Genomic DNA, 56822 nt, shown 5'->3' with positions numbered 1-56822 from the left:
AGGCCGTCGGCCTCAGCCTCGACGGCGTTGGCGTCGCGGCGCGCCTGCCCAAGGCGGCCGGCGAGCCGCGAGACGGAGTGCCGGTCGGTGTCCTGGCGGGCGCGGAGGCTGTCGAAGGCGCCCTGAACCGCGGCATGTCCGAGCATCAGTCCCTGCGCGACGCGGATCCCGCTGTTGGCACCGAACTCGAAGGTCTCGCGGGACATGGTGCTCTCCGGGGCGGTGGGCGTCTCTGCGAATCATTCCGCGCCTGGGCTGGACTCCTCGTCAACCCGGCGGCCGGGTCATCCACATTTTTGCGTGAACGACCGGTAGACCTCATCGATCGCTATTGTGCCTTGCCCGCTCAGCACTTTCTCAGCACACCTGCGCACATCATCAGCACACCACCTAAAAACGGCCTCAACCAACCTTCCCCGGATGCGTTACATGGGCATGGCTCGCAGTCGTGAGTGTTTTGACTAGCTCGTCTCGTCCCCCCGTTACTCAACATTCTGCAACGCGAAAATTAGAAATACGCGACGTTAGGGTTGCCCGTTGCAGGAGCGGCCCGGAGGCTGCGGCCATGCTGGAAATCAAGCTCGAATTCGACGCCGCCGCGTTCGATGGCGCGACTGATTCATTCGTGGACGGCGACTTGCAGCGCGCCCTCATCGAGGCCGTGAACTGGACGGCGGAGCGGGTGCAGCTGGCGATCCGGGCCTCGATGCTCACGGCTTTCGACTCTCCCGTGCCGTACACGCTGGGGGGCGTGGCGCTCTACCGGGCGACGCCGCGTGCCGACGGCGGGGAGCCGGCGGCGCTGGTTTTTCTGCTCGACGACGTGGCCGGCTACTTGGAGCTGGAGCAGAGCGGAGGCGTACGTACGGCCGGCGCGCCCGGCACGACACGCCTTGGGCCCCTCATCCCGGGACCAGCGGCGGCCGTCGACCGCTTCGGCAACCTGCCCCGGAATTTCGTCGCAAACGCCTTGTCGGAGCCCGACGTCGCTTGGGAGAACCTGAAGCCCGGCGAGCCGCCGGCCCTGGTGCGCAAGCCCCCCGGCAGACCCCTTGAGGTCTTGGCCCTCATCGCCTCGGAGACGCACTACGAGGCCCGGTGGGACTTCTACGGGGAGGCGCTGCGGGCTGTGGCCGACGCCTTCCCAAGCGCCCCGTTCGTGCTGGATACGTGACGCGTACGCGACGCCCGTGCGTCACGTATAGAAGAGCGGCTGGTTCGCCAGGAGGTCGGTGTTCTCAGGCGGTTGGCCCGGCGGCCGGGCGGCGTTGTAGGGCGCCTTGTTCGGGTCCGAGCCGCGCGGGCCCCACCCGGTCATCGGGATCCAGGTCGTCCCAAGGTCGTAGCTGGCGTAGCCAGACTTGAACCACTGGATGGGCGTCAGCAGCACGTCGGCGTTGACGAGGTGGATCATGCCGTAACCGCCGACGGCCGAGTAGCCCGGCGGGAAGGTCCCGGTCCGAACGAACGCCCCTGCCAGGTCGAGCACGTTGAAGACCGTCTGCGAGGCCACGCCGCTGGCGTCGTACTGCGCGGTCAGGAGGTTGTTCACGGTCACACGGATCGGATAGGCCCCGACCTGCACGACCTTCGGCGCGGCGTAGTTCCAGGCGCCGGTGTCGGCCCGAACGAACTCGCTGGTCGGGTTGCCGCTGGCGTCGAGGTACTGCAGCAGGTCGTAGCCGGTGTCGTCGTCGAACCGGCCCGTCTGGATGAACGTCACCGCCGACTTCGACAGCATGACGAACCTGATGACGCTGGACAGGTGCACGGTGAGCCTGTGCTTGGACACGGGCTGCCCGTTCAGCATGGTGGTGCCCGTCGACTCCCCAATCTCGATCTCATGCGCGTCGATCGTCGCGCCGCAGTAGACCGTGCCGCGCCGCGTGACGGCTTGGACGTAGTCGACGTTCACGCCGGAGTTGGCGTTGTAGACGGTCTCGAACCGGAGATTGATGCCGAAGGCCCGGACGCGCGTCGCCGTGGTGAGCGGCCGGCGCTAGGGCAGCAGGTGGACGAGCTCGGGACCCGCGGCGGCGCGCATGCGCCAGAACGCGGCGATGCCCTTCTCGTCGTACACCTGGCGCGGAATCGTGGCCCGCGCCGCGCGCCCTCCGGACGCCGGGACGGTCGTGAACCAGCTCGCCGAGTTGCCCTGCTTGTAGCCGAGGAAGGTCCCCCGATAGGAACCGGTCAGAACGTAAAAGTCGTCCCTGTTTGTGAGGCCGGTGAGGCTGGTCCCCCCGTAGGCCACCACCGTCCCCATGGCGTAGGACTGCCCGGTCGCCAGGTCGGTGTGCCGGATCGCGTAGCTTATGACTGGGTGGACGAAGCCGCCTCCCGACTGGACGTATGTCGCGGCGGCCCGGCCGTACAGGTTCCAGAGGATGCCGCCCGTCGGCACGGCCCAGTCCTGCACCGGATCACCGACCGGCCCGGCCTTGTCCGTGGCGAACAGCGAGATCCGCGAGGGCGAGCCCGACGCGGCCGCCCCCGTCACGAGGAGGATTCGACCGTCGGACCCGACCCGGCCGGCAACGCCGGTGAATGTTGGGCGCGTCCCGGTGGTCCGATAGTAGATCCGGTTCGCGCGATCGAGGTCGTATACCGTCGATGCGTTGTAGATGCCGAGGTCCGAGGTCTGCCACGCCGGGCCCGTCTGGACGATCGGCGTCGTGCACATGAGGTGGCGCGCGAACATCAGGCGAATCTCCGCCCCGCGATGAAGGCGAGCACGCCGCGGTCCGGCACGCGCATGATCGTGAAGACGTGGATCTGCACGTCGGCCGAGGCGGCGGCGAACGGGTTGTCCGAGCCGATCGACCCGCCCCGCACCTCCACGCTCCACTTCCAGTCCGCCGGCCACGTGACCGACGCGCCTTTGAACCGGACCAACGTCAGGGTGATCAGCTCCGCCTGCTTCTGCTCCGGGGCGTACTCGTCGAGGCCCACGACCGTCTCAGGGTCGGCGAGCTGGACGACAACGCTGCCCGCGCAGTCCGCCCACCAGAGCGCCGCCAGGGCCGGGTCGAGGTTCAGGATTCCCCCGTCGACCAAGACCGGCGCGAACTCCAAGCAGCTCGACCTGCCGCGTCGTCGCCACGCCGTCGTCGCGCCGCAGGCCCTGGTTCGCCGCCATCCGCTGCTCGACGTGGGCCTGGATGGCGTCGAGCTCGTATTCGAGCGGCGCCTCGTACGTGTCCTCGTCGGCCGCGACGATGCGCACGCGCAGGACCATGGCGCGGTCCATCAGGCGATGCCCGGGCTGGGGGCCCTTGTGCGTCAGCGGCTGTTCGAGGACCCACGAGACGTCGATCGCCGGCAGGGCCTGCGGGTTGGTCGGGTAGCGGCGGGACGCGCGAACGGCCTTGACGCCCGGGATCCCCGTGAGGATTCGGACGGCCGCCTTCGATGCGCTGGTGCGGACGTGCTCTATGCCGAGGACGGTCAAGCCCGGCCCTGCAACGGACAACCCCCGGGTTTCGGGCTATTACGTGCTCGGCTCAGGGGACGACGAGATGGCGAGTGAGGGCGGGACCGAGACCAGCGACGCGGACGACCGCGAGGCAGAATTCGAAACATTCCGCAAGACCATCGAACAATTTAAGGATCTGATCGTTGCCGCCTTCGACGAGCTCCACGAGCTCGTTTCGAAGAAGATCGCTACACCTCACCAATACTTCTCAAACCACCACGATTATCCGCAGCAAAGCACGACATCGAGCGGCTTTCCGATATTCAACGAGACAGGCTTTTACGCGAAAGAGGCACGCAAGGACTACGTGGGTTCCATTCGGCCGATGGGCTTGCTCGGTATGCTCATGATCGGCCGGGACAAGGAATTGTCCCCCGAGTTGGGCAAGTTGGTTGCGTTCCTCGACGCCGACGAGCTTGGGGAGCACTTCAGGACCTCGGAGACATCCGAGTGGGAAATTGAAAAGCTCATCGATCAGGCCGTCGAATCCTACTTCCAACGGTTCGGGACGGGCCCCCTGGATCCGCTCAAGCGCCGCAAAGTGCTCGCCCCCATCGTGCGCAGCGCCTTCGTCAACTCCTTCGAGCTCCGGATCGTCATCCCGATCGCCTTGACGCACTTCAACGTCGACCGCTTTCGATTGAGCGACACGGCCTACGTCACGCGCATCCCGAAAGGGGTTCAGCTGTCGCGCGCGCGAATGGATTTACGGGGCTCCGGCGCCGGAAAGAACGTGGTCGGAGCCGCAACGCACGCCTTCGTGTCGAAGAACTGGAACCTCGAATTCGAGACGAACGACGAGGCTCGTCGTTCGATGAACAACCCCTCCAAGAACGTGCTCGATGAGGCCGACATTTTCTTCGGCGCCCTTCGCGCGGCCACCGGGGCCCGGACCGGTTACGCGCAAGTGCTCATGATTCCAAAAGGTGTCGCATTTGAGATGTACTGTGACCTCCCGCAGTTCTTCGGAGCGACATACCGGCGGTACCCGTCCGATTTTGATGACTACGCCTGGGCATACACGGGGCAGTCTCGCGTTACTGCAGAGCAGATCAAAGACGTCCAGCGGCTGTACAGTCTCACACTTTCCAGACCAGAAGAGAGGGTCCGGATCGCGCTCAAGAGGCTGAATGCCTGCATGAGCCGTGACGATGCGGTCGACGCGATCCTCGATGCGATGATCGGTCTGGAGGTCCTGCTCGGCGACAGCGAGAACCAGGCCCTATCCTATAAGCTGCGGATGCGTGCCGGCGCCCTTGCGACGCTCAAGGGCAACAGGACGGCAGCCGAGGTCTCCGCCGAGATGGGAAGGATCTACGGCATCAGGTCAGAGATCGTGCACGGCCTGTCCTCCCAGGGGAAGAAGGCCAAGAAAAAGGTCGCGGTCCCCGAGGAGGAGCGGTACGCGGCAGATCGTGACGCCGCCGCCGCGATGCTGCGCTACATCCTCAACATCCTGCTGGAGCACCACCGGTACCTCGAACCTCAGCGGATCGATCGAGAGTTGCTGCTCGGGGAGGCACGCCCGGCTGAGCGAGACACTGACGAGTTGGACCTCTTCCCCACGCCCTGAGGTTGAGTCGGCACCCGTCCGTCCGCTCTATGACCGGGCCGGGTGGATTTCCGCCTGACCGCTTACGGTCCACAAAGCATGGAAGCCGACCTTGTCTTCGTGCGGGCTTTTAATCAGTTCGGCAGGAGTCCTACCTCTTGATAGCTCCTGACCAACGAGTCGAACAGATTTATGTCCGAACGGCTTCGAGCTATGATCTGAGCTCCAGCTACAGCAGCATAGATGGCACGGGCTCTTGTCTCCCCGTCCTTCGGCTCAACCAGTTTTGCTGCAACGAGCTGCTCGCGTAGCCAAGCCGTATTGACGTCTGCAAAGGACTGGACCTCCTTCAGAACCAGCTCAGGCAACGCGTCATATTCTGTCGCCATGAAGCTGCTGAGGCACATGCGATTGTCGCGCTCCAGAGAGAGGCGGAAAATACTGGGGTATTGCCGCAGCGCTTCCATCGGGCTTTGCGCATCCGTTGAAAGAGCTTGAAGATCGCGGGCAATGTCTTCCCAATAGCGACGCGCGACGGCCTCACCGAGGATGGCCTTATTGGCGAAGTAGTAGTTGATGCTGGCGGCCTTGATGCCAACCACCTCCGCGAGGTCTCGGAAATTGATGCCGCCGTATCCATAGGCCATCGCTGCTTCCCTCGCGGCCACGAGAATCGCCTCACGCACATCCCTCTTCAGCGTCGCTGCCATTCTCAACCTCCACCTGTCATATGGCAGACAGGGGTTGACAACGCAAGATGTCAGTCCTAGCTTGCAACCTGTCATCTGACAGACAGGCAAAGTCCTTAGGAAAGCGAGACGACGATGTCCGACAAGCTCAAGCTCTTCACCTCTCCCTCGGCCTTCCCGAACCCGCAGCGCCTGCGGATCTTCATGCACGAGAAGGGCATCGCCGGTCACTTCGACGAGACGGTCTACGACATGTCACCGGTCGGCGAGCAGCGGGGTTGGAAGCACCTGAAGATGAACGCTTGGGGCGAGACACCGACCCTCGCGCTCGCCGACGGCTCCTACCTGAGCGAGACCTCCGCCATCGCCCGCTACCTCGACGACACGTTCGAAGGCCGCAAGATCATGGGCGAGACGGCGCTTGAGCGTGGCCTCGATCAGATGTGGGACGGCCGGGTGTGGGTGCACATCCTCTATCCCATCGTCACCGCCTTCCATGTCCTGCACCAGGGTCTGGGCCCGAAGCTCGAACTGACCAGCAATCCGGCCTGGGGCGAGCATTCCCGCAAGGTGGCACTGGCGCATGCCGGCCTCGTCGACCGGCATCTCGCCGACGGCCGCGCGTGGCTGCTGGGCGGCGACCAGCCGACGTTCTCGGACATCACGTTGGCGACGGCCATCGCGTTCTCCAAGTTCCCGGTGAACGCCACTCCGCTCGATGAGCGCTTCGAGCATCTCGATGCCTTCTGGCAGCGCTGGCAGTCTCGGCCGACCTTCATCGCTGCCTATGCGGACAGGAGCAGCGGTGTGCCGGAGATCGACAACCGGACGTGAGCGCCCAGCGGTCGGTCCCTGGCCGTGTTCGTCCGCGTGGCGGAGACTGGGAGCCTGTCGCGAGCGGGACGCGAACTGATGCTCTCGCAGCCCTCCGTCTCGCGCGTCGTCGGAGCGCTTGAGGCGCGGTTGGGCACGACGCTGCTGTTGCGCACCACCCGCAGCATCTCCCTGACGGTGTTGGGAGAGGCTGCGCGCGAACGCAAAGGATCTTCCCCCTACGGGCCTGCCGCACCTCGGCCTCACCTACCACGCCGGCGAGGACTTCCACCACCCGCTCGACGGCCTGAGGGCGATCGCCGGTCTCCTCGATAACGTTCTTGAGCCGGGCGATCGCATCGGGCACGGCCTCGCCGCGGGATGGGACATCGGACAATTCGAGCGAATGCGTCGGCTCGGTCCCGTTCCGCAAGGCGTTCTTCTCGACAACCTCACCTGGCTGCGTCGAAAGGGTCAGCTGGAAGGCTTCTGGTCGGGGCGCGCGTCTTTCGAGGCCGACCGTGCGATCGCCGACCTATCCAACCGCATCTACGGATCCCATCCGCCGCCGCACGAACTCGACCGGGCGATCGACCTGCGCTTCGCGATGCCCGAAAGGGCTTGGCGGAACGGCACGATCGCCCATGAGCTGGTCTATCAGGACACGTTCGAGGAGCGTGCAATCAAGGCCCGCCTCGGCATCGCCGGCGTGGAGGAAGTCGGTTGCATGTCTCGTCTGGCAGAGGAGATCGGCCGGGCGCAGGTATCCGTCATCGAATCCATCCGATCCTCGGGCGTCAGCGTCGAGGCGAATCCCTCAAGCAATCTCGCGACAGGGACGATAGACAGGCTCCAGGACCATCCATACTTCCGTTTCGAAGATGCCCTCGATGGAAATGCGTTGGTCTCCTTCAATACGGACGATCCCGGGCTGTTCGGTACCCGTACCGAAATCGAGTACGCGTCGATGTTCGAGGCCATGCTCGACCGTGACATCGATCGCTCCCGTGCCCTGGAGATGGTGGATTGCGCGAGGCAGAGGGGGATCGACCAAAGCTTCGCTTGAGCGCATGTCGACGTGTCGCCGCGGTTGGTCGAGGGGCACCCGGCCGAACGGCGTTGGTGGCGAACTTCCCGCGCACGCTTCGGAGCCGAGACACACCGATGGGGAGTGCCGCGCAACATGGATCCGGATGCCCGGTTACGGGTGCACGTTCGATCTCCCGACAAAGTCCGCCATCGTTTAGGGCCGCTGAAACGGCCACCGGACCGGTCTCAGGCACCTTCCTTCCCAACTCGATCGAGGTCACCTGATGGGCTAAAACGAATCGCTATGCTTCTCTTTTCCCTACCTACCCTGAGGGAGGGAATGCCTAGCGTACCTGACCGACTTCGAGGAACATCCATCATGAGCGGCCCTGCGAGCCTGGATCGTGGACCGGAGAAGCCGGCATTCGGCAAACCCTGCAACGGATGTGGGTACTGCTGCGCCTTGCAGGCCTGCGCGGTCGCCCTCGAATACATCTCTCCTGACATCGAAGGGCCCTGTCCCGCATTGGAATTCGCCGACGGCAAGTTCCAATGCGGGATGGTGCGACAGCCGAGCCGGTACATGCCTCTTCCGAACGAATGGGCGGACGAAGCGATCGGGTCCTTGTTCGCGCAGATGTTAGGGGTCGGCAAAGGATGCGACGCAGACGATCCCACGCCAGCTCCGACGTCCCCGACCTAGACCTATGAGCGTCGCGTCGCGCTTCGGCACGCTCAACGGGGGTGGCAGAAGAGCGCGCAGACGCAGCGTTCGTCTGAGGTTTATACGTAGGGAATGACGAAGGGCAGCTTATTTGATTCAATCAATGGACTTGAGGTAGTTTATTCCCGAAATGCGGGGAGCTTTTTCTTTGGGCAAAATATGCTAAGATGCTATACTAATTGAACAACTAGGATTGGACCGAGGTAGGTTTTTCCACTTCCCTACAGTGGCCCTACGATGGATGGTCCAAGCCTAGGGCTTCGGCCCGCACCTCCAATGGCGCGGCTTGATCGAATGGCATGATGCGTTCGCCTCCTGCGGGTCCGTCACCCCGGTGTTCAGGCCGGGGCCCGGCCGGCAGGGAAACCGACCTACCAGCGTCGTCGAGCCGTCCTAAGGCGATGCAATGCCCGGACCGATGGCGCTGGACCTGCTCGACACACTAAGGATCGTTGATGACGATGTGACGGCCGTCGTGGACGCCTACCTCGCCGATCCGTCTTGTGGCCCCGTTGGTTTCGGCGAAAGGTATCGGATCGATCCGGCATTGCCCGTTGCCGAGCACCCTTTCGCCGACACCCTGATGCGCCGGTCCTGGGCTGGGGATGAACTCCGGTGGGCTGCTGTACGAGCGGCGGTCATGTTGGCCGTACCCGAACGAGAGTGACCGCCACTCCCGTCCTAGCGCGTCCGTCGCAAACCGTGACGTGCGCGTTTCCGGCCCCTTATGGTCCGAAACGTTGCCGGCCTCACCCCGACGCGTCTCGCCGGACACGTTTCCCGGCCTCGCAACGGCATCGGATGGCATTCATGCCACCGTCACGGCCCGGGCCTAGTGCAGTGACGCGGACGGAGGATTCACTCAGTCGGTGAGACGTGCGAGTCTGGGCAATGGCTCAGACGGTATGCGTACTTCTCGATGCAGCCGACACGACCCGGCTCACTGTGATCGCCGAGGATCGATCGCGCCCGCTCAAGCATATCCAGCGCGCCCGCATCGTCCTGCTCTCGGCCCAGCGCTTGAGTGTCCAAGACGTCGCTCGGCGAGCGAGCGTCAGCCGCCCGGCCGTGTGGCGCTGGCAGCGGCGCTATGCCGAGGCGGGCGTCGAAGGTCTGCTGCGCGACAAGACACGTCCGCCCGGGACACCACCCCATTCGACCGAGACGGTGGCCGAGGTGCTGGCGCTGACCTGCTCAGAGCCGCCGGACGAGGTCACCCACTGGACCGGCCGTGCCGTGGCCCGCGCTGTGGGGATCTCGTTACGTGCCGTGCAGCGGATCTGGGACGCTCACCGCCTCCAGCCGCATCGGCTGCGCACGTTCAAACGCTCGCGCGATCCCGCCTTCGCCGCCAAGGTCGAGGATGTGGTCGGCTTGTACATGGACCCACCCGCCCACGCGGTCGTGCTGTCCATTGACGAGAAAAGCCAGATCCAGGCGCTGGAGCGGACCCGCCCCGACCGTCCGCTCGCCCCCGGCCATCCCACCGCCCAGACCCACGACTATACCCGTCACGGCACCACGACGCTGTTTGCCGCCCTCGACGTCCTGGCGGGCACCGTGCTCGGCCGCTGCATGCAGCGCCACCGGAACGGTGAGTTCATCCGCTTCCTCAACGCCATCGAGGCCGCCGTCCCGCCCGGCAAGGCGATCCACGCGATCCTCGACAACGTCGCCACCCACAAACATCCGAAGGTGCGCGCCTGGCTCGCCCGCCACCCGCGCTGGACCTTTCACTTCACCCCGACCTCGGCCTCCTGGCTCAACGCCGTCGAGGGCTTCTTCTCAGCACTCACGCGGCGTCGGCTGCGACGCGGGTCCTTCACCGGCGTCGTCGATCTGCAGGCAGCCATCAAACGCTACATCGCCGAGCACAACCGACGCGCCAGACCTTTCGTCTGGACCAAACCCGCCGCCAGCATCCTCGCAGCCGTCAGCCGATCCCCTGATCCATCCGTCTGAGTCAGTGCACTAGGAGGCCCGCATCGCCGTCCCGCAGGCGCGAGTAAGCCTAGACCATGCCGAAGCACCTCTGCATCGACCCCCACGACCCCTATGCCCAGCATGAGGTCCTGGTCGAGTTCGAGCGGGATGGTTCAGGTCTCCGCCTCGTCGCCGTAATCGATGGCTACGACGATGACATCCTTGGGGATCTGGTCGAGGCGCAACGCGAAGACCTGCGGCGAGAGATCGCCGATGCCGATTGCCCCCTGGCCGATCCCATCCCGATGCCACCGACCCACGGCACCACCTCGTCGCTGGCGCCACACTGATGTTCCGGGATCACCACGACGACGAGGGGATGAACCGCATCCTTACGCGGATGGACGACCGCCGGAGCCGGATGCCACTTTATCTCACCGGCTTCCTCGTCGCCGTGGCAGTCGTCGAGGCTGAGCGCGCTGATGATGGCATCGGGACGCCATGCCTCGATGGCGGCAGGGACGGCGGCGAGGGAGGCTTTGGCGATGCGCATGCCCGGGAGTCCGGGCCCCGGCGCTGCAACGGACAACCCCCGCCTAGCGGGTGGGATGGGCCCCGGGGCAGAGGCGGGCCTTCAGGGCGGCGTTGGCGACGTCCCTGTCCCAGCCCTTCCAGACGAGGATTCGGAACGCGCCGCGCCCCATCTGTCCCATCAGCACGGTGGAGGGCGAGACGATGCCGTCGCCGATCGTGCCATCGAGGGCTTGCACGTAGATCGTGGTCAGGGCATCCACCAGGGCGGCGTCGAGCTCCGCGGCACGGCGCGCACGTTCGCGCCACTCACGGGATCGGGCAGCTGCGGCCCGCTTGGCGGCTGCGGCCTTGGCAGGGCCTGACGACGCGCGGCTGTGGTCCGGCGCATACGTCTCGTCGTCGTCGAACACGAGGCCGTGTTCGTGGTCGTCCTCGGCATGGGCTGGATAGGCGAACACGGCGACGTCCCCTGCGGCCTAAAGGCTATGCCGTACGGGGATGAAAGCCACCAGGCGAAGCCCGCCCCGCAACGGGTTGGGCTGGCCTCCCAGGCCCTCCCTCGCCACCCCCCCTGATTCGCGCGGCGCATGTGCGGGAATGATCGATATGGAGAACAGGTCGAGCGGTGTAAGTCGTTGATTTCTAAAGAGTGGGCGGGGTGGAATGGGGTCTGTAACAATCACAATACTAAAGGGGCATGACCACAAGGGGCAGGGCCGACCTTCGGCCCGCCCCGAAGGGGTGGTCTCCTCTTATAGTATTGTCAGCGAGACCCCCGTCCCCCGCCCCTCCTAAGTCGTTGATAGCCCTTGTGGCAGGCGGGTCGAGTGCTACCATCACATCGATCATTTCCGCACGGATTCAGCCTCATGGCCTCCGCCTCTCTCACCGCCCACCTGAGCCTGCCCGTCCCGCGTGGACGGACGCCGTTCGTGCCGACGGTGCGTGGTGACCTGCAGGGCGCGGCCGTCAGCCCGCAGGCCTTCGATGAGGTCGCGCTGCAGGCACCGCGTCCCGTGGCCTTCCTCGTCGACCGCAGCCTCGCCCGGGTCCCCGGCGTCACCGCGCGCGACGTCGCCTTGTTCGAGTGGTGCTGCACGCTGGCAGTCCACGCAGACCCGACACTCTCGGAACTGGAGCTCACCGGGAATGCGAGCGTCAGGCAGGCGGGCATCGCCCTGTCGGGAGGCGGCAAACCGGCGCTCCCCCGGGACGTCGCGGAATCCCTAGGACGCCTGTTCGGCGGCGAGCGCCAGAGGCTGACGGTGGATGGGCTGTTCGCGTTCTCGCTGCAGCCGTGGGTCGGCGAGCTGCTGCGACCGGGCGGGCAATATGGCTACCTCGACCACGCCGTGCTGGCGCGGTTCCGCACGAAGGGTGGCATTTTGCTCTACCGGTGGCTCGTCGGGCAGATCGCGGCCGAACAGATCCGGTACAAGCCGCGCGCCGCGCCGGTCGAGTTCGCAGCCGATCCGCGCGACCTCGCCTTCAGCATGGGGATGCCTGGCGAGTTCCATTCCGGTCTGTTCCGTACGCGGTTCCTGACCCCTGCGCTCGCCGAGATCGCCGAGCACGTGAAAACCTTCGAGGTCGTCGAGACGCGCGAGGACAAGCGCATCCGTCCCCCGGGTTGGGAGGGCAACGCATCGCGGAACAAGATCGCCGCGGTCGTGCTCGTCGTCCGGATGCTGCCTCCGAAGGACACGCGTGTCATCGCGGTTCGGAAGCGGTCGAAGGAGCAGCTTGAGACCCTGACCGCCTATCCGGACATCCCGGCCTATGCGGTGTCGACGTCGACGCTGATGCGCCTGTCGTCGGCCTTGCCATCCAACCTTCAGCGCGGCGGCCTGCTTGGGTCCGAGGTGCACGGCATGCGCCAGCTCTGGTGGTCGGCCCTGCACGAGGCGCTGTCGGGTGAGGTGCTGACGGGGGGCTACTCGACACGCGCGTACCGGAGCGGCGCCCTGTTGGCTGCGATCGAGCGCGACGGGCCCGACGCCGCCTTCTGGGGTTTCGCCATGGAGGAGACCGACGGCCCCGACCTGCGACCCTTCCTCGCCGACAAGCCGAGGGTGGCCGCTCAGGGTAACCTGTCCCGCCGAATCCGGCACAAGCGGCATCGGGCGGGACAGACGAACGCGGGCCGCCGCGCGTTGCGGGAAGCCCGCCGGGACGGGACCGCGCCCGCGCCTGTCTCAAGGAACAGCACGGTGGGGGCCGCGGTGGAACACGTCGAGGAACCCGTCGAGGCAGCGGATCCGGCACCGGTTGAGGCGGCTCCGAAGGTCCAAGAAGTCCCGGGATTAGGACGCGAGCGGACCACGTTGGCCTTCGACGCGCCGGTTGACGAGATCGCCCGCAGGCTCCGCAACCCCGCGCTGAAGCTTGAGGCAGCGCGAGTCTGGGCCGCTACTCAGCTCGGGCAAGACTTCCCGGACGTGCAGGCCGAAAGGACACTGAACGACGTCCTGCAGAGGTTCCAGTGGGGGGACTTCCCGCTCCTCGCCGAACTCGATGCGTCGACCGGAGGCGGGTACCTGTGGCTGCTCAAAGCGACGCAGATGATGCTCGCCAAGAAGTTGCCCTACCTCGTCGGCGACAAGCTGCAGCACGCCCACGCCCTAGCGACGCGCGCCTGGATCGCCGCAGTCCGGAACGAGATCACGGACCTCGGCACGTCCAACGAGACGACTCGCGTCGCCCTGCAGCGCGACACCGCCCGGTATCGCGCCGAGTGGAAGAACGGTTCCAGGGCACGCGACGCGGCAAGGGACGCGCGCTACCGCCAGCCGGTCCCCCACTGCATCGACCCCGCCTTCATGCTGGCGCACCAGGCCAAGCGCGCCGCAAAGGACTGATTCGACACGTCAATCCCCGCGCGAGTTTCCTTGTCGGCAGGTTCGCGATCTGAATCCTGGCCGCGTCCCGGCCGATGCGGGACGATTCGGTTTTCCCGGGGCGGGGTTGAGCAGGCAGGTGCAGGTTCGCGCGTGCGTCGCTGAGCTATCTGAAATGGTGCACTGAGGCGGCGGACGAGATCCGGCGCCACATCGACGAACAGGGCTACGACCATCACGACCTGCATCTCAAGCTGTCCTCGATCCGTGAGGGCGTCTTCGAGGAGTTCATGGCCGGCAAGGGCGCCTGGAGCGCCCGTCGGCTGACATCCTTCGCTGAGGCTGTTCGTCGAATCGACATACGTGGATCCCGAGAACGGACGGGTCTACGACTGCTACCTGATGGACCGGGACGGCTTCGCGCTCCTCGCCATGGCATTCACTGGGCCGAGGGCCCTGCGCTGGAAGCTCGCCTACTCGGCCGCATTCAACGCGATGGAGCGCCAGCTCCGGGAACGGGCGCCGTCGATCGGCAACAACGTCCGGGACCCGAACCAACTCGTGGTCATCACCACCCAGCTCCTTGCCCTGACGCAGGAGCTGACCGTCCGGGCCGAGACGGCCGAGGCCGAGGTGGCGGTCAAGTCGGAGGCGCTGGCGATCGCGGCGCCGAAGGTCGAAGCGTTCGAGGCGTTCATGTCCACGGGCAAGAACGAGAACCTGCGGTCCGTCGCACGCCTCTGCAAGGCGCGGTCCCACGCGTGGTTCGCATGGGCCAAGGATCGCGGCCTCCTGTTCTACGAAGGGGGCGTGCTACAGCCCCGGGCAGATCTCAGGGCCGACGGGTACGCGGTGGTCGCGCAGGCGCCGGACGACGACGGGGTAATCCGGCTGCAGACCCGCGTCCCCCCCCCCCCGCGGGCCAGATCTAGTTCCAGCATCGATGGGCCGCGCACCTGATAGCCGTCGCCAAGGCGGCCGAGGCCGAGCGTCAGGCGCGGCTTCCCGGGGTCGCCTAACACCCCTCACAGTCTGAGTAGTGCCTAGGGCCCCGGTGAACGCCGGGGCCCTTTTCGTTCGTGCCGACGAGGGCGAATGATACCGAAACGCCCCTCGCGATCATTTCGCGTCAGTACGTCGGCAGGTCCGAAAGCGGGTCGTCGTCCTCGCCCGGCGCCGGCCGCTTGACCTCGACGACGGGCAAGGTCGCCAGGATCGCGGCGAGCCTCGCCGCGTTCGTGTCGCCCGGGGCCCGCTCCTGCCCGAGCTTATAGAAGCGGCCCTCGGTCCGGACCCAGCCGTCCCCGCGGGCGACGACGGGCGAGGTTGTCGCCACGCCATCCCCGAGGTCCGGATGCCCGGTGACCTTGCCGTGCAGGCGCTGGCGGCCCTGCGGGTCGGTGCCCTCGTAGTAATCGTCGATCAAGGGGGCCTTCGCGAGGTCGCGGGCGAGCGGCGTCCAGCCGGTCGCGATGAGGTCGCGATCCTGATAGGCGCGGGCTCTGCGAAGAGCGATGTCGCGGAGGGGGAGGCGTTGGAAGCGCATTTGGCGGGGTCCCGTTCTGGTGCTGCGTCGATGATGGGCCTGGGGCTGGCGAGGCACAAAAGTCAGGGGCACGGCGGCCGGGCGCGCCGGAGGACGGCGCCGTCATGCATGAGCGAGCCGTCGGGCCGCATCGCGAGGTCGGTGTCGACGTCCACGACGGAGCCGCCGTCGGCGAAGCAGCGCTGCGCCACGTACCGCCCGGCGCGGAGGAGGCCACCTCGGCAATCGAGCCCGTCGATCCCGAGCGAGGTGCCGGCGACGACGATCGCCCGGGTCCCCGCCGGGCCGCAGTAGACACCGTCCGCCGGCCACAGGCCGCCCCCTGCCTGAGCAGGCGCAGCCGCCAGCAGGACCCTCAATGCGCACGCCCCACGATTCCGCAGCATCACACCCCTCCCTCTATCCACGCCGATCCGTCAGGCTCGAACCAGGCCGCCGTCGCGCCAGTGACGACGGCGTCGCCGTCGCGGAATCCTGGTTCGATGCGCGGCCGGTACCGAACACGGCGCGCGCTAGGCGGCCGTTCAAGCCCGGGAGCTGGGACGCCGCGCGCCCACGCGTGCACCTCGCGGACGCCTGCCCTGTTCGTCCGGAGGCGCGCCGCCTCCGAAGCCCGGAACGTCACGTCCCGCAACGCGATCGCATCCATGTGGGCCGCGACCCAACCACCGACGCGGACGCTCCACCTGCGGCACCGGAGGTTGCGGTAGACCTCGACTTCAGCGCCCGGCATGGTCGTCGCACCGAACCCGGACCCACCCGGTCTTCCGAGCCTGTCCCGGGGCGCCACAGGTCTCGCAGACGCCTTCGGACAGACGCTCGACCGCTGCGATGACGGCCTCGTAGGGGTAGGCAGGGTCGTGATGCGGGGCGAAGTAGACCCTCAGGCTCCCATACTTCTCCTTCACCTGAATGGTCTGAAACTCCGGCGGGATACCCACCTCTCCCATCCACTCGGCCATGAGGGTGAGCAGCCAGTGCCAGCCCGGGCCGGTCTCGACGGGCTCGCCGTAGACCTCGGGGAACAGCTCCATGAGCTGGCGCCAGCTGTCCTCGGGCACGGGGGCCGGCATGGGCCCGGCGCGCCAGCGTGTCGCCAGGTACCGCGACGTTGCCTCCCACGTCAGCGCGCGGTCGGTGAGCAGTTCACGGCGCCCGCGGTACCGGGCCGTCGGCACGCCCTCGTACCGAACGCGAGGGCCGGCCGGCGTCGGCTCGACACCCATCACGCGGACGTCCGCGGCCTCGTCGCCGAGGGCCTCCCGGGCGATGGCGTGGAACTCATGGATCAGCGCGCGGGTCATCGGGGGCTCCAGGGACGGACGTCGGGAAGGCGGGGGACGGCGCGGAGGAATCCCGCTGCGGAGCGGGCTTCGTTCAGGGCGATGCCGGGGTCGCGGTCGCCGTCCTCGACGAGGCGAGCGAGGGCGCCGACGTAGGCGTAGACGCCGCGGCCGAGGTGGCCATCGACGCGTCCGGTCTCGACGTCGGCCTCGACGTCGGCCCGGAGCGCCCGGAGCAGGGAGACGATCTGCATGTCGGCCCCCTAGTGCCGGGGGCCGGCGTCCCGGGCGTCGAGGCAGACCCCGACCAGCCTCCGGAGGGCACGGAGCGATCCGCCGCGTGGCCAGTGGGCGTGCAGGGCGTCGATCTCGGCGGCGTCGAGCGGCGGGACCGGGCCGAAAAGATCGAGGTTGCGCTCGAACGCCAGGTCGCCGAGGATCCGGCTTGCGAGCACCCCGAGGTGTTCCGGGCCCGGGTCAGGCACGCGCAGCACGAGGCAGCGGTCCAGCAGCGGCTTCGGGATACCAGCGAGGGTATTCGCAGTGATGACGAAGTTGACATGGCTCAAATCTGTAGGACAATCGAGATAGACGTCCATGTACCTGCATGAACTCTCGCGTTCGAGCATGTTCACGAGTACATCCAAGACGTTGCCGTTGTGTCTATCGGACCCGATCTTGTCGATCTCGTCGAGGACTAGGAGCGGGTTGGCGCAGCCCGACATCATTATTTCACGAAGCGGGGTGGAGACCTTGCCGGTGCTCCAGCCGCGCGACACGCCCTGAAACATCGCGTCCATGCTCCCGCCGAGGCTGTGCACGGTCGTGGGAACGCCGAGGACCTCGCCGACGCGTCGAGACAGGCGCGTCTTACCGCAGCCAGGGGGGCCGACGAGAAGCACGGGGGGCAAGCGCACGACCGACTGTCCGACAAGCGGACGCAGCATCCCATCGATGACGGGTGCCGTGTGCGGCGATTCCCCGACGAGCTCCGTCCGCACCGCCGCCAGGTTGTCGGGCACGAGGGTCAACGGGATCCGCTTGCCGACGATCTTTCGAACGTCCTCGGCGGGGTTGTTGCTCCCCTTGGACCCGGCCGTGGGCAGGTGTTCGACGCTGGCGACCACGACGACGCCCGGCGAATAGACCAGGTCGTCTCCCGACAGGTCGTCGAGCGGATGGGCGCCCGGCCGCCGGGCGATGCCGGCACGGTCCTCCAGGACGTCAGCGTCGAGTCCGCTGAGGCCCGCCAGGTCGTCGAGGTAGGGCGGCTCGTCGGCGACGGGACCTGAGCTCATCGCCGCCTGGACGATGCCGAGCACGTGGACGAGGCCGGCCACTTCGCGACGCACGGTCTGCAGCTGCACGTGCCTCGCTTCGGGGATATACCCTGCGTCCGCCGTCATCGAGGGGATCGCGGCGGCCCCCAGGAATTCGAGCATCGAGACCATGAGGCCGTGGGTCGTGACGTCGACGTACGTCGACGCCGGGCGGCGGCGCCATGCCTCGAAGCACATGACGGCGCAGCGGGACGCCGAGCGCGCGCAGCCGAGCGCGGCGGCCCAGACGGCCGTGCGGTCGCTGAGGTCGACGACGACCTGGCGGGTCTCGGCCAGCATGCGGTCCTGGCCACGATCGTGCCGCTCCAGCGCGAGCATGCAGCCATGCTCAAGGATGCGCAGCTTCGCCACGTCGGGCCCGGTGAGGACGCTCTTGATCGAGCGCTCCAGGCGCAGCGGGAACCGGTGCGGGCTTCGCTTCTCGATGAGTGGCGTCAGGAACTCCTCGATGTCCCGGCAAGCGTCGCTGCCAACGAACTCGGCCCCGCTGAGCAGGTCCAGCGTCGAGTGAGGCGGGTCGATGAGCGAGGGCAAGCGCGGCTCGGAGTAGGACGTCAGCTTCTTGCGGACAGCGGCAACGTAGCCAGCCATGACGGCGGCGCGATCGGTCTTCGACATTGGGAATACTCACTCGGATAGGGCGGACGCGCGGGCGGGCCCTGAGCACGGGGGGCTCAGGCGGCGGCGGTCGATTTCCCTGACGAACGAGCGAAGGTCACGGCGGAGTCCCTGCGGTGAGGACGACAGGTAAGCACAGACCTGAACTCAACGCAATTGATCAAATATCACTATGGTGTATAGTCTGTTAATGCGATCGGTAAAACTCTAAGTCTTTGTACTCTATAGAAGTCATCTGAGGCGTTATACTCCGAAACGACCTCTATATGGGTCATCATAGCCTTTGCTGTAACCTGATCTGTCCACAGGCTAACGGGTCGCGTGCAGTTTCCCGAGGGGGATCGCGCAGACGCGAATCAGTCTCCTGCAAAACTTTCTGCTCGCCGTCCAGTATGAATCGTCAAACGCGTGGCACGCTTCTCAGCGGGACAGCCAACGCGGTAAAAGTTGTGTCCGGGAATTCATCGTCGTCTTCGTCCAGCGGGATAGGCTTCGTCGGCCTGCTGACCATCCTGCTCGTCGGCCTCAAGCTGACGCACAACATCGACTGGTCCTGGTGGTGGGTTTCCTCGCCCTTCTGGATCTCGGCGCTCGTCGGGGTTGCCGTCGTGTCGACCATCTTCCTTGTCGCGGCCATCCTCGACCTTCGGAGGCGTCGGCGGGAACGGGCCCACCGCGAGCGTGACCGCATCGAGCGGGAGCGTCACGACGCCGAGAGGAGCGAGCGCATCGCTAAGGAGCGCGCCGCATCCCCCGGCACCCGCTGGCGGGGTGGGCTGTGAACGCCATGAGCGCCTCGCCCCTGCCGCAGATCCCGCCGGTGACGAAAGAGCTCCTCGAAAGCTTGGAGCGCCGGTTCCGCGGCATGTCGAAGGAGACCGTCGCGGCGCACATGGAGTGGGCCGCCCGGTACCGCGCCGAGCTTGAGGCCAAGCAGGCCGAGGTCGCGGTCAAGCACGTCAGCATCGCCGAGAAGCGTAGGGCGATGACCGAAGATGAGATCGCCGGTGAGCTCGTCGGCGAGGCGATGACGACCGAGGAGCTCATGACGTTCCTCGCTGACTGCGGCTTCGTCCGCATCGCGGCGCCGTGATGCGCTGGGTCGAGACTGGTCCCGGCGGCCGTCAGGGTTTCAGCGGCGAGAAACCGGTGGCCCACGTCCTGACCTTCCACCCGCGTGACCTGCGCCCGGGCAAGCCTGCCTGGGAGTGGGCGCTGAACATGCCGAAGGTGCCCGGCCTGGAAATGGAGGGCACCGCTGCCACCGAGGCCGATGCCAAGGCGGCCGTCGAATCGGTGTGGATCGCATGGCTCGATCTGCAACCAATCCCCGGGAGGGCTTGAGCCGTGGACGCGAAAGACATCTCCGATCTCGCCCTGCGTGTCGCTGCCATGAGCGACCACGAGCGCGACGAGTTCGACAACGAGGTTTCCGACCTCCGGGCTAAACTGCGTCTGCGCGAGGAGAATCGGATCGCCGAGCTGCGTGCCATGCCCGACCTGGAGGTCATCAACCGGATCATCAGCGTGGCCTGTTCGGAGGCGGAGGCCACGCTGCAGGAGCTCCGGGACGCCGGCTTCGTCCGCAACCCGCCGACCTACCCCAAGCAGAGCTTCATCATCGGTGAGGCGAAGGCGTTCGAGGGATGGGCACGCGCGAGAACATCTCTGCGCTGCGCGAACACCTCAAGCACGCCTACCCCCACGTGCGCTGGTCCAAGGGGGCCTGACATGCCGTGCATCCGGGCCAAGACCTCCTACTACCCCGCCGACCGCGATCCGCTGACCGGCGAGCTGCGACCTGGCGCGATTCCCCCGGGGATCTACTGCGAGACCGAGGGCGGCATGCGGATGCTGCGGACGGGCCTGGAGCGGAAGGGCGTGCTGGCGTCGATCCTCCCGGCCCCTTCGCTGATGGGCCTGCGGATCCAGCTCGCGACGCCCGAACAGGTTGAGGCGTTCAAGGCTCTCGATGCCCGGGAGCAAGGCCGCTAAGACCGGGCATGGAATCCCGATGCGACGCCGACGATCCCCTGGGATCGGGCGCCCCGGTCCGATGACGACGCCGGCGATCGGCTGCGCGATCTGTGCGCCCGGCTCAAAGCCGCGGGAGGGCGCAGGGCGTGAAGCAGGTGACGATCGACGAGCTGGCGAAGGCGGTCGCCGCGCACGCGATGCGCATCATCGCCGAGACAAACGATGCGGATCCCGTGGGGCGCCGGGCCCGCCTTCACGGCATGCTCACGGACTCGCTGGAGATGGCGACGCGGCGCGAGGCTCGGAACGACAGGCGCAGGGTTGGGAGGAAGCGGGCATGATAATCCACGAGTCCGAGTACGGCGACGGGCCCGGTAACTTCGACGTCGAAGTCTATGGCGACGTGCTGAACGTGAACCTGACCTACCCGAACATTACGATCGACGGCTGCCGGCACGTCCACGTGAACCAGGAGAGCGTGCGCGCCAGCGATGGCATCCGGCTCTCCTACGACTACGACCGTGACGGCTGGAGCATCCAGCAGCAGGTCTGTGTCGACCTCGGTGACCGCATCTATACGCCGAATCCCGACGAATGGGTCGAGGTGTCGTTCGTGCAGTCCTGGTCCCTCATGCGCGACCAGAGGGAGGGAGACTTTCAATGACCGACACCGTTCGCATCGAGGTCGAGCTGATCAGCGAGACCGACAACGCGGTGAAGGTGCGCCCGCTTTCCATCTGTGGACGCCCCCTGGAACGCAAGTGGCTTTTAATCTGTAGGTCCTGGGTTCGAGTCCCAGCGCGCTCACCAATTACCTTTTTTTCGCAACAACTTAGCGATTCGCGCAAATTTCGTGCTACCCTATCATGAGATGGGGTTGCACCGGGGCAGCACAGGATCCGTATGCTTGTTCCGAAGGCCGCTTAAGAGTGCGTCCGCGAATCTACCATTCTCTGCCCAACGTTTTGCGCCCGAGTTTGTGAATGCGACGAGATGCTGCCGCTCATGAACATGGCGAAGCGCGCTGGTAAGCCTCAGGATATGCGGCGTTCATCAAGTGGGATCTTGGCCAGATTGCTCGTCGGTAGTCGGATCGGGTAGCTGCGCAGCGGGATGCAGGTAATCTCATGTAATCGTCCAAAGTGTGCAGCCCTGCGGTGTGGTGGCATTAGTTTCGCTAAGGCTACCGCACACTGAGGGGCGTTATGGGACAGGTTCCTCACGCCTGTGCCACAACAACTTAGGCGGTCCATCGGGTAATTTAAGCTGGTCAAGAGAGCGTAAGGGCGGCCGCCAAGCGTTACGGCCTTAGTGCCACGCCAGTGCAGAAGTCGCGCTCACGCCATATCTGCACCGATGCGCGTCTAGAACCAAAGGAGCCGCGCTCCAGCGTGCTCAGCTGACGGTCGAGGCGGTCATCGTCGCCTTAAGGTGGTAAACGCTGCTACCACTGGACGACTGCCTCTACGCACTGCAGCAGAGCCTGCCGCATCTGACCAGTTCGTCGCTGCATCGCTGCTTGCAACGTCACGGCATAAGCCGCCTGCCGGATGCCGACGGCGACAAGCCCAAGCGCTCTAGAGCCTTCCCGATCGGCTACTTCCACCTGGGCATCGCGCAGATTAGCACCGAATAGGGCAAGCTTTACCTGTTCGTGGCCAATGACCGCTAAAGCCAAGTTCGCCTTCGTTCAACTGCACGAGAAGGCGACACAACAGATTACGGCAGCCTGTTTTTTACGATCTGGTCGCTGCCGTGTCGTACACGATCCACACCGTGATGACGGATAATGGCATCCAGTTCGCCGACAACCATCCGGTGGACGGGGAGGCCGCGTCGAAGGCGGCTGCCTATTAGCCAGAGCGCCACAAGCCGTGCATCTAAGCCTGGCACTCCTTCGATTGAGCTCAGCGAGCAGGCCAAAATCGAGCATCGGTCGACCAAGCCACGCTGGCCGTGGACGAATGGCCAAGTCGAGCGGATGAACCGCACCATCAAGGACGCAACGGTCAAGCTCTGCCATTATGCCAGCCACGACGAGATCCGGCTGAACCTGTAGCTGTTCGTCGACGCCAGTATATACGGCCGCCGGCTCAAGACCCTCGCGGCCTCACCCCCCTACAAGTTCATCTACCAGACCCGCACGAAAGAGCCCGAACGCTTCAGGCTCGATCCGTCACACCTCACGCTGGGACTGATCATCTAGATAAACCGACCGACCCTGCGCAGTCATCATCAAGCAGCGGCCCCGTGCTGACTGCGGACAGCAGCAAACTTTTGGCGAAGAAGCGATGCGTAGAAAGGATTTCCATCATCGCCTGTTGCAAAAGCACGCTGACGCGGGCAGTCATCATAAAAGCAAACCATAGTATAGCTAGATTTGCGTAAACCTTTATAAGCTCTATAGGCTATTTAAATGCATCAGTGCATTGAATAGCACGCAACCGAGGTACGAAGCGCCTGCCGCTGATCGGAGCGTCCCTCTCCTCGGATAACGCCGGAGCAGTCCCTTTTGTATCTGGTGTTGACGCTTCAGGCGGACGAAGACCGTGGTAGCGCGACCGCTCAATGATGGAAGTCGCCCAAGCGCGGTGCGTGGCCGGCTCACACATGGCACCATCGTGTCGGAACACCGCCGGGGCGCAAGGGGCAAGGATCAGCTGAGCTGCGTCGAGGTCTTGATCGCGCACGGCAAAGGCTGCATGGATTATGGGCATCTGCGAGGGGTGGATGGCGGTCTTGCCCACAAACCCCCAAGCCACGTCCTCCGCAACCTCACGCTTTAGGGCCTCGTCGTCGTCGATAATCTCGTTTACCGGCGCAGTGAGGCGGAAGCCTGCCGGAACCATCAGGTTCACCAAATTGGCAAGCACATCACGAAGCGGGCCGTCATAGACGGTCCTGCCACGGCTTCGTCGCAGCCCCAGGCAGGCCAAGAGGTCGTTACCCCCGACCCGCAAAGCCAAAATCCTTGAATTGGCCTCAGCAGTGAGCTCGTCGCGCAGGTCACGTACCGCTAGGGGATCAAGAATTTCCCGGGTTTCCAAAGTTGGCATGAGCCGCAGCTTAGTCCCCGAAACTGTCTCAGCCCACGCCCTTACTTGGCCAGGTCGAACTTTCGGGCAGACGAGGCCATCCACGGCATCGATGGCCGGCATTCCGGTGAGTGATGCGGCCATCTCGAGGTTGCGTGGTCTTACGAACACAAGAGGCGTGGCAATGTAATCACGCTTCGAGGCCCTAAGGTCCACCAATAGTTTAGAGAGACGTGCGAGCCCTTCCGGAACGTCTACGTCCGCGAGGGCGTCCTCAAGGCAGAGAACTACGGACCGAAGTCCCTGCAACTTTCGGCCGAAGACGACATCAACTGCGCTTGGATGGGTTATCGGCATGTAAAGCGTCGCCCCGAGCGCGTAGGGGTGTACAAGAGACTGCTCGGGCACGTTGGAAGCCATGTTAGCCGACCTTCCGAATCAGGGTAATAGCCTTATAAGGCCCAAGCGTCGGACCCACTGTGTCGAGCGCGACGCCAGATAATTCGGCTAAAGTGACAAGGGGAGCGAGATCTGGGTCCTTAGGGTCAACAACCAACACGCGCTCAGGGACACGCCGCAGGACTGCCCGTGTCGCTTCGGCGATGCCCGGCTTAATTCGGTTACGGTCTATGACCCCGCACCGTGCAGCAACCAAAGCTATTGCGTCCTCAGCGAGGGATCGCGCTGCGGATCTATCGACGTCGGTCCAACTTGCCGGTTGGACTGTCTTGAGGGCAGCCTCGACGTGAGGCCACACAGCTTCGATGAAGGCGCGTGAGACATCGTGTCCGGCGAGATGGGACTGCACGGTGCAGGCGTGGAATTGTCCGGGTCCTACGAGGGCATCATTGAGCACACTTCGGCTGGTCAGGCCTGAGATCGTGGCTCCGAGGATTCCAGATGGGATGAGCCAGTCCTCTCCGGAAGCGGAGAGCCATGCCCGTCCGGCCGCATCAGCCAGCGTCACGAGCCGCGGGGCAAGGGCGGGGTGCCCGGCAAGGCTCGCCTCGAGTTCGCTTGCAATGGCACCTTTTCCCGTCCATCCATCGACGAAGACAAGGCCATCCACCGGGCGGCGGAAGAGAACATGGTTGAGAGCGACAATATCGATGCCTCTATCGCGTATGATTGAAATCCCATAGTGAGCCACGTCAGCTTGGAGCTCGGCGAGTGCGCGGCGCAACAGGACACCGAGAGGGACACCTGCGCGCACTAGGCTTACCAGCGTCACAGGCTGCCCTTTCCCCCTGAACAAGGCGAGGGCTAAAGCAGCAGTGTCCCGTCCAAAGCGGTGGGCACCTCCATTGACGGCATCGCGGTAGAGTTCGAGGTAGGCGGGGGATGGGACCATCTCCGCGCATAGCATCTCAGAATAATGCCGCCGTCCGGTCTGGATCAGCCATTCCTTTTCTGCAATCTCGACTGAACCAATTGTAACGGGTCTGAGCAAAAACTCGATGTCCGGCGGATCGTAGCTGCCATGGAATCTAGCGGCCGGCATGGCGACGGGGGTATAGGCGCTCATCAAATCACCACTGCGGGAATCAGAGCGCCGAAGATGGATCATTTAGTCTGGCGGTTAATCGATGGACCGAACCGGGTTTAGCGTCCTTCTCCGCATAGATGACGGCGAACAATTCAGCCAACTGCCCGCGCGAAGGTGTTGCTATTAGGTCGCACAGCGCCATGAACCCGAAGTCCGAGACCGAATCGCCGATCCCCACTACGAGCCGCCCTGGATCTGAGCGGCGGGCGCCAGTGACGAGCCGCTCGCAGGCTAGGCGCTTGGAAATGCAGGCCGGAATATAAGCCATATTGTTGCTGTTCCGATGAACGCTCCACCCGGCAGGTGGGGCTAGCGCATCGGCGAGGATGGCAAGCCCAGCGCCATTCTCGTCAATGTTGTCCTTGAAGACTGTATAGGCGCCAATGCCGTCCTCTTCGACGATCCACGACCGGAGCTGGAGCCCTGCCTCGAGCGCGATTTGCCTCCCGCGGTTAAGGAGAAGATCAAGATCGCTTCTTGCATCGGTGAGCCCTCGCGCGACTTCAGCGCGCCATGCCGCATCCACCTTCCTATCCGGCAATAGGACAACTGCACCGTTCGCCAGGACGGCGCCGTTCCGGAATGGGAGCCTGACACGTGCGAATGCCCCGCTTCCACGTGCTGTGACCGGAACAACCTCGGCCGTTTCGCTGAGCCACCTGAAGAGATTGGTCTGAGCGCGGGTAGCGTAAGAGTGGTGCCCATTGGCCGCTTCAGCGGCCAATGTGAGATGCTTAGCCTCTGCGGGTGGGCTTTTGCGCGCCGACTGGAACAGCGTGTCGTCGAGATCCACGAGGACGAGAGGTGGGACCATTAGGTAGCCTCAGAAAGGATCGTAAGAGCGGGTCCAAGTGCACGCACGAATGCCGGATCGACACACTCAGGGGGCGTCTCGGTGCAGAGTAGGATGCGATCGTACTTGGCCGGGTCAACGTTGTAGGCGAAGTTTGGGATTCCAATGCCGTATGAATCCCTAAAGCACAAAGCAGAGTCGATAGCGTGGCCGAGAGCGATAGGCGAACGCGTGACAGCCGAGAAGCTGACGTCACAACCGATCTGTTCCAGCGCCTCAGCAAGTAAAAAAGGGCGCCAGACATGCTCGCCCGTTCCTAAGACGAGGACCCGCTCGCTCGTTAAGAAGCCAGGGCCAGCAGCCACTTCGGGATGTCGGCGGATACCCATCCGCCCCCAGTCTCGACGAGGGTCAAGGGGGATAGTACCGGGTGCCGTAACGTCAACGTGGGGCATACACGGAATGGATGCCCCCTCGCGCGGCGCCCACGTAAAGCGCCCCGAAAGCAGACTCACGGTCTCAACGGGCTCGCCCCAGCTATCGCCGGCAGAACCGGCAGACCAATCGGTGATTGTGGCCAGCACGACCTTACGGATGCCTTGAATTCCCGCATTTTTAAGGGCAGCGCGCAAGTTTGCGAGCGTCTGGCCTGTGGTGATCTCGTCGTCTACTAGGACCAGAGACCCCGCACCAACGACCATGGCATGAAGGGAGGAGTCCGCGGGCTGATGCACAAGATGAGTCGTGGCATGGCTGTGGTCCTCTGAGAAGTGAGCGAGGACTGAGGTGCAAAGGGGATGGCGCGTGCTCGGAAGGTAGACCGCGTCGTCGCGCCCGGTGATGCGGCACCATTCCCTGTGGACGCCAGCTCCCAAACCAACGGCGGTCTCTGCCAAGCCCATGATCAAGACCGGCCCAGGCAGGTCACAGGGGATCTTCGCCGCCATAGCTAGAAATGTCGCGCGCATAATAGTTGGGGAGACCGGGATATGCCGCCCAAGGACTCGCGAAACAAACAGGAAAGCCCGCTTTGGATTGCGCCGCTGAGCGAAGCCAAAAAGTTCTTCCGCTGCCACATCCGAGGCGTGGACCTCGACCGAAATGCGGCCGGTGGGCAAGTCAGCATGGTAGTTGATGCGAGAGCTCGCATTAGTCGGGTGCGTAAGCGCGGCGTCACTCATTGGGGGGTCCTACGAACGGACTCTGGCGGCGCAGTCCGCAGGTGACTCCAGCGGCAGTAAAAATAAGCGAACCAAACGATCGCAGCAGCAAAAGCTGTGATGAAAGCGATGTTGAACCACGGGACCGGAACATAGCTACGCTGGACGCGATGTATAGCCGTGACATTAGGAAACATGGAGAGAAGGGTCACGCGCCATCCATAGGATGTGATCAGAGCGTAGTTGCTGTCCTGTGTCGATTCGGCGGCAATTGAGGATGCCGCCGATTGGATATCAGCTGCGTCGAACTTGAAGTAAAATGGAAAACCCCACCCAGTATCCTCATTGTGGTAGACGTGCTGCCTTCGAGTGCCCGGATCTTCGGTGAAGATTTGGTAGACGCCAGTGGCTCGCTCGTTCTTTCCGCGTCCCCACAGATAAACATCCGAGTTCAGCACGCGGACAACACGATGGGACGGCAAGTAGAAATCAAGAACGAGCCCTAAAGGCACCAGGACGATTGCGGCTGCTGCTGCGAGAGCGATGCGGCGTCGCGCTTTGCTTCTGAGAGCCTGGACGTTCATCAGGCCCCCGCCCTACCGGTGGGCGTCACGTCCAGGCATTGGGGCTGAGTGCTGGCATCGAGCCTGGCCTCAGTCACAAGCATAATGGCAAATGGGTTTAGGAAGAGTATCCCGTCAAAGCTTGTGACATGGATCATCGTAATCACCGTCTCGCTTCCAACCGCCAAACAGCACCGCGTGCCATCCGGGCAACGCCCGCAACATCGGTCTCTGGCCCGTCGTCGCCCGCTAGCAGAGGGATGCAGCCGGCGGCTTCTACGAGAGCTTGAGCGAGGCACCCTCGTACAGCAAAATTTACGTTCTGAGCTCCTTGGAGTGATGCCGTCACCACCCCGATGACGCGGCCCCGCGTATCAAGCACGGGTCCCCCACTCGATCCGCCCTGAATTGGGGTGGTGATCTGAAGTATCCTGGTATCCTCTGATGGCCCAAGGAGGCCAGACACCGACCCATTGGCGACCTGCGGCCCCGACCCAAGGAAGCCGGCAAGCGGATAGCCCAAGGTGATTGCCGTCTCCCCAAGTGAGGGCCCATGACTGGCCCTGAAGTAAAGCGGGGCGCCTGCTACCTGAGTCTGAAGACGTACCAGCGCGAGATCGCAATTAGTATCAATGATGATGGGCTCTACGTTCGTGCGTCCGTCGTAGCCCGTAGCAACAAGGATACACGCGCCATCAACTACATGGGCGTTGGTGACCATTAGCCTTGGCGCGACGAGGAAGCCGGTTCCGGTCCAGGACGAAGCGTTCGCGAGCGTCTCGTCGGACGGAGGAGGGAGGGGAGGAAGCGGCGTAGGCTCTACCCCTTCATCAATGGTGACTCCGTGCAGCCGACCAAGGTCCGCGAGGCCACGCATGGTGCCTTCGGATAGAGCTCGTAGCTTCCACCCGCCCCCATGTCGGTAGAGGCGAGCGAATGTAACAGCTGTTAAGACTCCGGCATCAGCCGCAAGCATCAAGGCTGAGCCATCAACAATAAACCGAGTAGCAGCGGCCGCGGATAGTATTCGCACGCCGCGCACTGCATAAACGACGAGCAAGACGCTCTCCGTGCCAGACCCTAGCGCTTCCAAATCAATCCCGTAACGCCCGCTTCCGAAGTCCACAAGGTACTCGGGAGGCGGCGAGCCGAAGTGCCAGGGTGAGGCAGGCGAGGAGCCCAGCGGAATCGTAGCTAATGCGAAACCTGATGGGAGACAAAATGCCTCGAACTGGATGTGGGTCCCAGAAAGCAAGCGATTCTGGCCGACGACGAGTCCAGTACTCATGAGCCATTCTCGATACGACGAAACCCGTGTCGGTCCATGAACGTCCCTTTGCGAGCAACAACGCCAGGCTGTATTTGCTCACTTCGGCAAATAAGACCGAACAGGACTGCATCTGTGTTTCTTAGGGTAAGAGTAATTATTAAAACTTTCGCTGCAATAACTTAGTTAACCTATCTAACTCATGATTATTAAAGCTTCGTAAAACCTATCAAAATCTTCGGAATACCGCTGACAGTCAGCTTGACAGGACAGAACAACCAAGTAGGCTCTTCCTGCAGCCGGCTGTGGGCAACGATGCTTATGCCGAATCGAGGTTGAGACGTGATGGCCGTTTCGTTGACCAAGGGCAGTTCGATCTCGCTGGCCAAGCAGTCCCCGGGCCTCTCGCGGATCAGTATGGGCCTTGGGTGGGATCCTGCGAAGAAAGGCGGAGGGTTCTTTGGTAAGCTATTTGGCTCAAGTAGCAGCGACTCCATCGACCTGGATGCCTCCTGTCTGGCCTTCGCGGGCGGGCGTCACGTCGACACTGCATACTTCGGGCGCCTCGACATTCTCGGTGGTGCGATCCACCATAATGGTGACAACCTGACCGGTGACGGCGACGGTGACGACGAGGTAATTGATATCGACACCAGACGCCTTCCAGCGGAAGTCGACGCCCTCGTCCTGACCGTGAATTCCTTTCGTGGGCAAACTTTCGACGAGGTCGACAATGCCTTCTGCCGGGTCGTGGACAGGTCCAACGACAGGGAGCTCGCCCGCTTCACGCTAGCGGAGAAGGGGCGTCATACCGGAGTCGTCATGGCCATCCTTCGCAGGGCTGGCACCTCCTGGGACATGCAAGCGATAGGTAAGGTCGCGCACGGCCGCACTGCGGCTGACCTCGTAGGACCTGCTCGGGATTGCCTCTGAGCCTGCTTTCGCCAGGATAAACGCTACTATGACCAGTCTTGCGAAGGGGGGAAACGCCCCCGTGCCCAGCGGCGACCTCAAGGTCGTTGTGGAATGGGCTTCGACCCCTGGCGTCGACGAGATCGATGCCGCCGCCTTTCTGATTGGAGCAAATGGGCGGGTCTCGGGCGATGCCGACATGATTTTCTATGGTCAGCAAGGAGATCGCGCTGTGCGCTTCGAGCGTGCGCCTACCCTCGTACCCAACCGCGACGCATCTGTCTTTCTTATCAACACGGCGGTACTTCCGGATCACGTCCAGAAAGTCGCCTTCAGTGGGACCATACACCGAGCCCGGGAAACGGGGATGCACTTCGGTAAGATCAGCGACCTCAGGGTCTCTGTTCAATCAGTACAAGGGGAAGTTGCTTCCTTTGTCGCGCCTCCTGCCTCCAATGGCGAAACTGCGCTGGTCCTCGGCGAACTGTACCGACGTGACACTGGCTGGAAGTTTCGTGCAGTTGGGCAAGGTTTTGCTAGCGGCCTTGCCTCGCTGGCGAACACCTATGGCGTCGACGTCGAGGATGCGGGAACATCCTCTGCTCCTATACCTCAACCACAGCCTATTGTCCCGCCCCTTCCGGTGCCTGCTCCACTGCCTCAACCGCAGCCCGTAGTGCCGCCTGTACCGAAACCGATCAACCTCTCCAAGGTTAGCCTGACCAAAGAGCGTCCGAGTGTCTCGCTCGAGAAGCGGTCCGACTACGGTGACGTGACGGTCAACCTGAATTGGAGTAGGGCAAAGCCGGGCGGTCTATCCGGGCTATTTCAGCGCGGCAGCGGGGGGATCGATCTCGACCTTGGCTGCCTATACGAATTGACAGACGGATCGGTAGGATGCGTCCAAGCACTTGGTGACAGCTTTGGCCAGCTCGACCGGGAGCCATTCGTAGCCCTCGATTCCGATGACCGCTCGGGTGCATCGCTAGATGGCGAATGGATGCGGGTGAATGGCCGATACTTCACCAATATTCAACGTCTGCTCGTTTTTGCTTTTATCTACGACGGTGTACCCAACTGGGCCCGCACTGACGGGCTGGTGACCGTGCGTGTCCCAGGAGAAGGACCAGTTGAGGTCCGAATGGAGGAGGGATCGAATGCCAAGCGCATGTGCGCAGTGGCATTGATCGAAAACGACTCTGGTCGGATGCGGATCTCCCGGGAGGTCGCGTACTTCCGCGGGCATGACGACATGGACCGCGCTTACGGGTGGGGTCTCCGTTGGCAGGCAGGTTCCAAAGATTAAAGCCAGCCATCGATAGATAGTTGTCGCGACGACCATTCGCAAGTTTTCGGGAGGTGACGGAACGATGAGCGCACTTAGTTGGATCAAGGCACAAAGCGACGCGGCGACGTCCGCGATCAAGGGCGAGATTAACCGGTTCAATAATCGAAAGTTCATGCAGGGAGCGGTCGCCATCGGCGTAGCTATTGCCGCAGCGGACGGTAACATCGACCAGGATGAAAAACGCAAACTCTACGGCGTCTTCCAGAACCTAGATGCTCTGAAGACCTTCAAGTGGGATACGGTTCAGCCACTCTTCGATGAACTGAAGGGCAAGTACGACTTTGATGCTGAGATTGGCCTCGCCGAGGCAATGAAGTACGTCGGAGCTCTACGCAATGACCCGGCTGCGGCCCGCCAGTTGATCCGTATCGGTATTATGGTTGGCGGCGCAGACGGTACCTTCGACGACAAGGAGAAGGACGTGGTGCGCAAGGCATGCCGTGAGCTGGGCCTATCACCGGCCGACTTCGAGCTTTGAAAGGATGACGAGGAGGCCCTTGAGGAGGCGTCTAGTCGCCGGAACATTGTTCCGGATCTAGGGCAAAGCCCTGGTTCTACCGAAGACAGGCGCTCAAGGGGCGCCTCAAGCAACTTGTGTGAGAAGGAAATTAGGATGGCCGTGAGTTTGAGCAAGGGCGGCAATGTCAGCCTGTCCAAGGAAGAACCGAACCTTGCCAGAATCCTCGTGGGGCTCGGTTGGGATAACCGCAAGACGGATGGGAAGGACTTCGACCTCGACGCTTCGCTTTTCATGCTTGGCGAGTCCGGCCGGTGTTTGAATGACGCGGGGTTTATTTTCTACAACAACAAGGAATCGGCCGACGGATCGGTAAAGCATCACGGAGACAACCGCACTGGTGAGGGTGACGGTGACGACGAGAAGGTGAGTGTGATTCTCAGCAAGGTTGGTTCCGACGTGCAGAAGCTCGCAGTCACTGTAACGATCCATGAAGCAGGCGAGCGGGGTCAGAACTTCGGTCAAGTTCAGAACGCTTTCATCCGCATCGTAAACGAGGAGACCGGTCGCGAGATTGCTCGCTACGACCTTGGCGAGGACTATTCCACGGAGACCGCGATGGTGTTCGGGGAAATCTACCGCCACAATGGCGAGTGGAAGTTCAAGGCGATCGGGCAGGGCTACGCGGGCGGTCTTAATGCAATGGCGCTGCAGTACGGCATCAACGTCGGCTGAGCACCCGTTCAATTACTCCCGCAAATTTCGCGTTGATGCGTTCAGACAACCCTATTCACCTCCCGTAATTGTACACAGACTTACAAAAGGATTGAGCTATGCCTGTGAACCTCAGCAAGGGGGGGACCGTTTCGCTCTCCAAGGAAGCCCCGGGACTTGCCGCCATACTTGCCGGCCTTGGTTGGGATAATCGCGTCTCCGACGGTAAGCCGTTTGATCTGGATGCTTCTGTGTTCCTTATCGGCGCCGACGGGAAGTGCGCCAACGACGCGGCATTCATCTTTTATAACAACAAGAAATCGACCGACGGTTCGGTCGAGCACATGGGTGACAACACCACCGGACAGGGCGACGGTGACGACGAGGTCGTGAAGGTTGATCTCGCAAAGGTTCCTGAAACCATCACCCGCCTCGTGTTCGCCGTAACGATCCACGAGGCAAAGGAACGAGGCCAGAACTTTGGCCAGGTTCAGAACGCCTACATTCGCGTGGTCAACCAAGCTGGCAGTGCGGAGCTTGCAAAGTACGATCTATCCGAGGACGCATCGACGGAGACAGCGATGGTATTCGGTGAGGTCTATCGCCACAATGGCGAGTGGAAGTTCAAAGCCGTTGGACAAGGGTTCGCAGGTGGCCTCGGGGACGTTGCCCGTTCCTTTGGCATAAACGTCTGAGAGGCGGGCGATGGCCGCCACTCCTCAGGGAACGTTGCGGGGGCTCGCGGCGATTGCGGCCGGGTCTGCAGCTGCTGGCTTCGGCTGGAGCGCAGGCCGCGACCTCTACCGTAAGGGCAAGGATTGGGTGTTGCCGGCAATCGCCCTCGCTGTAGTAGCGGGAGGGTCGGGTTACGCGGCCTGGAACCTATCGAGGGGACACGGCGCCCCCTCGGTTGCACGCGTCATCGGCGCAGCACTCGCCGCGATGGGAAGCTTAGCTCTCTGTCTGTTCCTGATCGTTGGTGCTGGCGAGCCTCAACCCGGCCGGCCCGCCGTTGGAACTGGAGGCATGATTGGAACCGCGCTCCTGATCCACACGGCTTCGGCCGTGATCGGGCTCATTGTAGGGCTTGCGCAGCGGGGGCAGCGAGTGCGCACCTATAATCTTGAAAGGGCCAATCTTGACTTTATGGATGCCAACGGCATCCGCGATGTCGGAGGGCGCGAAGACACCTTTATCGATGCGTCCGGCAATGAGCTCAAGCTTGACGACGTTCGTCGCGATGCCATGGTTTTTCGTCTCCCGGGCCGGCGCGGCGCCCGGGCGTATATCGACCTTGATGCGTGCGGGCGGATGGTAGCATACAGGCCGCCACCGTAAAGGCGCAACCGGGCGACATCTAGCTAGCGCGAAACAAGATAAGTTTCTGCCCTGAACTGGGCCGTTCCAGTAAACTGCGGAGGCCATCTTGGCCGCAAATCTAAAGTATTTCTATTACGCCATTGGGCTTTCGGCGTTATTGTTTGCCGCACTCGCTTTCACGGAGGGCGGCGTGTCGCTTCTGCCCTTGGCAATGGTCTTGGCAATCATGGAGCTGGCGGTCAGTTTCGACAACGCAATCGTCAATGCCAAGGTTATGGAACGAATGTCTTCGTTCTGGCGACAGGCATTCATCACAGTTGGCATCTTCATAGCTGTTTTTGGAATGCGCTTCTACCTCCCTATCCAAATTGTTAGTTGGCTGGGCGGCCTCACGTTATCTGGAGCCTTGCGTCTAGCTTACGTCGATCCGGGACAGTTCGCGCAAATCCTGATTTCTAGCCACGCGATCGTCTCAGGCTTCGGCGGTGCGTTCCTTATGATGATCTTCCTCAAATATTTCATCGACTCGGAACGCGACGGGCGCTGGCTACCAGGAGTCGAATCCGTGCTGGGCCGTCTAGGCCACTTGGAGAGCGTCCAGATACTGATCACAGGTGCCGCTGCAGGCTTTACTGCCTACGTCATGCCTGGGGAGAGGGGGATCGCCTTCTTCGTTGCTGCAATGGCTGGTATCGGTACTCACGTTTTAGTGGACCTAATCAAAGAAGGACTTGAAGCTATCGATTTGCGCATGCAGGAGAGATCGGAAACAGCGGGCCGCCGCGCAGTTGCTACAGGCGGGATTGGCATGTTTCTCTACTTGGAAATCTTCGATGCCAGCATGTCGTTTGACGGTGTCATCGCCGCTTTCGCGATAACCAACAACATCCTTGTTGTGGCGGTTGGCCTCGGCGTCGGCGCAGTCTTCGTTCGTTCGTTGACCCTCCTGTTCTTCGACACTAAATCACTTGCGGAGTATCGCTATTTGGAGCCTGGAGCGTTCTGGGCCATCGGGGGTCTATCCGCTTTCATGTTCGTTGCGGCCGTAACGCACGTTCCCGAATGGATAATCTCGGCCTATGGCGGCTCGGTCATTGTGGTTGCGTTCATTCACAGCGTAGTCGCTAACCGCGGCGACCCAGTTCGCAAGGCTGGCCTGGGGTTATCGGAGGCTGTCGAGCGAAAGATTGGACCGCCGGAAGCAAGCCAAGCCACGGCTTAGTTAAAGTAAGATGAGTTGTCATGTCCGCGAAAGGCATGAGACAAAACCAAAGTGCTGTTCTACTGTAGTCCAGCGGTGGCTGCGCCCGTAGGTGTAGGCTTTATAGGCTGAGATGGTGGCTCCAGCGCCGCCGAAGACCGCGGATAGCTTCGGAAGCACAAATTTATCCCGGGAGATCGCCTTCGATGAGTGGGAATATTGTAAGATGACGCGGCATAGACACAGGCTGAGGAGGCTCACTACGTTGGCACTTATAGCCGGCATAGGGCTCGGATACTTATCTACCGTTCTGCCTGCTGTCGCGAAGGCAGAATGCGGACTTATTCGGGACGATGCCAAGCGCCGGGAGTGTCGTGCTGTGCAAAATGGCAATCCATCGGAATGCAACTTGATCCGCGACAATGATGACCGGCGGCTCTGTCGCGCGCGTGCCGAGAGCCAAAGTAGATAACAGCTAAGTCTCATGGTCCCTGTATTTTAGATCGAATTGTATGCCGTGTTTCCGCAAGATGAGCGGCAATCGCTGTTATAAACGAGCGGGGAGCCGGATTTATCGCGTGAGCTTTGGGCTCGCTGATCCGCTCGTATCCTCCGGAACAAGGTGTTCCTCACCAATATGTCTCATGCGCGGCGAACCAGTTTAGGGCGTTGGGACCCATCTTCGGCGACGGCAGCAAACCCCGTTGAGCTCCAGCGACCCAACGACCCCGCTCATCCGACGCGCTGTCGACCAGCCGGCGGACTAGCCTTAGACCCCGTTTCATAACGGGCTGAACAGCTTAGCTGTTGGGTGAGCGGCGGGCATCGTGGGTGTTGGGAGAGTGTCTGACGCTCACCCAGGACCCCCGATGTGGACGCCCGCCGATCTGCGATCGGCCCGCCGCCCGCGCCGAGCTTGCGCGCGAGAGCCTTCCCTACGCAACCAGCCTCAGTGATGCCGAGTGGGCGGTGCTTGCGCCGCTTCTACCGGCGCCGTCCAGCACAGGCCGCCCGTGGCGCCGGCCACTGCGCGCAGTCGTTGACGGCATATTGTCCGTGCTGCGGACAGGATGCGCGTGGCGGCATCTGCCGCTGGACTTCCTGCCGTGGAGCACGGTCCATCGCTGGTTCTTGCGCCTTTCGCAGACAGGCGTGTTCGAACGCCTCGCCCATGCCCTCACGTTGGTCGACCGTGAGCGTGTCGGACGCGAGGCTTGCCCGACCGGCTGTGTCGTCGATGCGCAAGCCGCCCGCTCGGGTGGCGTGGGGGTGGCCGGCAAGCGCGGTTACGATCCGGCCCGGCGGGTCGTCAGGCGCAAACGCCACGCGCTGACGGATACGGACGGCCGCCTGCTCTTGGCTGGAGTCTCACCCGCTAACCTGCACGACAGCCACGGCGCGATTGCCCGACTTCGAGCCTCGCGTGGGTTGTTCCCCTTCCTCGCCCACTGCTTTGCCGACCGTGCCTATCGAGGCGAGCGCGTTGGCACGGCCACGACCATCACGGTCGAGATCGTCGAACCCAAGGAAGGCCAGAAGGGCTTTTCGATCCAACCCAGGCGGTGGGTCATTGAGCGGAGCTTCGGTTGGATCGCCCGCTGCCGCAGGTTGGCCCGCGATCACGAGGCGACCCCGTCCTCTGCGCTCGCCTTCTTCGTGCTCGCCGCAGCCATGTTCCTCGTCAGACGGATCGCCCGCGCCTTATGAAACGGGGTCTTACGCGAACGGCTCCACATGGGGACGACCATGTGGCGTTCAAAACCCTGAGTTTTTTTGAATTCCGAGCAGCCTTTTCTGACGGGTTTGAGCGTCAGGTTTACGGTCATTTTCCAGATAATCAGAGCAGGGCATGCTTTAACAGCGGAAATCACAGGGCTTCGCCGCTTGGCCGGCCTCCTAGATGCTCGGTCCCACTGTGTGGTGGTACGACTGATGCCGCATGGAGGGACGCGCTATGGGACAGGTTCTTCACGGCAGCGCCACGGCGACTGAGACGGTCCGTCGGGCAATCCAAGCTCGTCAAGAGAGCGTGAGGGCCGCCGCCAAGCGCTACGGCGTCAGCGCCACGACGGTGCAGAAGTGGCGCTCACGCCAGACCAGCACCGATGCTCGGATGGGACCGAAGGAGCCCCGATCCAGCGTACTTAGCTTGGAGGACGAGGCGGTCATCGTCGCTTTCCGCCGGCACACTCTGCTGCCGCTCGATGACTGCCTCTAAGCGCTGCAACCGAGCCTGCCGCATCTGACCCGCTCGTCGCTTCATCGCTGTCTGCAGCGTCACGGCATCAGTCGCCTGCCGGACGTCGAGGGCGACAAGCCGAAGCGTTCGAAGTTCAAAGCCTACTTGATCGGCTACTTCCACATCGACATCGCGCAGGTCAGCACCGAACAAGGCAAGCTACACCTGTTCGTGGCCATCGACCGCACCAGCAAGTTCGCCTTCGTCCAACTGCATGAGAAGGCGACGCAACGGATCGCTGCAGCCTTTCTACATGATCTGATCGCGGCGGTGCCTTACACGATCCACACGGTGCTCACTGATAACGGCATCCAGTTTAACGACAACAAGCCAGTGAAGGAGGTCGAAGCGAAGGCATCCGCCTATTGGGCGACCCAGGACGGGCCGCGCCTGTACCGCTGGCATTCGTTCGAATGGGCGTGCGAGCAGACGAAGATCGAGCACCGCCTGACCAAGCCGCGCTGCCCATGGACGAACGGTCAAGTCGAGCGGATGAACCGAACTATCAAGGACGCCACGGTCAAGCGCTACCATTACGAGAGCCACAAAGAACTCCGGCAGCACCTACAGCTGTTCGTGGATGCCTACAACTACGGACGCCGGCTCAAGACCCTGCGCGGCCTTACCCCCTACGAGTTCATCTGCCAGGCCTGGACGAAAGAGCCAGAACGCTTCAGGCTCGATCCGTCACACCACATGCCGGGACCGGACATCTCGAAGACATGGGGGCAGGTGCCTATTCGGCCCACATCATTTGCGCGGTCGAGGAGATCAAGCGCCTTCGCAAGCCGCTCTGGCACCTGATAGAGACCGCCCGCTGTGACGGAACGCTGATCCTGACGGGCAGGGATAACGGCTGCGGATGGGACTACGTCGCCGTCTGGTGGAGTGCATACGACGTCGACTATCCGTAGTGAGACGAGTCGGGCAACGGATACCCAGCCCACCGCTTCGACCTTCAGGCTCCGGCGTTCCGCGGGTTCTAACCTTCAAACCTCATGGCCTTACAAGCTCCTGCGGTTTTCGCGTCGGCCGTGCTCGTACTATATGTTACCTACAAAAGATGTCGCGGGGCCCCGCTGATTCCGAATGTGAATGGATACTGGCCCCACGCCGTATCCCTTTCCATCAATCGTCGCTGCGGGTCTTTTGAGTTTTTCGGCCCACTTTGAGATCGCCTCGTCGCATGTTTTTGCTGCATCTGTGCCATCCTTGTATGTCGCAAAGACGCCATAGGTAAATGTTGCAACAACGAGGATTGCACCTGGGGCTGCCCCCACTCCTGATGCAGAAGCGATTCCAGCAACTCTAGCTGCTGTTACTGTGTTTTTGATCGAGTTTTGTGCCGTTACGCCTACGGAGAAAAGAGCAACACCGCAATCTATAGTACTTGTATCGTCGGCTATGCCGGCGCTTTTGAAACAACGCACCAGAGCTGTCCTCGCGGCAGATTTGTCCAGCTTTCCCGCCAATATCACATCTATCATCGTTCCAATGTACATTTCAATAAAACTATCAAGCACTTTCTTGAACCCATCTGGAAGTTTTCTTGATGAGTTTTTTGATTCGTACTGCTCTATCGCAAAGGCTGTAGTTTTCTGTAAAGTTCTAACAATAGCGTCACACCCACCCAAACGCCCCGCAGTTGATGCTATGCCCATCGCTGTCCTCATTTGGACTAAAGATAACTAGAAACCAAAAGCAATCGATATAAAAACATGCCGTCATAAAATCTAGTGAAAGTCAATCTGTATTCGGAAGCTGTCATCTGAGGAGGTGCCTCAAAACGGTCGTTTTCTTTACGCCCTGACGTGTGCATGTCAGATGACATGGCAGTCAAAAAGGCACGGCCATCATAGGGCTCTGCATAGGCCGCTGCGGCGGAAGCGAGCCCAAAGGTGGGCGTGGCGAAGGCTTTGCAACAACAGACCGCTTCTGCCCTCCAAGCTTTCCTGAATTTTTTTCGTTCTGCTTTGTACAGTAAAGTACTCTCGTATAAAAATTATCTTGTGCAATTCTTAGGCATTTTCTACGGTCAGCTACCGTCAACTTATTCCATTTTCGATCTAGCTGCTTTAAAGCATCTTCTTCTTCAGCGAGACATTTTTTAAATCTACTATAAGCAATATCTTTTGGAGTCCCCGGCCCAGCATCCTCATAAGCACCGCAGTCGTTAAAAACTGCAGCACCATCACAAAGGCGTCTTGATGGTTTGCTCATGGTTCGCCCAGATTTCTCATCATATATCAGATTTTCAATTCCCTCAACTGAATATTCTAAACATGCTTGCTTATAATTTAAAACTATAGCGTGCACTTTTATGCCATTAATATGTTTGTCTGACTGTGGGCTGGACGTAATTAAGGTAGGCGGCTCTATCGGATAGCCATTACGTCGGCCAGGAATCCAAGGCTCAGTTGGTTGGCCGGTTCCGGCCGCAAGCCTCTCGTTAGCGAGGTGATTCTGCTCGGCAAGGTGTCCCTGCATAGCCTGCGGATTTGGCTTCTCATCGCCTTCGTAGATGGCAGGTGACTTAAGGCAAGCAGGCTGCTCCGAACTGGCAGCCGATCGAGTTGCCTCGTCACCTTGTGCTATTTTGATAGGCAAGCGTCCCTCTCCCGCGCCAGCCTGTGGAATGGTTATGGCTCCAAGGAAGGCAGCTTGTAGAAGAAGGCTACGCATCAGGAACCTTTAATAGTGAAAATGTTTCGCTGGGAGCGGCTGAGCTGTCTGCATGCTATTTCAAATTTAGCGAATATTCCATATGGCGGCTTACTGAGCGATCGCGCATCAACTCGACCGCGCCATGTTCAGAATCCTGGTTTTTTAAATTCCAAGCAGCCTTCCCTGCTGGGTTTGAACGTCAGGTCGGCCCTGTCGCAATCGCGATAGCGCCGATGTTTACCCCGCGTTGACCATAGAACCCGCATGGCCCTCCCGTTTCGGAGGCCGCCCCATGATCCTGTCCGCCATCGCCGCGAAGCTGAAGCGCCGGGCCAAGGCTGACTTCAAGGGACGGCACTATGAGGCGGCGCTCATCGTCCAGGCCGTCTCCTGGTACCTGCGTTACCCGTTGAGCTACCGCGACATCGAGGAGTTGTTCCAGGTGTCCGACGTCAGCACCTGTGAGACAGATTGCGGGTCTTCACGAACGGAGGATGGCTGGTTCATCGTAGCCCCTGAGGAGCGAAGATGAAGCAGACATCCGGCCCGGCCAAGAAACCGGCAGAAGCGGTGATCAAGGACATCCGTCGGGCCACACGTCGGCAGTTCTCGTCCGAGGAGAAGATCCGCGTGGTGCTGGAAGGCTTGCGTGGCGAGGACAGCATCGCCGAGTTGTGCCGACGCGAGGGGATCGCTGCCTCGATGTACCACGGCTGGTCCAAGGAGTTACTGGAGGCGGGCAAGAAGCGCCTGTCGGGGGACACGGCTCGTGCAGCCACCACGGACGAGGTGCGGGATCTGCGGCGCGAGGCGGGGGCGCTGAAGGAGGTCGTAGCTGATCTCGTCCTGGAGAACCGTCTGCTCAAAAAACGTATGGCCCGCCCCGTCCGCAAGGTCGTCGATGAAGGTGCCTGTGACCGGTCTGCACAAACGTATCCGGCATGTCGGCACGGTGGCCGCCGCCAAGATGGAGAGCCGCACGTCCCGGGCCTCATAAGCACTTCGGCCTCGGTGGCCGCTTTTTTTGCCAGGCTTCCGGAACGCCGCTCGACCGTCAGGCCATCTTCACTGTCCTCCCGCAGACCTCGTGGACCCGCGCCGAGCGATCGCGCTCCGCCTCAGGTCAACCTCTTCTGATGACCTATGCGAGGGCCGGCTCCGGCCGCCGCTCGAAGCTCACTCCTTTGCGCAGTGTCGCCCAGGCGATCCGCGCGAGCTTGGCGGCGAGCGCGACGACCACGACGTTGTAGTGCGCCCGCGCCAGCAGACCGCGCAGCCATCGGCCGGTCCCATCCTCGACCTTGGACAGCGAGGCCAGCGCTGCGCGCGCGCCATGGATGAAGAGCCCACGCAGATAGGCGTTGCCCCTCTTGCTGATGCCGAGCAGCTTCGGCTTGCCGCCGGTCGTATGCTGTCGGGGCACGAGGCCAAGCCAGGCCGGCAGGTCGCGCGGACGTGAAGGCGCTTCCGTCGTTGACGGCCGCGCGCAAGGCCGTGGCTGTCATGGGCCCGACGCCTGGGATCGACACCAAGCGACGTGCCGCCTCGTCGGCGCGGGCATGCGCGACGAACTCCCGGTCGAGAGCTTCGATACGGCCGTCGAGGCTCGCCCACTCCTCACGGATCTCGGCGACGAGAGCTTGGATACGCGGGCCAATCTGCGCCTGGGGATCCCTCACGAGAATGGCGACCGCCGTCTCGAATTTGCGGCGGCCTTGCGGGAATACGAGACCGCGCTCCAGCAGGATCGCGCGGAGCTGGTTCATGAGCATGGTACGCATGCCGACCAGCCGAGACCGGACCCGGTGCAGGCTCTGCATATCGAGTTGCTCCTGCGCCTTGAGGGGCACAAAGCGCATCGTCGGACGTGTGGCGGCCTCGGCGATCGCCTCGGCATCGCGGTCGTCGTTCTTTTGTGCCTTGACGTAGGGGCGGACATACTCGGGCGACATCAGTCGGATGGTATGTCCCTGCGCGGCCAGCAGCCGCCCGAGGTGATGGGCGCCGCAGCAGGCCTCCAGCGCGACGACACAAGCAGGCAGCTTGGCCGTAAGGCCGATGATCGTCTCGCGCCGTGCGCGACGACGCAGAACCACCGTACCGGCTGGGTCGAAGCCAACCAGGCTACAGCTGTTTTTGCCCAGATCGATACCCAGCACGGCGACCGAACTCTTTGCCATTCCCGATCCCTCCATTCCTCCAAGGCAGCAGCATGCCACCAACGGTTCGGTGAGGGGCGGGCCATCCCATAAGCATGAGCGGGGCTGGGGGCGACGAGGCATGAGGTGCCCGGCCTCTGAGAAGCTGGAGATCATCCGGCTCGTTGAGCAATCCCACCTGCCGGTGCGTGCCACCCTGGACAAGCTCGGCATCACGCGCTCGACGTTTTACCGCTGGTACGACGCCGACCAGCGCGGCGGCCCCGAGGCGTTGAAGGACCATCCTTCGCAGCCGAGCCGGGTCTGGAACCGTCTACCTGCGGAGATCCGCGAGCAGATCGTTGCCCTGGCTCTGGAGCAGCCTGAACTCAGTCCGCGTGAGCTGGCGGTGCGCTTCACCGACGAGCGCCGTTACTTCGTCTCGGAAGCCACTGTCTACCGGCTCCTCAAGGCTCAGGACCTGATCACCAGCCCGGCCTATATCGTCATCAAGGCTGCCGCCGAGTTCCGCGACAAGACCACCGCGCCCAACCAGCTTTGGCAGACGGACTTCACCTACCTGAAGGTCGTTGGCTGGGGCTGGTACGACCTGTCGACCGTATTGGACGACTTCTCACGCTACATCGTGGCGTGGAAGCTGTGCACGACGATGCAGGCCAGCGACGTCACCGCCACGCTCGACCTGGCGCTGGGTGCGGCTGGGCTCGATCAGGCGCGGGTGATGCAGCGGCCACGCCTGCTCTCCGACAACGGGCCGAGCTACGTCGCCAGCGACCTGGCCGACTGGCTCGCCAGCCGAGGCATGACCCACATCCGCGGTGCGCCATGCCATCCTCAAACGCAGGGCAAGATCGAGCGTTGGCATCAGACGCTCAAGAACCGCATCCTGCTCGAACACGCCTACTTGCCCGGCGAGCTGGAGATGCAGGTTGCCGACTTCGTCGAACACGACAACCATGCCCGCGCCCATGAGAGCCTGAGCAACCTCACGCCCGCTGACGTCTACTTCGGACGCGGCGAAGGGATCCTGGCCGAGCCGGAACGCATCAAGCGCCAGACCCTGATGGATCGCCGCTTGCGCCATCACGCACAGGCTGCCTAACCTCTCACCCCAGATGGACCAGAGCCTCCGCTCCTTAACACCGCTGTATGTCCCAAATCATCTGACGACAGACAATTCGGAGACGGGTCGTCATGCTACCCGGGCGGCGGTGGCAGGGTCGTCCGATGAGGCAGGCACCATCGATGAGCTCGCCATCGGCGCCACGCGCGCCATCGAGGGCATCCTCTCCGCGGATCCCGGGGACGGCCCGGCCGCGCGGGAGTCCCAGATCCGGGACGCGCTCGCCCAGTGGATCGGGCACGCCGTGCGCCGCGAGGTCGCAACGACCGGCGCCGCGTGGGTCGGCGGCCGTGAACGAGAAAGGCCCCGGCATCGTCCCGGAGCCTTTGAAACCATCCTCGCGCATGCGGCGAGGGACAGGCGGTGTAGCGCAGGATTTCAAAAACCTGGGGTCATCCTCGCGCAGGGGGCGAGGCAGGCAGTGCCTGTCAGCCACGGATAGGATCGCCAGCCCGGAATGGGAAGCGAAGATCGTCGACATGGTTAAGCCGGCTGGGGCGACGTTGCGCCACGCCCCAGTATACCCTCGTCCAGGGATCGACTCTCGCATGGATTTGTTCTTCATTCGTTCTCATATGCGAATCGGTGGAGCGGATCGTGAACGACCTGGGGCGGGCATACCTGGAGGCCTCCGACGGCGACGCGCGGGACGCCCTGCGCAGGGCCCTCGGGTATGCTCTTATCGAGATGGCCGAGATCTCGGGGCAGGTCTCGCGCGGGTTCGTGCGGGCGCAGAGGCCGGCCGACCTGGCGAAGAAGCTGGGTCGCGATCGCCGGGCCTGGGAGGCCTCGCGCTAGGGCGGCGGGATTCGGACGGGGGCGGTCGTGAGGCAGGTCGACATCGAGGACCTGGCGCGCGACGCCGCCGCGCAGGCCGAGCGCCTGGTCGCCGAGCACGCGGGCCCGCCGGCGGATCGCGAGGCGCGCCTGACCGCCCTGTTCGCCGAGTGGCTCGCAGTCCCCACCAAGCGGGGCGTCCGGAACTACAGGCGCCGGCACGCCCGGCGCATGGCCTCCACGGGAGGTTAACGGCTCGGCCCCATCCTGCGGGGCATGCCCGAGCCGATCGTCAAAATCTTCGAGCGCGTGTCCGCCTACGACATCGTCCTCGTCTATACGCCGCTGCCCATCCACGAGATCGCGGCGCACCCCCTCATCCTAGGCTCCATGCAGAACGCGCTCGCCCGTGGCGGCCGCCACATCGAGGACGCGACCCGGGGCGCGCCTGCGCCGGAGCCGGAATGGGCGCACAAGCTTCAACGCGAAGCTGCGCGACGAACTCCTCAACGGCGAGGTGTTCTACACCCTCAAGGAGGCCAGCGTCGTGATCGAGCAATGGCGGAGGCACTACAACAGCATCCGGCCGCACTCGTCGCTCGGCTACCTCCCGCCTGCGCCCCGAGGTCGTCATCTGGCCAAGCGAACCGAGCAGCTCAGGGCCGCTTGCACAACCCGCCATCATCATGCAACCGATGATGCACTAACTTTGAACCTGGGCCACCGAATGGGGGCAGGCCACTAAGAACCAACAATCTGTCAGACGAAATCTTTTGGAAATGTCTTTAGGTAATGTTTAGACAGTGCATATCCAGTATTTTTGCTTGGAGTGGGCGCAAAATATGATTGCCACATCGCGATATTTTTAGGAAAAAAAGCTTCTATGCATCCGCCGTGGATGTAGCTGCGATTAATATAAAACGAAACGCCTCTGTTATCGATGAAAGTTGCATAAATGTATGGTGGCTCATCGAGCAATTTGAGTTTCTTCAAAACCTCAAATTTTGGAAATTTTTCCTCTCCTTTGCGAGGCTGGATTATTGTGAGCACTTGGCCGGGCTCAAGGATGCCTAGGATTTTTTCGCTCATGGGGTATACCCTACGGAATTGAGTGTATTATAATCCGAACCCCAAAAAATTCAAGCAACTTCCTTTATTTGACAAACAAGGGCACTTTTTCGAAAACGGCATTCAAGTTTCTTAATGAATGGCTCTTGGTGGCTGAGAATTTCTTAGTTAATTTGAACAACATTGAGGTATTCGCTCATCGAATTCAAGGCACGCCTCTCGTTATCTGTCGGTCTCTAAATTATGAACTGAGTGCGATAGCCGTAGCGTCCATATTGCTCGGCCAACGCAAGGAGATCGTCCGTCAGCGCCTCTTGGTCGTCTCGACCCTGCGGCACCTCGCGCCGTGTCGAGCTATGTTAACCGAGCACCCAGCAGACGCGGCGCTCGGTGACGTCCATTAAAAGCCTGATGAGTTCGACAGAGGCGCATCGGCGAGCGGGGCTCAAAGTTTTCACAGAGTCCGTCCGATAAGGCATGATCTTCGTCCGAGGCGTAGAACGAGGATCATGCCAGCGGCGGCGAAAGAAAGCCTGTGCCGAGGCGAGTATGGCCTCCCGGTCCTTCCAGCGGCGGCGGTTGCGGCTGATCAAGGCGAAGAGGCGCTCGACGACTTAGAGCGGTGCCCTGGCGGGTTGAATCGGTTGGGGTTGGCGATCTGGCTAGCGTGTGATTCGGGGGATGACCTTGTGATGGAGGATCGCCATGCCTTCAGCCCTGTCGGTCGATCTGCGCGACCGTGTGGTCGCCGCGATTGAAGCGGTCGCCTCGCGGCGTCAGGCGGCCAAACGCTTCGGTGTTGGGGCGGCCAGCGAAGTCCGTTGGCATGAGCGCTTCCGACAGGACGGGCAGATCGCGCCCAAGCCCATGGGCGGCGCCCGTAACTCGCAGCGTCTGGAAGCGCAGGCAGCCCTGATCCTTCGGCTCAACGAAGAACACCCGCTCTCCTTCCTGCGGGAACTGCGTAACAGGCTCTAGTGGTCTGAGTTAGAAGTTCTCTGACAGAAGCGTCCGATGCTTGCGAGGATCGCATCAGCGGGTTTGGTCCAGACGAAGGGCTTTGGATCGGCGTTGGTCTGAGCGATGTAGGCGTGGATCGCAGCTTCGAGATCGCTGGTCTGTTGGAAGGCACCACGCTGCAGACGTCGACGGGTGAGCAGGGCAAACCAACCCTCGACGAGATTGAGCCATGATGCGGACGTCGGCGTGAAATGAAGGTGCCAACGCGGACGCTTCACGAGCCAGTCGTGGATCAGCTTGGTTTTGTGGGTGGCCGCGTTGTCGAGCACGAGGTGCACGTCGAGATCGCCTGGGACGGCCGCCTCGATCTGATCGAGGAAGTCGCGGAACTCGACCGAACGGTGCCGGCCTGTGCAGTGGCCGATCACCGTCCCGGCCTGGACGTCGAGGGCGGCGAACAGGTCGGTCGTACCCTGGCGACGATAATCGTGAGTTCGGCGCTCCGGCTGGCCGAGCCGCATCGGCAGCACGGGGGCCGTGCCCGTCAGCGCTTGGATCTGCGGCTTCTCGTCGACGCACAGCACCACGGCACGATGCGGCGGAGCCATGTAGAGGCCGACCACGTCCCGGACCTTGTCGACGAAGGCGGGATCGGTCGAGAGCTTGAAGGTGTCGGTCTTGTGCGGCTGCAGCCCGAAGGCACGCCAGACCCGCGAGACCATGCTCTGGCTCATGCCGACCCGCCGGGCCATGGCGCGGGTCGACCAGTGGGTGGCGTTCTCTGGCTGGCTCTCCAGCGTGAGGGTGACCAACCCTTCGATGGCCGTGTCCGCGACGGCACGTGGCGCACCAGAGCGGGGCAGGTCGACGAGGCCGTCGAGGCGATGGGCGAGGAAACGGGCGCGCCACGTCGTGACGCTCATCCGGCTGACGCCGAGATCACGGGCAACGCCACTGTTGGTCGATCCCGGCTCGGCGCAGGCCAGCACGATCCGCGCGCGCTGAGCCAAGGCTTGGCCGACATTGCGACGGCGGATGAGCCCCGCCATGCGCCTGCGCTCGTCCTCAGTCAGATAGAGAGGAGCAGGTTTTGGACCACGGGCCATCGGTCACCTCCGTGCGGACATCCCCCACACGTAGGTGCAAGCTCAAAATCTGCAACCGGACTTCTAACTCAGACCACTTGCACTACCTGGGCACTTTGATGTTAGACGGCAGCGTGAAGCGTCTTTAGCAGTGTGGGCACAGGACTGGCGGGACGAGGCTGGCGAACAGATGACCGATGATGGCCTGCCGCACGGCGGGCAGGCTGGGTGATGGCGGTGGCCCCGGAAGGCGGGTCGTCATTGTTTCTCCGCCCCGTCCGACGAGGTTCGGCGAGGCGCAGGTTCTGCAGGTAGGTGCAGGCGATACACGACATCAGCGCGTGTCGATGGAGCCCGGTCCAGGAGCGTCCCTCGAAATGGTCGAGGCCGAGTTCTTCCTTGAGCTGCTGGTGGGCCTGCTCGAAGACCCAGTGCGCCTTGATTGTGCCTGCCAGGGCGCGCCGTGCCGTCTCGGCCGGCAGGTTGGATAGGGAGTATTTGCGCTCACCCGACGAGCGCCACTCGCCCACGAGCCAGACCTCCTCGCCCGGCAGATGCCGGTTGTTGCCCCAGACCGGACCGTCGCCGGCCCGCACCCGGGGGGCGGCGAACCGGGCCGAGAGCTTGCCCTTCGTGCCCTGGCGCCACGTCACGCGTCGCCAGGTCAGGTCGGCCAGCACCGCCTCGGCCTCACGCGGCTCCCGGTCCGGCGAGGGCTTGGGGGTGCCCCGTCGGCGGCACGAGCCGCACGTCGGCTGCGTAGACCTTCTGGTTCTGCACGATGCCCACCGCCCAGCGCAGACCCCTTGCAACCAGGCCGTGACGGAAGGAGGCGCTGACGCCGTAGCCCGAGCGGATCTGGTTAGTCAGCGCCGTGCGCTCGCCGACGAGCTGGTCGCGCACCCGGTGCAGGGTCTGCACGTCGAGCTGCGCTTCGGACTAGAGTGCCACGAAGCGCATCGTCGGGCGTGTGGCCGCTTCGGCGATGGCCTCGGCGTCGCGGTCGTCGTTCTTCTGCGCCTTGACGTAGGGGCGCACGTACTCCGGCGACATCAATCGAATGGTGTGGCCTTGCTTGGCCAGGGCGCGGCCCAGGTGATGGGCGCCACAGCAGGCCTCCATCGCAACGACGCACCCCGGCACCTTCGCGCCGAAGGCGATCACCCCCGCGCGCTGCATGCGTCGGCGCAGCACGACCCGCCCCGCCGCGTCCAGCCCGACGAGGCTGCAGCTGATCTTGCCCAGATCGATCCCAAGAATCGCGATCGTCATCGTTCTGCTCCCTTCCTCATCTCGGCTACCCTGCAAGCCTAGCAGCGTAGCCCGGTGAGGGGCGGGCCATCCATAAAGGGGCTGTCCACGCGGCCGAGCAGGAGCGGTCGGATGTGAGGGCCGCGCGCGAGGACTGGTTCGATCGCCAACCCAACCTCGATCCGGATCGCCTGGTTTTCCTCGACGAGACAGCCGCTACGACGAAGATGGTCCGCCGCTATGGTCGCGCTGCGTGCGGTCAGCGCTGCCGGATCGCCCCTACGGGCACTACAAGACCACCATTATCACCGCCGCCCTGCGCGCTACGGGACTGATCGCCAGGAGCATCTTCGATGGAGCCACGAATGGTCTGCGCTTCCGCGCCTACGTCACCGACACCCTGGCTCCGGTGCTGAGGCCCGGTTACACCGTCATCCTCGACAATCTGAATGCCCACAAGGTCGCCGGGGTGCACGAGGCCATCGAGGCGGTTGGCGCACAGGTTCTATACCTCCCGCCCTACAATCCCATCGAGCAGGTCTTTGCCAAGGTCGGATGGATGGTCTCCCGCCCGGCGCACGCCACCTTCGTGCTCGACGCTCTGTGGCAGGCCCTGCACGAACGCCGGCCTCTCTGGGGCAGTGGGCTCGTGCATCACAGCGACAGGGCTTCGCAGTACCTCGCCCTGCGCTACACGGAGCGGCTGGCGGAGGCCGGCGTCGAGCCATCCGTCGGCAGCGGCAACAGCTATGACAACGCCTTAGCCGAGACGATCAACGGTTTGTTCAAGGCCGAGGTGATCCATCGGGTCGGGCCATGGCGGTCCTTCGAGGCGGTCGAGTTCGCCACCCTCGAATGGGTCGATTGGTTCAACACCCGCCGCTTGCTCGAGCCCATCAGCAACGTGCCTCCCGCCAAGGCCGAAGCGCGCTAACTCGCTCAGATCGAGGTATAAGCCTTGGCCGCCTGACCCAAACCGAATGGCCTCCGGGAAATCCGGAGCAGTTCAGTGTGTGCGCAGCCCATCCTCCGTTCATCGTCTGCTTCGCCCCTCCACAGCCACAGCCCCGTAAGACACAGGCCCTGGGCAAATCACTGCCCAGGACCCCGCTGCTGCCTCAGAACGGGTAGCGGACGCCGCCGTTGAGCGAGTAGCCATCAAGTCGCTCACCGAAGCGGACATCGCCGCGGACGTAGCCGATCAGGTCCGTGCCGAGCAATGCACCCGAGACGCCCACGCCGACCTGGCCAAACATACCGACGCGGTTGGTCAGGATCGGAACGGTCGCGTTCGGATCGAACGTCCCCGCACTTGAGGCGATGAAGCGAGAGGCGGCATTGCCCGCGAACTCGTTCCAAAGGCTCGCCGTCACGAAAGGCTGGAGAGCGAAGGTGTCTCCGGCGGTAAGCGTCGTACCGACGCGGAAGCCGACACGGCCGAGGATGCTGTCGATCGAGTCGATAGCGAGGGTGCCGCCCGGTACGGCGAGGTCGCCGATCCGAGTCTTGGTGTAGCTCATCGAGGTCGAGGGCTCGAAGAAGTAAGGTTGATCGCCGCCGAACGGGCTCGCGAAGTCGATCCGGTACCCGAGCGAGCCGCCGACGGTGTCGGAGGCGATCGGAAGCCTGGTACCGCTGAGAGACAAGACCGGATCGGAGATGCGCGCATTGAAGAAGTCGTGACGGTAGGAGATGTCCGATGTGAACGGCCCGCTCGTCACCGCCAGGTAGGCGCCGACGAAGGGCACGTTGAACACGCCCGAGGCCAGCGAGGAGCCCTGCTGACGGCCGTTGGCGTAGATCTCGCCGCCGGTCACGCCGAGATGCGCGTTGAACCCGGTGTTGGCCATATTGAACACCGCGATGTCACCGCCGAACTGCATTCCGGCGAAGTTGATGCGCGTGCTGTTCTCGGCCGTGGCGGTCTGGCCGATGCTGGTGAAGGTCGCCGTGCTGGTGCTCTTCACATTGGTCTCGCCGCCCGAGCCGCGCGCCCAGAGGCCGAGGCCGTAGGTGTTGGGCAGGATGCCGGACTCGTTGGCGGTCGCGGCGACGGGCGCCGCGGCGGCCTGCTGGTTCAACTGCGCCCAGGTCTTGCCGTTCGAGGTCACCCCGACGCTCGAAGTCGTCTCGCCGCAAAGCTTGGCCGCGCGCTGCTCGTCGGTGCAGAGGCGGTTCTCGGCCGGGCCGCCAATCAGGGCGCTGATCGACTGGAAGAAGCCGATATTGAGCGCCGAGACCAGCGACGTGATGCCGGCTGCCGTTGCCGAGGCCTGTCCCGGATTGATCAGCGAAACGATCTGGTAGGATCCGGGCGAGCCGGGCGCCTGCTGGAGCGAGTAGTTGATGAAGCCGACGCGCTGGCTTTCCAGGGCGTTGGCCGTTTCGAGCTGAACCGTTCCGCTGCTGCCGGCGGCCACGAGTACGGGGATCGGCGTGGAGAAGAAGACGTTGCTGCCTCCCGATCTCACGAACTGCAGAGCGAGTTGGGTGTTGCCGGTGTTGGTCCCGGTGACGCGCAGCAGGTCACCGCGCTGTCCGGCGTCGCTGCGGGTCAGGTCGACGTCGATGGCGAGCTTCGCGTTCGGACCGGCGGCATAGTTGCCGGTCAGCGCCAGGGTGTCGGTGACGACGCCGTTCTGCAGGGAGATCAGGCCCTGGTTGACCAAAGTCCCGGCCTGGATCTGGTAGGTGCCGAAGCCGCTCGCCGGAACGCCATTGCGATCGACGTTCAGCGTGCCGGAGTTGGTGAAGGTGCCGACACCGCCGAGCATGCTGAGATTGGCCAGGGTCGTGGTGCCGTTGTTGTTGTACGAGGTGATGGATCCACCCAGAGCGGATGCGTTGATTATCCCCTCGACGCGCACGGCGCCATTGTTGTCGAAGCGCGGTGTCGTGAAGGTTCCCCCGGCCAACCGGAAGTTTCCGGTGTTTACCACGCTGTCGGTTGCGCTGAAGGCCCCGCCGGAGACGAAGGTGCCGGAATTGTTCACAGTCGCGGTCGACACCACGCCGTTCTGGAAGGTGTAGGTGCCCGCGTTGGTGAGCTGGGTCGCCGCGAGCGTGCCGCCCGTCTGGTTGAACAGGTTGTTGTTCGCCAGGAGCGGCGACGTGACGGTGCCGCCGGTCAGCGAGAAGCTGCCGCCGTTGGTGATCGAGCTGCCGGCCGTGCGGTTCGCCGCGAACTGCCCGCCGCTCACCGCGATCGTTCCGCTCGCCGTGTTGGTCACCGTGTTGGCGTTCAGCGTGCCGTTCTGGAAGGTGTAGGTGCCCGCGTTGGTGAGCTGGGTCGCCGCGAGCGTGCCGCCCGTCTGAGTGAGCAGGCTGTTGTTGGAGAACAGCGGCGTCGTCACCGCGCCGCCGGTGATCAGGAAGCTGCCGATATTGGTGATCGACGTGCTCGCGGTGGTGGCCCCGGCCGAGTTGAACACGCCGTTGGCGGTGTTCAGGATCGTTGCGGTACCGAGCGTGCCGGTGCCGAGCACCTGCACGCCCGGCGCGTTGGCCAGCGTCCCGGCCGAGTTGTTGGTGAGCGTGGTGATGCCGGTGAGGCTGCCGGCGACGATGAACGTGGCGCCGTTGTTGTTGGTGAAGGAGTTATTCACCACCACCACGCTGTTGCTGGCCCCGACACGGAACACGCTCGGGGCGTTGTTCACGATCGGGCCGCCGAAGGTACCACCCTGGGCGTTGACCGTGCCGGTGTTGGTGGTGACGCCGTTGGTGGCGCCGGCCGTCTGCGTGTAGGTGCCGCTGTTGGTCAGCTCGCCGTTTACCGTGCCGGAATTGCCGAAGGTGCCGGCGTTGTTCAGGCCGCCGTTGAGGGTGTCAGTGTTGGTGCCGGTCGCGCCGGCCTGGTTCTGGACCGGGCTCGCCGAGGTCAGCGTGCCGCCGTTGTTCAGCGTACCGCCGCTGGCGTTGGTGAAGCCGCCATTCGCCACGAGGGCTGCGCCCGAAGCGACCGTGGCGGCGCCGGAATTGGTGATCAGTCCGGCGACCGTGTAGGTGCCGCTGTTCACGTTCAGGTTCGCCCCGGCGGCGTTGCCGAAGGTGCTGTCGCTCGTGACCGGGCCTGGGCCGGTGATGTTGAACGCGCCGGCATTGTTGGCGATGGCGCCGTTGAAGGTGCCACCCCCGGCGTTGACCGTGCCGGTATTGGTGGTGCCGCCGTTGGTGGCGCCGGCCGTCTGCGTGTAGGTGCCGCTGTTGATCAGCGGACCACCCACGGTGCCAGTGTTGGTCGCCGTCCCGCTGTTGTTCAGGACGCCGTTGAGCGTGCCGTTGTTGGTCAGGGCGTTCTGGTTGTTGAACCCGCCGTTGGCCTGGAGCGTCGCGCCGTTAGCGACGGCGGCGGTGCCGGCGTTGGTGATCAGTCCGGCGACCGTGTAGGTGCCGCTGTTCACGTTCAGGTTCGCCCCGGCGGCGTTGCCGAAGGTGCTGTCGCTGGTGAGCGTGTTGTCAGCGGAGAAAATGCCTCCAGCGGCGTTGGTGATTGCACCATTGACAGCGCTATTGTCGGCAGAAAATCTGCCGCTGTTTATCAATCCACCATTGATAACGGCGTTGTTGCTGGCTATCGCGTCGCCGTTATTGATAAGGCCGCCATTGATCGTGCCGCCATCGGCTATAAAGCCGACATTACTGCCGAGATTATTGCTGCCGGAGTTGTTCGTGACACCCCCTTGGACGGCACCAAATACCACTAAAAGACCGTCCGAGACCGTTGTCCTGCCGGTGTAGGTATTGACCCCGCCAAGGCGGACGCCCCCAGCGCCTGTCTTGCTGACAGAGCCGGCGCCGGTGATGACGTCAGCATAATCCGTGAAAGCGGCGTTGGCCTGATTGAACTCGAGATTGCCGCCGGAGCCGATGGCGATCGGCCCCGAGAGCCCGGACCCAGAGGTGGTCGTATTGTTGAATATCACGGTACTGGCGCCGTCCAGGGTCAGCGCATTGGCCCGCCCACCGGCGCCGATGCCGCCGGTGACGGTGGCGCCCATGCCCATGTTCAGGGTCAGACCCGAGCCGACGATGCCGGCGCCGCCCACGGCACCGGTGCCGCCGTTGCCGCCGGAGACCGCGCCGACAAGGTTGATCGTGTTGCCGGTGCCGGCAAAGACGCCGATGCCGCCCGAGCCGCCATTGCCGGCCGTCGAGCCGGCCCCACCGCCCGCCACGCCGCCGTTGCCACCGTTGCCGCCAGCGGACGTACCGATGGTGACGACCCCGCCGGTCTGATCGAGCACGACGCCGTAGCCGCCGGCTCCGCCACCACCGCCGCTGCCGGTCCCGTTTCCGGCGCCACCGGCACCGCCGTTGCTGCCAAGGCCCGCGACCCCGGGCCCGGCAGAGGTCGTGACCACGGGGCCGTGCACGCCGCCCGTGCCGCCGCCCCCTCCGTCGCCGGCCGCCGCACCGGGAGCCCCGGCTGCCGCGCCGTTGCCGCCCGCGCCGCCCACACCGCCGACGATGCCCGCGCCGCCGCCGCCGCCGCCGGACCCGACGGTCCCGCCGGCACCGCCAGGCTGCCCGTTATTCCTGGGGGAGTCGGTGCCGCCGGAGCCACCGACCGGACCACCGCCCACACCGCCCGCGGCCATCGCGTAGGTCGCGCCGACCAGCGGCAGCGGCGAGAGGCCGCCGACCACGATGATCCCGACCAGTGCAGTCGTGGTTAAGAGCGCGCAACGGAAGTCACGGTTCGCCACGGTCATTCACCCCATATTCTCGATTTGCGCGATTGCGCGCACACGCCGCCTGATGGCGGCCTTGCCCGACTTGAGCGATGGGGCTCGGCGATAGTCAAGTGAAGCGCCGAGGCAGCGGCGGCGAGCGAGCGAGACTAAACTTCACTGGCAAATCGTTGTCGGCACGCGTTATTTCCCGAAAATCGCAGAAACCTGGCGCCGGTCGGACGAACGCTGGAGAGAGCCGTTCTGCCAAGGTTTTGCGAGGCGTGTGGCCGAAAGGCGACATCTGGAAACACGTCTGGTCCGGCGTTCGGTCCCGGTGGCGCGCTTCTTGACTTCGACGAAGCTGACGATCGCAACATAAGTCCAATCGATATGCGGTAAGGGCCAAGGCAACATATTCTGCGTTCAAGCCGATCGCTTCGGATCGCGGTAATCGATCAATCAAGGCTTTGACAGTTGCATGATCATGCTTCAGCTGTGGCGGCTACTTGCCGAATCGATCGGCGCGATGGCGTGTACGGCCGGGCGCGAGGCTCCGGGAAAACGCCGCGGCAGGATCAATCGGCCGATACAAGGGCGACGGCGACTGCGACGTCCCGGCAGCCGGGTGCCGTCGGAAGTCGCGGCCCCGCTGTTCGGTGATGCAGCCGGACAACAGCTGATGACCCGGCCCGCGGCTCCGGCGCGTCTCGGCCGTTGCTGTGCTGACAGCCGGCGCAACGCACCGTATACTGTCGCCAACGATAAGGCGCGCGGCATGTCATGGAACAGCAAGGTCGTGTGGTCGGAGGGGTTGTTCATCCGACCGCACCACTTCCAACAAAACGACCGATACGTCGAAGGCCTGATCGAGAACAGGGTTCGGCACGTCACGCCCTATCCTTGGGGTTTTTCTCGGATAGAACTTGATCGCGATCTGGCTCAGCAGAGCAAGTTCGGGCTGCGCCGTGCCTCCGGCGTGATGCCGGACGGGACGCCGTTCGACCTGCCAGACCAGTCGCCCCTGCCGGCTCCGATCGACGTGGCGGAGGCCGATGCGGGAAAGTGGCTGTGGCTGATGATGCCGCTCGGCGCGCCCAACACCCGTGAGGTCGACACCGCCGCGGCCGAGAGCGCCAGCCGCTACGCTCAGGGCAAGGCGACGCTGATCGACTCGACCTCGGCGCTGCGCATCGAGGAGGAGATCCACCTCGCCCATCCGCGCCTGTCGCTGGAAGTGCGCAGCAGCGCCAAGCCCGGCTTCCAGGGCCTGCCGGTCGCCCGGGTGGTCGAGGTGCGCGACCGCGCGGCGGTGTTCGACGAGCGGTTCGCGCCCCCCGTACTCACCAGTGCCGTCCATCCGGTGGTCAGCGGCTGGGTCGACCGAGTCATCGGCTGGATCGAGAACAAGCTCGAAGGACTCGCCCGGTACGCCGCCGATCCCACGGCGGGGGGCGGCCTCCAGGCCTCCGACTACTTCATGCTCCTATTGCTGAACCGCCACATCCCGGTGCTCCAGCATTTCCGCGAGTCGCGCTACATCCACCCTGAGAGAATCTACGTCGAGTTCCTGCGCATCGCCGGCGAGCTCGCGACCTTCGTCCTCGCCGAACGGCGCGCCCGCTCGTATCCGCCCTACGACCACGACAACCTCGAAGCGGTGTTCGCGCCGCTCCTGCGCGACATCCAGGACTTCCTGTCGAGCGGCATCGACCGACGGGCGATCCGCCTCGAGCTGATCGAGCTGGCGCGCAACGCCTTCTCGTCGCCGATCCGCGACCGCAACCTGTTCCGCAGCGCCACCTTCGTGGTCGAGGTGGCAGCCAGCCTGCCGCTGACCCAGATCCAGGCGCAGTTCCCGCACCTCTTCAAGGTCGGCCCCAACAACAAGATGAACGAGATCGTCCACGCCCACCTGCCGGGCATCGATCTCGTCCACATCCCGACACCGCCGTCGCAGATTCGGGCCATCACCAACCATGTCTACTTCGTGCTCGACCGGAATTCGCGCCTCTGGCCGGAATTCAGTTCGGCGAGCGCGATCGGGCTGCACTTCTCCGGTGAGTGGCCGGGGCTCGAGCTGGAGCTGTGGGCCGTGCAGGAGGGGCGGCGGTGAGCCCGCCCTTCGACCGCTTCGGGCCGGGTGGCGAGCGCACCATCCTGGTCCCGAACCCCGGCGGACGCCGGCCGGCGAATGGCGGCCAAACGCCGTTCGCGCCGGTCCCCGAGCCGGGGCGTGGCGAATCCCGGCGTTCCCCCGGAGGCCCGGACTCTCACAGACCCGGAGCCGGGCAGCCGGGATACGGTGCCGGGCACGCCGCCGCAGCTCCCGGCTACGGTGCCGGACCCGCGCAGGGCGCGGACGATTGGGCGACGCCCACACCGTCGCCCGTCACTCCGGGGCCTTCGGTCCCGACGGACGGGGAGGCATCGGGTCGGGCGCTGGTGCTCAAGCGCGACGTCGTGGTCGCCCCCAACGAGAACCCGTTCCTGCAGGCCGCCGGGCCCCTGCTGCTGCTGTTCGGCCGGCTGCGCGTCCAGCTCTCGCGCGCCTCTTCGGCCAACTTGATAGAGCAGGTCGCCGCCGCCATCGAGGATTTTGCGAAGGAAGCGCGCGCCGCGGGCGCCCAGCCCCAGCAGATCGACATCGCGAAGTACATCGTCTGCGCCACCGCGGACGACGTGGTGCAGAACATCCCGACCGACGATCGCAACGTCTACACCCAGCACAGCATGCTCAGCCGCTTCTTCGGCGAGCGCCGGGGCGGCGTGCGCTTTTTCGAGGAACTCGACCGGGCGAAGGTCGATCCGTCCGGCAACTACCATCTGCTCGAATTGCAGCATGCCTGCCTGGCGATGGGCTTCCAGGGGATCCACAGGACCAGCGCCGGCGGCGCCGCGGCGCTCCAGCAGATCCAGCGCAACCTCTACGAGCTGCTGCGCCGCACCCGGCCGGCGACCCGTGAGATCTCCCCGCGCTGGCAGGGCCAGGAGATCGCGCAGGCCGCCTCTCAGGCGCAGGTACCTCTCTGGGCGACCGGCGCGGTGGTGATGATGCTGCTGATGGCCTTCTACCTGCTCCTCCGCTTCCTCCTCTCCGACACCGCCGAGGCCACCGCCACGGCTCTGGTCAGCGTGCACCCGCAGACCGAGATCGGCATCCAGCGA

Annotated in this window: 52 protein-coding genes and 11 pseudogenes (1 of these 63 running past the window's edge); 36 read left to right on the top strand and 27 right to left on the bottom strand. The window is 63.5% G+C overall.

All coding sequences use genetic code 11. The features are described from left to right. Positions 1–206, bottom strand: the 5' portion of a protein-coding gene (locus J7U37_RS14400; protein WP_247636167.1) for a hypothetical protein. 130 nt of this gene lie to the left of the window's left edge; only the first 206 of its 336 coding nucleotides appear in the window; it begins with the start codon at positions 204–206; the stop codon falls past the left edge of the window. 359 nt (positions 207–565) lie between these two features. Here J7U37_RS14400 and J7U37_RS14395 point away from each other — a divergent pair, with 359 nt between their 5' ends. Further along, positions 566–1174, top strand: a complete 609-nt coding sequence (locus J7U37_RS14395; RefSeq protein ID WP_247636166.1) for a hypothetical protein — start codon at positions 566–568, stop codon at positions 1172–1174. Positions 1175–1195: 21 nt separating this feature from the next. Here J7U37_RS14395 and J7U37_RS14390 read toward each other — a convergent pair whose 3' ends face one another. From J7U37_RS14390 to J7U37_RS14375, 4 genes are all read right to left on the bottom strand, one after another. After that, positions 1196–1915 carry a hypothetical protein gene (locus tag J7U37_RS14390; protein ID WP_247636165.1) on the bottom strand — a complete coding sequence of 240 codons (720 nt, stop codon included), beginning with the start codon at positions 1913–1915 and terminating at the stop codon, positions 1196–1198. 84 nt (positions 1916–1999) lie between these two features. After that, a complete protein-coding gene (locus J7U37_RS14385; RefSeq protein WP_247636164.1) occupies positions 2000–2701 on the bottom strand; it encodes a hypothetical protein in 702 nt (233 codons plus the stop codon). Beyond that, positions 2701–2952, bottom strand: coding sequence for a hypothetical protein (locus J7U37_RS14380; RefSeq protein WP_247636163.1), 252 nt, complete (start codon positions 2950–2952; stop codon positions 2701–2703). Before J7U37_RS14380 ends, J7U37_RS14385 begins: the two co-directional genes overlap by 1 nt. A gap of 7 nt (positions 2953–2959) precedes the next feature. Then, positions 2960–3451 (bottom strand): hypothetical protein, encoded by a 492-nt coding sequence (locus J7U37_RS14375; RefSeq protein ID WP_247636162.1) that lies wholly within the window; start codon positions 3449–3451, stop codon positions 2960–2962. Here J7U37_RS14375 and J7U37_RS14370 point away from each other — a divergent pair. Further along, positions 3435–5048, top strand: coding sequence for a HEPN domain-containing protein (locus tag J7U37_RS14370; RefSeq protein WP_247636161.1), 1614 nt, complete (start codon positions 3435–3437; stop codon positions 5046–5048). The two genes, J7U37_RS14375 and J7U37_RS14370, sit on opposite strands and share 17 nt — an antisense overlap. Positions 5049–5161: 113 nt before the next feature. Here the strand turns inward: J7U37_RS14370 and J7U37_RS14365 are convergent, their stop codons facing one another. After that, entirely contained in the window at positions 5162–5737 is a 576-nt protein-coding gene (locus J7U37_RS14365) for a TetR/AcrR family transcriptional regulator (RefSeq protein WP_247636160.1), read from the bottom strand. Positions 5738–5851: 114 nt separating this feature from the next. Here J7U37_RS14365 and J7U37_RS14360 point away from each other — a divergent pair, with 114 nt between their 5' ends. The 6 genes from J7U37_RS14360 to J7U37_RS14335 all read left to right on the top strand — a co-directional run bounded on the left by J7U37_RS14360 (position 5852) and on the right by J7U37_RS14335 (position 10555). Continuing rightward, the gene (locus J7U37_RS14360; protein WP_247636159.1) at positions 5852–6550 is read left to right on the top strand and encodes a glutathione S-transferase C-terminal domain-containing protein; all 699 of its coding nucleotides are present in this window, start codon (positions 5852–5854) and stop codon (positions 6548–6550) included. A 24-nt stretch (positions 6551–6574) separates the two neighbouring features. Next, positions 6575–6865 carry a LysR family transcriptional regulator gene (locus J7U37_RS14355; protein WP_348772994.1) on the top strand — a complete coding sequence of 97 codons (291 nt, stop codon included), beginning with the start codon at positions 6575–6577 and terminating at the stop codon, positions 6863–6865. A 70-nt stretch (positions 6866–6935) separates the two neighbouring features. Further along, complete coding sequence (locus tag J7U37_RS14350) at positions 6936–7595, top strand: hypothetical protein (protein WP_247636157.1); 660 nt, start codon at positions 6936–6938, stop codon at positions 7593–7595. A 1105-nt stretch (positions 7596–8700) separates the two neighbouring features. Continuing rightward, entirely contained in the window at positions 8701–8949 is a 249-nt protein-coding gene (locus J7U37_RS14345) for a hypothetical protein (RefSeq protein ID WP_247636156.1), read from the top strand. 224 nt (positions 8950–9173) lie between these two features. Next, positions 9174–10244 carry an IS630 family transposase gene (locus J7U37_RS14340; RefSeq protein WP_247636155.1) on the top strand — a complete coding sequence of 357 codons (1071 nt, stop codon included), beginning with the start codon at positions 9174–9176 and terminating at the stop codon, positions 10242–10244. A gap of 56 nt (positions 10245–10300) precedes the next feature. Continuing rightward, a complete protein-coding gene (locus J7U37_RS14335; protein ID WP_247636154.1) occupies positions 10301–10555 on the top strand; it encodes a hypothetical protein in 255 nt (84 codons plus the stop codon). Positions 10556–10801: 246 nt separating this feature from the next. On the opposite strand, the gene J7U37_RS14330 is transcribed toward J7U37_RS14335, so the two are convergent. Further along, positions 10802–11197, bottom strand: a complete 396-nt coding sequence (locus J7U37_RS14330; protein ID WP_247636153.1) for a hypothetical protein — start codon at positions 11195–11197, stop codon at positions 10802–10804. A 411-nt stretch (positions 11198–11608) separates the two neighbouring features. On the opposite strand from J7U37_RS14330, the gene J7U37_RS14325 reads away from it, so the two are divergent. Both J7U37_RS14325 and J7U37_RS14320 read left to right on the top strand, forming a co-directional pair. Next, positions 11609–13597 carry a hypothetical protein gene (locus tag J7U37_RS14325; protein ID WP_247636152.1) on the top strand — a complete coding sequence of 663 codons (1989 nt, stop codon included), beginning with the start codon at positions 11609–11611 and terminating at the stop codon, positions 13595–13597. A 315-nt stretch (positions 13598–13912) separates the two neighbouring features. Further along, positions 13913–14536: a Rha family transcriptional regulator gene (locus J7U37_RS14320; RefSeq protein ID WP_348772995.1), complete on the top strand. Its 624-nt coding sequence runs from the start codon at positions 13913–13915 to the stop codon at positions 14534–14536. Between the two features lie 169 nt (positions 14537–14705). Here J7U37_RS14320 and J7U37_RS14315 read toward each other — a convergent pair whose 3' ends face one another. From J7U37_RS14315 to J7U37_RS14295, 5 genes are all read right to left on the bottom strand, one after another. Beyond that, complete coding sequence (locus J7U37_RS14315) at positions 14706–15122, bottom strand: DUF6634 family protein (protein WP_247636150.1); 417 nt, start codon at positions 15120–15122, stop codon at positions 14706–14708. A 62-nt stretch (positions 15123–15184) separates the two neighbouring features. Continuing rightward, positions 15185–15508 carry a hypothetical protein gene (locus J7U37_RS14310; RefSeq protein ID WP_247636149.1) on the bottom strand — a complete coding sequence of 108 codons (324 nt, stop codon included), beginning with the start codon at positions 15506–15508 and terminating at the stop codon, positions 15185–15187. 333 nt (positions 15509–15841) lie between these two features. Next, positions 15842–16426: a hypothetical protein gene (locus J7U37_RS14305; protein WP_247636148.1), complete on the bottom strand. Its 585-nt coding sequence runs from the start codon at positions 16424–16426 to the stop codon at positions 15842–15844. Continuing rightward, complete coding sequence (locus tag J7U37_RS14300) at positions 16423–16659, bottom strand: hypothetical protein (protein ID WP_247636147.1); 237 nt, start codon at positions 16657–16659, stop codon at positions 16423–16425. The genes J7U37_RS14305 and J7U37_RS14300 overlap by 4 nt, the downstream gene beginning before the upstream one ends. Positions 16660–16668: 9 nt before the next feature. Continuing rightward, on the bottom strand, positions 16669–18363 hold the full coding sequence (locus J7U37_RS14295) for an AAA family ATPase (protein WP_247636146.1): 1695 nt from the start codon (positions 18361–18363) through the stop codon (positions 16669–16671). A 449-nt stretch (positions 18364–18812) separates the two neighbouring features. On the opposite strand from J7U37_RS14295, the gene J7U37_RS14290 reads away from it, so the two are divergent. The 7 genes and pseudogenes from J7U37_RS14290 to J7U37_RS14260 all read left to right on the top strand — a co-directional run bounded on the left by J7U37_RS14290 (position 18813) and on the right by J7U37_RS14260 (position 22546). Next, positions 18813–19145, top strand: coding sequence for a hypothetical protein (locus J7U37_RS14290; RefSeq protein ID WP_247636145.1), 333 nt, complete (start codon positions 18813–18815; stop codon positions 19143–19145). 5 nt (positions 19146–19150) lie between these two features. Next, positions 19151–19456, top strand: coding sequence for a hypothetical protein (locus J7U37_RS14285; RefSeq protein WP_247636144.1), 306 nt, complete (start codon positions 19151–19153; stop codon positions 19454–19456). Next, the gene (locus tag J7U37_RS14280; RefSeq protein ID WP_247636143.1) at positions 19456–19707 is read left to right on the top strand and encodes a hypothetical protein; all 252 of its coding nucleotides are present in this window, start codon (positions 19456–19458) and stop codon (positions 19705–19707) included. The genes J7U37_RS14285 and J7U37_RS14280 overlap by 1 nt, the downstream gene beginning before the upstream one ends. Positions 19708–19710: 3 nt before the next feature. Then, complete coding sequence (locus J7U37_RS14275; RefSeq protein ID WP_247636142.1) at positions 19711–20358, top strand: hypothetical protein; 648 nt, start codon at positions 19711–19713, stop codon at positions 20356–20358. A 128-nt stretch (positions 20359–20486) separates the two neighbouring features. Then, positions 20487–20681, top strand: a complete 195-nt coding sequence (locus tag J7U37_RS14270) for a hypothetical protein (RefSeq protein ID WP_247636141.1) — start codon at positions 20487–20489, stop codon at positions 20679–20681. Next, positions 20678–21004 carry a hypothetical protein gene (locus J7U37_RS14265; protein ID WP_247636140.1) on the top strand — a complete coding sequence of 109 codons (327 nt, stop codon included), beginning with the start codon at positions 20678–20680 and terminating at the stop codon, positions 21002–21004. Before J7U37_RS14270 ends, J7U37_RS14265 begins: the two co-directional genes overlap by 4 nt. Positions 21005–21599: 595 nt before the next feature. Next, positions 21600–22546, top strand: a pseudogene (locus J7U37_RS14260) (integrase core domain-containing protein). Here J7U37_RS14260 and J7U37_RS14255 read toward each other — a convergent pair. The 6 genes from J7U37_RS14255 to J7U37_RS14230 are packed head-to-tail and all read right to left on the bottom strand — an operon-like array spanning position 22539 to position 27458. After that, positions 22539–22694 carry a hypothetical protein gene (locus tag J7U37_RS14255; RefSeq protein ID WP_247636139.1) on the bottom strand — a complete coding sequence of 52 codons (156 nt, stop codon included), beginning with the start codon at positions 22692–22694 and terminating at the stop codon, positions 22539–22541. The pseudogene J7U37_RS14260 and the gene J7U37_RS14255 sit on opposite strands and share 8 nt — an antisense overlap. A 54-nt stretch (positions 22695–22748) precedes the next feature. Then, the gene (locus J7U37_RS14250) at positions 22749–23795 is read right to left on the bottom strand and encodes an HpcH/HpaI aldolase/citrate lyase family protein (RefSeq protein ID WP_247636138.1); all 1047 of its coding nucleotides are present in this window, start codon (positions 23793–23795) and stop codon (positions 22749–22751) included. A 1-nt stretch (position 23796) separates the two neighbouring features. Continuing rightward, positions 23797–24900, bottom strand: a complete 1104-nt coding sequence (locus J7U37_RS14245) for a cysteine protease StiP domain-containing protein (protein ID WP_247636137.1) — start codon at positions 24898–24900, stop codon at positions 23797–23799. Positions 24901–24919: 19 nt separating this feature from the next. Next, the gene (locus J7U37_RS14240) at positions 24920–25735 is read right to left on the bottom strand and encodes a hypothetical protein (RefSeq protein WP_247636136.1); all 816 of its coding nucleotides are present in this window, start codon (positions 25733–25735) and stop codon (positions 24920–24922) included. Continuing rightward, a complete protein-coding gene (locus J7U37_RS14235) occupies positions 25735–26895 on the bottom strand; it encodes a phosphoribosyltransferase domain-containing protein (protein WP_247636135.1) in 1161 nt (386 codons plus the stop codon). Before J7U37_RS14235 ends, J7U37_RS14240 begins: the two co-directional genes overlap by 1 nt. After that, positions 26892–27458 carry a DUF1523 family protein gene (locus tag J7U37_RS14230; protein WP_247636134.1) on the bottom strand — a complete coding sequence of 189 codons (567 nt, stop codon included), beginning with the start codon at positions 27456–27458 and terminating at the stop codon, positions 26892–26894. The genes J7U37_RS14235 and J7U37_RS14230 overlap by 4 nt, the downstream gene beginning before the upstream one ends. 1591 nt (positions 27459–29049) lie before the next feature. Between J7U37_RS14230 and J7U37_RS14225 the strand changes: the two genes are divergently transcribed. From J7U37_RS14225 to J7U37_RS14185, 9 genes and pseudogenes are all read left to right on the top strand, one after another. Next, the gene (locus J7U37_RS14225) at positions 29050–29637 is read left to right on the top strand and encodes a TerD family protein (RefSeq protein ID WP_247636190.1); all 588 of its coding nucleotides are present in this window, start codon (positions 29050–29052) and stop codon (positions 29635–29637) included. 28 nt (positions 29638–29665) lie between these two features. Continuing rightward, a complete protein-coding gene (locus J7U37_RS14220) occupies positions 29666–30922 on the top strand; it encodes a TerD family protein (protein ID WP_247636133.1) in 1257 nt (418 codons plus the stop codon). Positions 30923–30986: 64 nt separating this feature from the next. Then, positions 30987–31442, top strand: coding sequence for a TerB family tellurite resistance protein (locus tag J7U37_RS14215; RefSeq protein ID WP_247636132.1), 456 nt, complete (start codon positions 30987–30989; stop codon positions 31440–31442). 135 nt (positions 31443–31577) lie between these two features. Then, positions 31578–32156 carry a TerD family protein gene (locus tag J7U37_RS14210; protein WP_247636131.1) on the top strand — a complete coding sequence of 193 codons (579 nt, stop codon included), beginning with the start codon at positions 31578–31580 and terminating at the stop codon, positions 32154–32156. Between the two features lie 98 nt (positions 32157–32254). Continuing rightward, complete coding sequence (locus J7U37_RS14205; protein ID WP_247636130.1) at positions 32255–32830, top strand: TerD family protein; 576 nt, start codon at positions 32255–32257, stop codon at positions 32828–32830. Between the two features lie 10 nt (positions 32831–32840). After that, positions 32841–33473, top strand: a complete 633-nt coding sequence (locus J7U37_RS14200) for a hypothetical protein (RefSeq protein WP_247636129.1) — start codon at positions 32841–32843, stop codon at positions 33471–33473. 88 nt (positions 33474–33561) lie between these two features. Further along, entirely contained in the window at positions 33562–34677 is a 1116-nt protein-coding gene (locus J7U37_RS14195; RefSeq protein ID WP_247636128.1) for a DUF475 domain-containing protein, read from the top strand. Between the two features lie 864 nt (positions 34678–35541). Next, positions 35542–36363, top strand: a complete 822-nt coding sequence (locus J7U37_RS14190; RefSeq protein ID WP_247636189.1) for an IS5 family transposase — start codon at positions 35542–35544, stop codon at positions 36361–36363. A gap of 247 nt (positions 36364–36610) precedes the next feature. After that, positions 36611–37699 (top strand): annotated as a pseudogene (locus tag J7U37_RS14185) (IS481 family transposase). Between the two features lie 239 nt (positions 37700–37938). Here J7U37_RS14185 and J7U37_RS14180 read toward each other — a convergent pair. Next, positions 37939–38556, bottom strand: coding sequence for a hypothetical protein (locus J7U37_RS14180; RefSeq protein ID WP_247636127.1), 618 nt, complete (start codon positions 38554–38556; stop codon positions 37939–37941). A gap of 175 nt (positions 38557–38731) precedes the next feature. After that, positions 38732–39577, bottom strand: a complete 846-nt coding sequence (locus J7U37_RS14175) for a hypothetical protein (RefSeq protein ID WP_247636126.1) — start codon at positions 39575–39577, stop codon at positions 38732–38734. Between the two features lie 274 nt (positions 39578–39851). Here J7U37_RS14175 and J7U37_RS14170 point away from each other — a divergent pair. Both J7U37_RS14170 and J7U37_RS14165 read left to right on the top strand, forming a co-directional pair. Next, positions 39852–39998: pseudogene (locus J7U37_RS14170) on the top strand (IS6 family transposase); the annotation flags it as partial. A gap of 89 nt (positions 39999–40087) precedes the next feature. After that, positions 40088–40432 (top strand): annotated as a pseudogene (locus tag J7U37_RS14165) (transposase); the annotation flags it as partial. 268 nt (positions 40433–40700) lie between these two features. On the opposite strand, the pseudogene J7U37_RS14160 reads toward J7U37_RS14165, so the two are convergent. Continuing rightward, positions 40701–41718, bottom strand: a pseudogene (locus tag J7U37_RS14160) (IS110 family transposase). Positions 41719–41809: 91 nt separating this feature from the next. Here J7U37_RS14160 and J7U37_RS14155 point away from each other — a divergent pair. The 4 genes and pseudogenes from J7U37_RS14155 to J7U37_RS14140 form a co-directional block, all read left to right on the top strand. Next, a pseudogene (locus tag J7U37_RS14155) lies at positions 41810–42820 on the top strand (IS3 family transposase); the annotation flags it as partial. A gap of 618 nt (positions 42821–43438) precedes the next feature. Beyond that, a complete protein-coding gene (locus tag J7U37_RS14150; protein WP_247636125.1) occupies positions 43439–43639 on the top strand; it encodes a hypothetical protein in 201 nt (66 codons plus the stop codon). A 27-nt stretch (positions 43640–43666) separates the two neighbouring features. After that, complete coding sequence (locus J7U37_RS14145; protein WP_247636124.1) at positions 43667–43870, top strand: hypothetical protein; 204 nt, start codon at positions 43667–43669, stop codon at positions 43868–43870. 223 nt (positions 43871–44093) lie between these two features. Continuing rightward, positions 44094–44325: pseudogene (locus J7U37_RS14140) on the top strand (transposase); the annotation flags it as partial. A gap of 52 nt (positions 44326–44377) precedes the next feature. Here J7U37_RS14140 and J7U37_RS14135 read toward each other — a convergent pair. Beyond that, positions 44378–44707: a hypothetical protein gene (locus J7U37_RS14135; protein WP_247636123.1), complete on the bottom strand. Its 330-nt coding sequence runs from the start codon at positions 44705–44707 to the stop codon at positions 44378–44380. 233 nt (positions 44708–44940) lie between these two features. Next, positions 44941–45141, bottom strand: a pseudogene (locus J7U37_RS14130) (IS3 family transposase); the annotation flags it as partial. A gap of 250 nt (positions 45142–45391) precedes the next feature. On the opposite strand from J7U37_RS14130, the pseudogene J7U37_RS14125 reads away from it, so the two are divergent. Continuing rightward, positions 45392–45661, top strand: a pseudogene (locus tag J7U37_RS14125) (IS630 transposase-related protein); the annotation flags it as partial. Here the strand turns inward: J7U37_RS14125 and J7U37_RS14120 are convergent. From J7U37_RS14120 to J7U37_RS14110, 3 genes and pseudogenes are all read right to left on the bottom strand, one after another. After that, positions 45661–46752 (bottom strand): IS630 family transposase, encoded by a 1092-nt coding sequence (locus tag J7U37_RS14120; protein ID WP_247636122.1) that lies wholly within the window; start codon positions 46750–46752, stop codon positions 45661–45663. The pseudogene J7U37_RS14125 and the gene J7U37_RS14120 sit on opposite strands and share 1 nt — an antisense overlap. Before the next feature lie 104 nt (positions 46753–46856). Further along, positions 46857–47583 (bottom strand): annotated as a pseudogene (locus J7U37_RS14115) (transposase); the annotation flags it as partial. 87 nt (positions 47584–47670) lie between these two features. Further along, the gene (locus J7U37_RS14110; RefSeq protein WP_247636121.1) at positions 47671–48003 is read right to left on the bottom strand and encodes a transposase; all 333 of its coding nucleotides are present in this window, start codon (positions 48001–48003) and stop codon (positions 47671–47673) included. 74 nt (positions 48004–48077) lie between these two features. Between J7U37_RS14110 and J7U37_RS14105 the strand changes: the two are divergent. After that, a pseudogene (locus J7U37_RS14105) lies at positions 48078–48916 on the top strand (transposase); the annotation flags it as partial. Between the two features lie 184 nt (positions 48917–49100). On the opposite strand, the gene J7U37_RS14100 reads toward J7U37_RS14105, so the two are convergent. Beyond that, a complete protein-coding gene (locus tag J7U37_RS14100) occupies positions 49101–53696 on the bottom strand; it encodes a hypothetical protein (protein ID WP_247636120.1) in 4596 nt (1531 codons plus the stop codon). Positions 53697–54432: 736 nt separating this feature from the next. Between J7U37_RS14100 and tssK the strand changes: the two genes are divergently transcribed. Together tssK and icmH are read left to right on the top strand one after the other, a co-directional pair. Further along, entirely contained in the window at positions 54433–55770 is a 1338-nt protein-coding gene (gene tssK / locus J7U37_RS14095) for a type VI secretion system baseplate subunit TssK (protein ID WP_247636119.1), read from the top strand. Beyond that, a partial coding sequence (gene icmH / locus J7U37_RS14090) for a type IVB secretion system protein IcmH/DotU (protein WP_247636118.1) occupies positions 55767–56822 on the top strand: 1056 nt, incomplete at its 3' end. The genes tssK and icmH, both read left to right, overlap by 4 nt.

Origin of the sequence: Methylobacterium sp. 37f (genome assembly GCF_023093475.1) — a bacterium.
Taxonomy (GTDB): domain Bacteria; phylum Pseudomonadota; class Alphaproteobacteria; order Rhizobiales; family Beijerinckiaceae; genus Methylobacterium.
The sequence above is the reverse complement of the archived record's forward strand: the minus strand, read 5'-3'. Positions and strand labels throughout refer to the sequence as shown.

Excerpts from the sequence above, each read along its gene's own strand:
- J7U37_RS14395 (WP_247636166.1), top strand. The coding sequence starts at position 566 with ATGCTGGAAATCAAGCTCGAATTCGACGCCGCCGCGTTCGATGGCGCG.
- J7U37_RS14385 (WP_247636164.1), bottom strand. The coding sequence starts at position 2,701 with ATGTTCGCGCGCCACCTCATGTGCACGACGCCGATCGTCCAGACGGGC.
- J7U37_RS14370 (WP_247636161.1), top strand. The coding sequence starts at position 3,435 with ATGCCGAGGACGGTCAAGCCCGGCCCTGCAACGGACAACCCCCGGGTT.
- J7U37_RS14365 (WP_247636160.1), bottom strand. The coding sequence starts at position 5,737 with ATGGCAGCGACGCTGAAGAGGGATGTGCGTGAGGCGATTCTCGTGGCC.
- J7U37_RS14360 (WP_247636159.1), top strand. The coding sequence starts at position 5,852 with ATGTCCGACAAGCTCAAGCTCTTCACCTCTCCCTCGGCCTTCCCGAAC.
- J7U37_RS14350 (WP_247636157.1), top strand. The coding sequence starts at position 6,936 with ATGCGTCGGCTCGGTCCCGTTCCGCAAGGCGTTCTTCTCGACAACCTC.
- J7U37_RS14345 (WP_247636156.1), top strand. The coding sequence starts at position 8,701 with ATGGCGCTGGACCTGCTCGACACACTAAGGATCGTTGATGACGATGTG.
- J7U37_RS14340 (WP_247636155.1), top strand. The coding sequence starts at position 9,174 with ATGGCTCAGACGGTATGCGTACTTCTCGATGCAGCCGACACGACCCGG.
- J7U37_RS14335 (WP_247636154.1), top strand. The coding sequence starts at position 10,301 with ATGCCGAAGCACCTCTGCATCGACCCCCACGACCCCTATGCCCAGCAT.
- J7U37_RS14325 (WP_247636152.1), top strand. The coding sequence starts at position 11,609 with ATGGCCTCCGCCTCTCTCACCGCCCACCTGAGCCTGCCCGTCCCGCGT.
- J7U37_RS14315 (WP_247636150.1), bottom strand. The coding sequence starts at position 15,122 with ATGCGCTTCCAACGCCTCCCCCTCCGCGACATCGCTCTTCGCAGAGCC.
- J7U37_RS14310 (WP_247636149.1), bottom strand. The coding sequence starts at position 15,508 with ATGCTGCGGAATCGTGGGGCGTGCGCATTGAGGGTCCTGCTGGCGGCT.
- J7U37_RS14305 (WP_247636148.1), bottom strand. The coding sequence starts at position 16,426 with ATGACCCGCGCGCTGATCCATGAGTTCCACGCCATCGCCCGGGAGGCC.
- J7U37_RS14300 (WP_247636147.1), bottom strand. The coding sequence starts at position 16,659 with ATGCAGATCGTCTCCCTGCTCCGGGCGCTCCGGGCCGACGTCGAGGCC.
- J7U37_RS14295 (WP_247636146.1), bottom strand. The coding sequence starts at position 18,363 with ATGTCGAAGACCGATCGCGCCGCCGTCATGGCTGGCTACGTTGCCGCT.
- J7U37_RS14285 (WP_247636144.1), top strand. The coding sequence starts at position 19,151 with ATGAGCGCCTCGCCCCTGCCGCAGATCCCGCCGGTGACGAAAGAGCTC.
- J7U37_RS14280 (WP_247636143.1), top strand. The coding sequence starts at position 19,456 with ATGCGCTGGGTCGAGACTGGTCCCGGCGGCCGTCAGGGTTTCAGCGGC.
- J7U37_RS14265 (WP_247636140.1), top strand. The coding sequence starts at position 20,678 with ATGATAATCCACGAGTCCGAGTACGGCGACGGGCCCGGTAACTTCGAC.
- J7U37_RS14255 (WP_247636139.1), bottom strand. The coding sequence starts at position 22,694 with ATGATGACTGCCCGCGTCAGCGTGCTTTTGCAACAGGCGATGATGGAA.
- J7U37_RS14250 (WP_247636138.1), bottom strand. The coding sequence starts at position 23,795 with ATGGCTTCCAACGTGCCCGAGCAGTCTCTTGTACACCCCTACGCGCTC.
- J7U37_RS14245 (WP_247636137.1), bottom strand. The coding sequence starts at position 24,900 with ATGAGCGCCTATACCCCCGTCGCCATGCCGGCCGCTAGATTCCATGGC.
- J7U37_RS14240 (WP_247636136.1), bottom strand. The coding sequence starts at position 25,735 with ATGGTCCCACCTCTCGTCCTCGTGGATCTCGACGACACGCTGTTCCAG.
- J7U37_RS14235 (WP_247636135.1), bottom strand. The coding sequence starts at position 26,895 with ATGAGTGACGCCGCGCTTACGCACCCGACTAATGCGAGCTCTCGCATC.
- J7U37_RS14230 (WP_247636134.1), bottom strand. The coding sequence starts at position 27,458 with ATGAACGTCCAGGCTCTCAGAAGCAAAGCGCGACGCCGCATCGCTCTC.
- J7U37_RS14225 (WP_247636190.1), top strand. The coding sequence starts at position 29,050 with ATGGCCGTTTCGTTGACCAAGGGCAGTTCGATCTCGCTGGCCAAGCAG.
- J7U37_RS14220 (WP_247636133.1), top strand. The coding sequence starts at position 29,666 with ATGACCAGTCTTGCGAAGGGGGGAAACGCCCCCGTGCCCAGCGGCGAC.
- J7U37_RS14215 (WP_247636132.1), top strand. The coding sequence starts at position 30,987 with ATGAGCGCACTTAGTTGGATCAAGGCACAAAGCGACGCGGCGACGTCC.
- J7U37_RS14210 (WP_247636131.1), top strand. The coding sequence starts at position 31,578 with ATGGCCGTGAGTTTGAGCAAGGGCGGCAATGTCAGCCTGTCCAAGGAA.
- J7U37_RS14205 (WP_247636130.1), top strand. The coding sequence starts at position 32,255 with ATGCCTGTGAACCTCAGCAAGGGGGGGACCGTTTCGCTCTCCAAGGAA.
- J7U37_RS14200 (WP_247636129.1), top strand. The coding sequence starts at position 32,841 with ATGGCCGCCACTCCTCAGGGAACGTTGCGGGGGCTCGCGGCGATTGCG.
- J7U37_RS14180 (WP_247636127.1), bottom strand. The coding sequence starts at position 38,556 with ATGGGCATAGCATCAACTGCGGGGCGTTTGGGTGGGTGTGACGCTATT.
- J7U37_RS14175 (WP_247636126.1), bottom strand. The coding sequence starts at position 39,577 with ATGCGTAGCCTTCTTCTACAAGCTGCCTTCCTTGGAGCCATAACCATT.
- J7U37_RS14135 (WP_247636123.1), bottom strand. The coding sequence starts at position 44,707 with ATGAGCGAAAAAATCCTAGGCATCCTTGAGCCCGGCCAAGTGCTCACA.
- J7U37_RS14120 (WP_247636122.1), bottom strand. The coding sequence starts at position 46,752 with ATGGCCCGTGGTCCAAAACCTGCTCCTCTCTATCTGACTGAGGACGAG.
- J7U37_RS14110 (WP_247636121.1), bottom strand. The coding sequence starts at position 48,003 with ATGACGATCGCGATTCTTGGGATCGATCTGGGCAAGATCAGCTGCAGC.
- J7U37_RS14100 (WP_247636120.1), bottom strand. The coding sequence starts at position 53,696 with ATGACCGTGGCGAACCGTGACTTCCGTTGCGCGCTCTTAACCACGACT.
- tssK (WP_247636119.1), top strand. The coding sequence starts at position 54,433 with ATGTCATGGAACAGCAAGGTCGTGTGGTCGGAGGGGTTGTTCATCCGA.